Here is a 55,265-nt window from a genome sequence, read left to right as displayed (position 1 = left end):
TTGCCCAGCGCCAGCAACTCGCGCGGACGCACCTGGCGCAAGGCGATGCGCGCCGTGATGCGCTCCACGTCGCTCACGCCCTGCAGCGCGGCGCGCAGCGCCTTCCAGGCGCCATCGCCGCCCGTTCCTGCGCCTGCCCCTGCCGCCAAGTCACCTCCTGCGCGCAAGGCCGTGATCGCCGCAAGGCGCGCGCGCGCGGCGCTGCGCTCGCGCTGCGGCGTGAGCAACCAGGTCTTGAGCAGGCGGCTGCCCATGCCCGTGCAGCAGGTGTCGAGCAGCGAAAACAGCGTGGGCGCATCGTCGCCGCGCAGCGTCTTGACCAGCTCCAGATTGCGCCGCGTGGCCGGCGGCAGGTCGATCAGCGCGTCGTCTCGCTGCACCTGCACGCCGTGGATGTGGCTCAGCGCCCGGCCCTGCGTGTGCTCTGCGTAGGCCAGCAAAGCAGCCGCCGCGGCGTGCGCGAGCGGCAGGTCCTGCGCATTCCAGGCGTGCAGACTTGCCGCGCCCAGCACTTCGAGCAGCTTGCGCTCGCCCAGGGCGCCGTCGAACTGCCACTCGGGCCGCGGGCTCAAAGGGCAGGCCAGCGTGCCGCTGTGGCGCAGCGCCTGCAATTGCTGCTCGAACGCCGTGCTGCAGCCCGCGCTGTAGATCAGCTCGCTCGGCGCGATGCGCGCCAGCCAATCCGCGAGCGCTTGCGCCGTGCATTCGGCCAGGTGCACCAGCCCTTGCGTGACGCTCGCCCACGCCAGCCCATAGCGCCCGCGCGGCCCCTGGTGCAGCGCGAGCAACAGCGCCTCGGCCTTGTCGGGCAGCAGCTCGGCGTCGGTCAAGGTGCCGGGCGTGACCACGCGCACCACCTTGCGCTCCACGGGCCCCTTGCTGCTCGCCGGATCACCCACCTGCTCGCAAATGGCCGCCGATTCACCAAGCCGGATCAACCGCGCGAGGTAATTGTCGAGCGCATGAAACGGCACCCCCGCCATAGCAATCGGCTGCCCCGCCGAATGCCCGCGCTGCGTCAGCGTGATGTCGAGCAGGCGCGCGGCCTTTTCCGCGTCGGCGTAAAACAGCTCGTAAAAATCACCCATGCGGTAGAGCAGCAGCGTGTCGGGGTACTGGGCCTTGAGGGCCAGGTACTGCTGCATCATGGGCGTGTGGCTTTTGTCCGGCGCGGCGCCCGCTGCGGCCTCGGCAGAAAAGTCGTTGCGTGGCTTCATTTCTGGAACAGCACCGCCCTGCGTCAAACCGGGAACACGCCCGTGGAAAGATAGCGGTCGCCGCGGTCGCAGACCACGAACACCACCGTCGCCTGCTGCACGCGCGCGCCGAGCTGCTGCGCCGCCCAGCACGCCCCGGCCGCCGAAATGCCCGCAAAAATGCCCTCTTCGCGTGCGAGGCGCCGGCACATGTCCTCGGCGTCGTCCTGGCCAACGTAGATCAGTTCATCGACCAGGCCAGGGTCGTAAATTTTGGGCAGGTATTCCTCGGGCCACTTGCGTATGCCCGGAATGCGCGCGCCCTCCTGCGGCTGCGCGCCGATCACTTGAATGGCGGGGTTCTTTTCCTTGAGGAAACGCGCCACGCCCGTGATCGTGCCCGTGGTGCCCATGGCGCTCACGAAGTGCGTGATGCGCCCGCCCGTCTGCTCCCACAGCTCGGGCCCCGTGGTTTCGTAGTGGCTGCGCGGGTTGTCGGGGTTGGCGAACTGGTCGAGCACCTTGCCTTCGCCGCGCTTTTGCATGGCTTCGGCAAGGTCGCGCGCATATTCCATGCCGCCGCTCTTGGGCGTGAGCACGAGTTCGGCGCCAAACGCCTTCATGGTCTGCGCGCGCTCGATCGAGAGGTCTTCGGGCATCACGAGCACCATGCGGTAGCCCTTGATGGCAGCGGCCATGGCCAGCGCGATGCCGGTGTTGCCCGAAGTGGCCTCGATCAGCGTGTCGCCGGGGCGTATCTCGCCGCGCTCCTCGGCGCGGCGGATCATCGAGAGCGCAGGCCGGTCTTTCACCGAGCCCGCGGGGTTGTTGCCCTCGAGCTTGGCCAGAATCACATTGCCGCGCGCGGCGCTGTCCTGCGCACCGATGCGCTGCAAGGCCACGAGCGGCGTGCGGCCCACGGTGTCTTCTATGGTCGGGTACGGAGGGTGTTGCATAAGAACCTGTTCATTCATGAGGTGCGCATGCAAGGATTATGAACAGGTTCCAAGCTCAACTGTGCGATAATTTCCGGCTTCACTGCTTAGCCGCCCGGGTGGTGAAATTGGTAGACGCAGGGGACTCAAAATCCCCCGCCGCGAGGCGTGCCGGTTCGAGTCCGGCCCCGGGCACCAGGGTTTTGCGCCAAACACAAAAAGAACAGCAAAACATCGTAAAGCAAAGAGCCGCACCGTCGCTTGGACGTGCGGCTTTTTGCTTTTTTATGGCGCAAAAACGGCCTGCAGGCCGAAAAACCATGGCGTAAGATGGCCTCTGCCAGTCACGACCGGAATAGAAAACCGAAGGAGACGCACCATGGCTCAAACCCCACGTGAATTCGACTACAGCACGCCCGCGCCGGGGATCGGCGTCTTGCGCCTGCAACGGCCCACGCGCCGCAATGCGCTGCATCTGGCGCTGGTGCAAGCGCTGCACCAGCTCTTTGACCAGATTCTGGCCGACGGCGCGCTGCGCGCGTTGGTGCTGTACGGCGAGGGCGGGCATTTTTGCGCCGGGCTCGACCTCAAGGCGTGGGTCGAGGGCAAAGGCTTCGATGACGCGGACGTGCTGCAAGCCATGCGCCTGCAGCAGACGTTCGCGGGCTTGGTCCAACGCCTGCGCGCCAGCGACGCCGCCGTGATCGCCGCTGTCGATGGCGTGGCCGTGGGTGCGGGCATGGCGCTGACGCTCGCGGCCGATGTGCGCTTTGGCACCGCGCGCGCGCAGTTTCACATCGGCGCCGTGCGCATCGGCCTGACCGCGGGCGAGTGCGGCATCAGCTACCACTTGCCACGCCTGATCGGCGCGGGCCGCGCGTTCGAGTTGATGCTCACGGGTCGCCCCATGCCCGCCGACGAAGCATTGCAAGCGGGCCTGCTCAGCGGCCTCGTGCCGCCCGAGCAGCTGCTGCCGCGCGCGCTCGAATGCGCACAGCAGATCGCCGCCAATCCGCCCTACTCCACCGCGCACACCAAGCGGCTCATGTGGCAAAACCTCGACGCGCCCAGCCTGGCCGCCGCGCTCGAACTCGAAAACCACGCGCAGGTGCTTGGGCTGATGACGCAGGACTTCGGCGCCGCGGTGCAATCGTTCGTACAAAAGAAGGCGGCTACTGTGGCAGCGGCGATATCGGCCCCGCAAGGCTGACAAACACGCGCCCAAGCCGGCGGCAAGCGCCAGAAAGCCGATAATTAAAGTCGGATATTTTTACCGCCATTGCCCATTCTCTGCTAGAATTCGAGGCTTCGCGGCTGTAGCTCAGCTGGATAGAGTACTTGGCTACGAACCAAGGGGTCGTGGGTTCGATTCCTGCCAGCCGCACCACCATTCGGGTAAGCCCTGCAATCACCTTTGATTGCGGGGCTTTTCCTTTTCCGGCTTTCGATTTTGCCCTCGATTTTTCGTTTTCGCGCCATGAGCAAAGCCTTCACCAAGGAAACCGACGCGCCAGAAGATGAAGAGCTGGCGCTGCCGCCATTGCCTGCAGGCGGCAAAAACTACATCACGCCGCAAGGCTACGCGCGCCTGCGCGCCGAACTGCTCGACTTGATCGATAACGAGCGCCCCAAGGTCGTCGAGGTGGTGCACTGGGCTGCGAGCAACGGCGATCGCTCGGAAAACGGCGACTACCTCTACGGCAAAAAACGCCTGCGCGAGATCGACCGGCGCATCCGCTTCCTGACCAAGCGCCTCGAAATTTCCGAGGTGGTCGATCCCTCGCTGCACGCGCGCAGCGATCAGGTGTTTTTCGGCGCCACGGTGACCTATGTCGATGACCTGGGGGACGAGCGCACGGTGACCATCCTCGGTATCGACGAAGCCGACAGCAGCCAGGGACAGGTGAGCTGGATCTCGCCGGTGGCGCGTGCGCTCTTGCGCGCGCGCGAGGGCGATGAAGTGCAACTGCCCACGCCGGGCGGCGTGCGCACGCTGGAGATTTTGCAGGTGCGCTACCCTGAAAATCCTGCCGCCCCCGCCCCAAAAGCCTGAAAAGTCAACCCTGCGGAGTCATGCGCACGGCGCGCAGCACCGCGGGTGTGCGCCGCAGGTTGCGCAGGGCTGCCTCGAGGTGCGTCTGGTCGCGCACGGCGATGATGAAGCGCAGCTCGGTGGTTTCGAGCGCGGCTTCGTCGGGCATGTCCACGTGGATGATGTCCACCTCGGCGTCGGCCAGCGCAGAGGCCACGCGCGCGAGCGCGCCCTTGCGGTTCGTCATGGTGACGGTGATGCCCGTCTCGAACTGGCGCGCGGGCTCGTCCGACCAGTCGACGGCGATGAAGCGTTCGCTGTCCTTGTCCTGCAAGCGCTTGGCCACGCTGCAGTGGGCGTTGTGCACCACCAGGCCTTCGCCACGGCCCAGATAACCCACGATGGCGTCGCCCGGCACCGGGCGGCAGCAGCTCGCGTATTGCACCGAGGCGCTCTCGCTGCCGTCGAGCATGATCGCGCCTTGCGAGAGGGTTTCGTGCGCGGTATAGCGCTCGCGGCTCATGAGCAGGGCGTCGGGGCGATGGCCGATTTCACCCAGCAGCGCCACCAGCCGCTTGGCGACGATGCTCGCGATACGCTTGCCCAGGCCGATGTCGGTCATGAGCTCACTGCGCGTGCGGTTTCCGGTAAAGCGCAGCAGCTTGTCCCAGATCGGCTGGGTTTCGGCATTGAGCGGCGGCAACTGCGCCAGGCCCTCGGCGCGCAATGCCTGGCTCAGCAGCTTTTCGCCGAGCCGTTCGGATTCGGTTTGCGCGAGGGTTTTGAGATAGTGGCGGATTTTCGAGCGCGCGCGTCCCGTGCGCACGAAGCCGAGCCAGGCCGGATTCGGTGTGGACACCGGCGCCGTGATGATCTCGACCACGTCGCCGTTGGTGAGCTCGGTGCGCAGGGGCACGAGCTCACCGTTGATCTTGGCCGCGGTCGCGTGGTCGCCCACGTTGCTGTGGATGGCGTAGGCAAAATCGACCACCGTCGCGCCGCGCGGCAAGGCCATGATCTGGCTCTTGGGTGTGAATACATAGACGGCATCCGGGAACAGGTCCACCTTGACGTGATCCCAGAACTCCGCGGCGTCACGGGTTTCGTTTTGGATGTCCAGCAGCGACTGCAGCCACTTGGTGCCCAGGCGCTCGGCCGTGGTGCCGTCGGCGTTTTGCGCCTTGTAAAGCCAGTGCGCAGCCACGCCCGCCTCGGCGACCACGTGCATTTCTTCGGTGCGGATCTGAAACTCTATGTTCAGGCCCGCCGGCCCCACCACGGTGGTGTGCAGCGACTGGTAGCCGTTGAGCTTGGCGATCGCGATATGGTCCTTGAACTTGCCCGGCACGGGCTTGTACATCTGGTGCAACACGCCCAAGGCGGTGTAGCAGTCCGTCACGGTGGGCACGATCACGCGAAAGCCATAGATGTCCGTCACCTGCGCGAAGCTCAGATGCTTGAGCTGCATCTTCTGGTAGATCGCATACAGCGTTTTCTCGCGGCCGGCCAGGCGCACCTTCATGCCTATGCGCGAAAAAGCCGCATCGACCTCGGCCTGCACTTTTTTGATGAGGTCGCGGCGGCGGTTGCGCGACTTGTTGACGGCCTTGGCCAGCGTGGCATAGCGCCAGGGGTGCAGGTAGCGAAAGGCTAGGTCTTGCAACTCACGGTAGGTCTGGTTGAGCCCGAGCCGGTGTGCGATCGGTGCGTAGATTTCGAGGGTTTCGCTCGCAATGCGCTGCCACTTGCTGCGCGGCATGTCGGCAAGCGTGCGCATATTGTGCGTGCGATCGGCGAGCTTAATAAGGATCACGCGCACGTCGCGCGCCATGGCCAGCAGCATCTTGCGAAACGACTCGGCCTGATTTTCCTCGCGCGTGTGGAATTGCAGCTTGTCGAGCTTGGTCAGCCCATCGACGAGTTCGGCCACAGTGACGCCAAAGCGCTCGATCAGGTCGGCCTTGGTGACGCCGCAGTCCTCCATGGCGTCGTGCAGCAGCGCCGCCATGAGCGCGGGCGCGTCGAGCTTCCAGCTCGCGCACAGCGCCGCCACAGCGATCGGATGGGTGATGTAGGGTTCGCCGCTATTGCGCAGCTGGCCCAGGTGCGCCGCGTCGGCAAAGCGGTAGGCCTTGCGCACCTGCTCAATGCTTGCGGCGTCGAGATAGTCGAGGCTGTCCACGAGCGCGGCAAAACTCGCCGCAGCGGCATTGGCCGCGGCATTCGTGGCCGCAACCGCCCCCCCCGCAGGCGCGGGGTTTGCCGCAAGAGGATGGAGTGCCACGTTCATGCCGTCAAATGTAGCGCGCAAAGAGGGGCAGGCGCAGCCTGCAAATAAAAAGCACCGCATTGCGGTGCTTTTTATGATAGTTGCATGACAAAAAAGTGCCAGCGCTTTCCCTCAGGAAAACGCTCAGCCGGGCACTTTTTTCAGCATTTCGAGGCCGACCTTGCCCGCGGCGATTTCACGTAGCGCCGTGACTGCGGGTTTGTTGCGGCTTTCGATGCGCGGCGCATGGCCTTGGCTGAGCATGCGCGCGCGGTACGCGGCGGCGAGCACGAGTTGGAAGCGGTTGGGGATTTTTTCCAGGCAGTCTTCTACGGTGATGCGTGCCATCGGCGTTCTCCGGGGGTGTTCAGATGATGTGCAGCGCTTGGAAGGTCTCGGCACGGGCGCGCAACTGGGCGGCGTACTTGAGGCGCTGGGCGTGCACTATGGTTTTCAGATCGAAAAGCGCACGCTCAAAGAGTTCGTTGATTATAACGTAGTCGAATTTGTGCGCCTGCGCCATCTCCTGGGCGGCGTTTTTCAGGCGCATTTCTATGATCTCGGGCGCGTCTTCGCCACGGCGCTCCAGGCGGGCGCGCAATTCTTCCCAGCTGGGCGGCAGGATGAAGATGAGCACGGCCTGCGCAAATGCCTGGCGGATCTGCATGGCCCCCTGGAAGTCGATTTCGAGCACCACGTCGCCGCCTTGCGCAATGCGCTCCTCGATGGCTTTTTTGGACGTGCCGTAGCGGTTGCCGTGCACATTGGCCCATTCGACGAAAGCCTGCGCCTGCACCATGGCGTCGAACTCTTGCGGGCTGACGAAATAGTATTCGCGCCCATGCTTTTCCTGCCCGCGCGGCGCCCGCGTGGTGTGTGAAACCGAAGGCCGCACATGCGAGTCGAGCTCGAGCAAGGCTTTCACTAGGCTGGACTTGCCGGCCCCACTGGGCGCCGAAACTACAATAATATTGCCTGGATAGTCCATGATTTATCTACACCGATAGCTATTTTATACATAGCATCATGCGGCGGCCGTCACTCGAGGTTTTGCACCTGCTCGCGCATCTGCTCGATCAGCACCTTCATGTCCACGCTGATGCGCGTGAGCTCTAATGCGGCCGACTTGGAACCCAGGGTGTTGGCTTCGCGGTGCAGTTCCTGGATTAGAAATTCGAGGCGTTTGCCGATTTCGCCGCCTTTGTCCAGCAGGCGCTCGATCTCGTCGAGATGCGCGTTCAGGCGCGTGAGTTCCTCGGCCACGTCGATGCGCAGCGCAAAGGCCGTTGCCTCGGTCAGCGCGCGCTCGCGCGCCGCTTCGGGCGGGACGCTGCCTTCGACGGCAGCCATGGCCTCTTGCCAGCGCTCGAGAAAGCGCTGGCGCTGCTGTTGCACGAGCTGGGGCACGAGCGGTTGCGCCTGCAGCGCGAGCGCGCGCAACTGCACGAGCCGGTCGCGCAGCATGGCGGCCAGGCGCTCGCCCTCGCGCGCACGCGCCGCGCGCAGGGCATCGAGCGCCTGCTGCGCGAGCTCGGACACGATGGAGCCCCAGTCTTGCGCCTGTGTGCCGGCGCTGGCGCTCAGGCGCATGGCCTCGGCCACGCTCAAAGGCGCGGCCTGCGGCAGCCAGGCGCGTATGCCATCTTGCAACACGCTGAGGCGCTGCAGCAGGCGCGGCGAAAGGTCTGGCAAGTCCACGCCGTCGCTGCTTTCGAGCGCGGCGCGCACTTCGATCTTGCCGCGTTTGAGCTGCGCGGTAAGCAGGTTACGCAACGCCGGCTCGGCGGCGCGCAACTCGTCGGGCAGGCGAAAACTCAGGTCGAGAAAGCGGCTGTTGACGGCGCGAATCTCCAGCCCCAACCCGCGCTTGGGCAAAGCCGCAGGCTCGGTTTCGCCCTCCGTGGCGCCAGGGCGATGCTGCACGCTGGCGTATCCGGTCATACTGTAAACTGGCATGAGACTTTGATGGCTTGCTTGGTGATCGGGCGATTATCCTGGTTCCACGCCCCGATCCCGAACCTCTGCGCGCACCATGTCCAAAATCAAGCCTGCCCCCTTACCGTCTGGCAGCACCCTAGGCGGCTACCGCCTGCTGCGCCATTTGTCCTCAGGGGGCTTCGGCGTGGTGTATCTGGCCCAGGACGCCGAAGGCCAGCAGGTGGCGATCAAGGAGTATCTGCCCTCTTCGCTGGTCACGCGCGCGCCGGGCGAGTTGCTGCCCCAGGTGCCGCCCGAAAAACTCTCGCTGTACCGGCTGGGACTCAAGAGCTTTTTCGAGGAGGGGCGCTCGCTGGCGCAGATTGCGCACCCCGCGGTGGTCAGCGTGCTCAACTTCTTTCGTGAGAACGAAACGGTTTACATGGTGATGAACTACCTGGAAGGCGCGACCTTGCAGGACTTCATCGTCACCGCGCGCGAGCTCAAGCAACCCAAGGTGTTCCGCGAATCGACCATACGCTCGCTGTTCGACGAAGTGCTGCGCGGCCTGCGTATCGTGCACCAGCACAAGATGCTGCACCTGGACATCAAGCCGGCCAACATTTTCATTACCGACGACGACAAGGCGGTACTGATCGACTTTGGCGCGGCGCGCGAGGTGCTGTCCAAAGAGGGCAACTTCATCCGCCCGATGTATACCCCCGGCTTCGCCGCGCCCGAGATGTACCGGCGCGACAGCAGCATGGGGCCGTGGACGGACATTTACGCCATCGGTGCCTGCATCTACGCCTGCATGCAGGGCTACCCCCCGAGCGAGGCGCCGCAGCGCAACGACAAAGACCGCATTGCGCAAGCGCTGACCAAATTGCGCGGCGTGTATTCGGACAGCCTGATCGAAATCGTCGAGTGGTGCATGGCGCTGGACCCGCTGTCGCGCCCGCAGTCCGTGTTTGCGCTGCAAAAAGCCCTGAGCCGCGAGGGCGAGCGGCGCTACACCAAGCTGTCAGTCTCCGAAAAAATGCGCCTGCAGCTCATGAAGTCGGATGCCAAAAAACCCGCTGCGCAAGCCCCCGCTGGCGCCAAACCGCAATGAAATTTTCGGTATTCCAGGTCAGCCGTCGCGGCGGCCGCGCCAAGAACGAAGACCGCATGGGCTACTGCTACACGCGGGAGTCCAGCCTCTTTCTGCTCGCCGACGGCATGGGCGGCCACCCCGAAGGCGAGGTAGCGGCACAGATTGCGCTGCAAACCATCGCCCACCTGTTCCAGAACCAGGCCACACCGCAGCTCCCGGACGTGCCGACGTTTTTGTCTTCTGCGCTGCTGGCGGCGCACCATCAAGTCCTGCGCTATGCCAACGACAAGCTGCTGCCCGACGCGCCGCGCACCACGCTGGTCGCTGCCGTGCTGCAGGGGGGCGCAGCCTTCTGGATCCACTGCGGCGACTCGCGCCTGTACCTGGTGCGCGGCGGCGCCATTGCGGCGCGCACGCACGATCATTCCTACCACGCGCTGCTCGATGGCCCGCCCGCGCAGTCCAAGTATGCGAACCGCAACCTGCTGTTCACCTGCCTGGGCTCGCCGATCAAGCCGGTCTTCGACCTCGGCGGTCCGGTGACATTGGCGCAGGGCGACCGCATCCTGCTGTGCTCGGACGGCTTGTGGAGTGCGCTCGACGACGACACCATCGCGCAGCGCCTGGGCCAGCAAACCGTGGAACATGCCGTGCCCGATCTCGTCGAAGACGCCCTGCGCAAGGCGGGGGCGGCCAGCGACAACGTCACCGCCATCGCGCTCGAATGGGAAACGCCCGACGACTTCCCGTCTTCCATGGGCATTTCCACCGACAGCATCGACGAAGGCGCCTTTGCCTCCACCATCCAGGCCGAGCCGCCCGATGCCCTCGAAGACGCCTTGCTGGGCGAGCTTGACGAAGCGATGATCGAGCGCTCGATCGCCGAAATCAACGAGGCCATCCGCCGCTCCGCCGAGCGCCGCCGCTGAGCCCAGCGCTACGCCGCGCAACCCATCGCGGCACCCCTTGCACGGCCCGTGCAGCGCCCCCAAGTGAACGTCGGGCCGGGCCGCTGCCCCGGTAGGTCGGCCGGATGCCTTGCGCCCCACACCGCATCACCCCCTCTCTCCTTCACAAAGCTTGCCCATGAGCACCATTTTCCGCAGCAACCAACGCCCCGCCGACGCCATGCGCCCCGTGCGCATCACGCGCAACTACACCATGCACGCCGAAGGCTCGGTGCTGATCGAACTCGGCAACACGCGCGTGTTGTGCACGGCCTCGGTCGAAGACAAGGTGCCGCCGCACCAGCGCGGCAGCGGCGCGGGCTGGGTCACGGCCGAATACGGCATGCTGCCGCGCGCCACGCACCAGCGCAACGTCCGCGAGGCCGCGCGCGGCAAGCAAAGCGGGCGCACGCAAGAGATTCAGCGCCTGATCGGCCGCTCGCTGCGCGCGGTGTTCGACCTGCGGCTGCTGGGCGAGCGCACCCTCACGCTCGACTGCGACGTGATCCAGGCCGACGGCGGCACGCGCACCGCGGCGATCACCGGCGCCTGGGTGGCCGCGCAGGACGCCGTGCACCAGCTGCTCGCAAGCGGCAAACTGAGCCAGTCGCCCATCCGCGAAGCCGTGGCCGCCGTGTCGGTGGGCATGCTGCAGGGCACGCCGCTGCTCGACCTCGAATACGCCGAAGACCAAGGCTGCGACACCGACATGAACGTGGTCATGACCGCCGCAGGCGCCTTCGTCGAGCTGCAGGGCACGGCCGAAGGCGTGGCGTTTACGCGCGCGCAGCTCGACCAGATGCTCACGCTGGCCGACAAAGGCATCCGCGAGCTGCTCGCGCTGCAGCAAAAATCGCTATACGAATAAGAGCTTCTTGTGCTTGATACATAAGGATTAGAGGCCAATTTGACCATGAAACTCGTGCTCGCATCGAACAACCCCGGCAAGCTCGCCGAACTGCAAGCCATGCTCGCGCCGCTGGGCGTGGAACTGCTGCCCCAAGGCGCGCTCGGCGTCGGCGAAGCCGAGGAGCCGCACTGCACCTTCGTCGAAAACGCGCTCGCCAAGGCGCGCTTTGCCGCGCAGCACACGGGCCTGCCCGCGCTCGCCGACGACGCGGGCCTGTGCGTCGCTGCCTTCGGCGGCCTGCCGGGCGTGCAAACCGCCTACTACGCCACGCAATTCGGCTACGAAAAGGGCGACACGAACAACGTGCGCGCGCTGCTCGAACAAATGCGCGGCATCACCGACCGGCGCGCCGCGCTCGTGAGCACGCTCGTGGCCGTGCGCAGCCCGCAAGACCCCGAGCCGCTGATCGCCGTGGGCCGCGCCGCAGGCGAGATCACCGAGGCGCCGCGCGGCAGCCACGGCTTCGGCTTCGACCCCGTGATGTACCTGCCCGAACTCGGCAAGACCTTTGCCGAGCTGCCGCCCGAAGCCAAAAACGCGCACAGCCACCGCGGCCAGGCCGCGCGGCAGATGATGCAGCTGCTGCGCGAACGCTGGCTCGCCGGCTGACCCCATGCCCACCATCCCCATCCACCCGGCTGCGTCTGATGCGCAGCACGGCGCCTTCCCTACCGAATCTGCCGAGCCCGCCCCGGCTGCGCCGCGCGACCTGCAACAATCCATGCGCCCGGGCGTGCTGCACCTGCCCAGCCTGCCGCCGCTTTCGCTCTACGTGCACCTGCCCTGGTGCCTGAAAAAATGCCCGTACTGCGACTTCAACTCGCACGCGCTGACGGCCAGCGGGGCCGAGGCCGAGGCGCTGCAGTCGCGCTACCTCGACGCGCTCGTCGCCGACCTCGAAGCCGCGCTGCCACTCGTGTGGGGGCGCAAGGTCTTGAGCGTCTTTCTCGGCGGCGGCACGCCCAGCCTGTTCGCACCCGAGCGCATCGAAGCGCTGCTGAGCGCGATCCGCGCGCGCCTGCCGCTGCTGCCGGGCTGCGAGATCACGCTCGAAGCCAACCCCGGCAGCTTCGAGCGCGAACGCTTTCACGCCTTTCGCGCCGCGGGCGTCACGCGCCTGTCGGTGGGCGTGCAGAGCTTTTCCGACCGCCACTTGCAGGCGCTGGGCCGCGTGCACGACCGCGCGCAAGCCTTGGCCGCCATGCAAGAGGCCGCGCAGGCGTTCGACCACTTCAACCTAGACCTGATGTACGCCCTGCCGGGCCAGACGCTCGCAGAACTGGAGCAGGACGTGCACACCGCGCTTGCCTTTGCGCCGCCGCACCTCTCCATCTACCAGCTCACCATCGAGCCCAACACCTACTTTGCCAAGCACCCGCCGCCCGCGCTGCCCGAAGACGACCTGGCCTACGCCATGCTCGACCGCATCACCGCGCTCACGCAGGCCGCGGGGCTGCAGCGCTACGAAGTCTCGGCCTACGCGCGCCCCGGCCACGCCTGCGTACACAACGGCAATTACTGGCAGTTTGGCGACTACCTGGGCCTGGGCGCGGGCGCGCACAGCAAGCTGAGCTTCGCGCACCGCATCGTGCGCCAGGTGCGCTTTCGCGACCCGCAGCGCTACATCACGCAGGCGCTCGCGGGCCAGGCCGTGGCCCAGGACGACGAGGTGCGCCGCGCCGACCTGCCGTTCGAATTCATGCTCAACGCGCTGCGCCTGCGCGAAGGCTTTGCGCTGCAAGACTATTGCGACCGCACGGGCCTGCCGCTTTCGACCATCGCCCCGGCGCTGGAGCAGGCCGAGCGCCAGGGCCTGCTCACCCGCGACTTGGGCCACGTGCGCCCGACGGCGCGGGGGTTTGATTTTTTGAACGACTTGCTGGAGTTGTTTTTGCCGGAGTGAGCGGGCTGACCTTGATACGGGCGCGGGTTGGGCTATTTGCCGCTTTAAGCAAAAATGGCCGCTGACGCAGAGCCAGCGCGCGTAAGCAGCTCCTTTTTTAGGAGTTTTTTGACACCGTTAGTCCGCAGAGAGCGCGACCGCGATGTCTGGGAACGACCGTAGCACTTTGCCATCCATGGTCACGAGCTTCGTTCCGAGCGTCTTCGCGAGCGCAACGAACTCGCAATCGTATGCGGAGCATTCACTGTCGCGCACCAGTTCGAGGACGCTACGCGAGTCGACCTCGTATTCGGCGCCCGAGAGCAAATCCTCGGCCTCGCTTTGGAGCGCATGCGCCTGCTCGAATGTCAGCTTCCCGCGCCTCAGATATCCGGCCAGAATGTTGCGAAATTCGCTGCGCCAAAGCACCGGCGCGGCCCAATCAGGGTCGTGCTCCATCAGCGCCTCTGCTGCCGCCGTATATTCTCCTGGCAGATACAGATACGCCAACACGTTTGAATCCACGACCCTCATGGACGCCCTTGCTTCTTCAAGGCGTCAATGTCGCGGGCGCAAAACTCCGCGCTGAGTCCCGCTCGCAGTTGGCGCGCACGGGCAAGTCGTTCAGCAGGGTTTATCTTGGTCGGCGTAAGCACAGTCTCAAGGCACACAATGGCTTCACTGTTCAGGCTGCGGCGGTGCATTTCTGCCGCGACTTTCAGCTGCTCGTACACGTCGTCCGGAATGTTTTTCAATGTCAGCGTTGTAGGCATGGCCCTCTCCAAACATGATGGAACCAAAACGGTTGCATTTTACAGACTGCACGCTGGCTTGCCGATTTGCGGGCTGACGTTGCCTGCGCTTTTGGATGGCAGTCCAGGCTCCTAGGAGCCTGTCGGACTTTGGAATCGTCGGCTGCAGATGCGCCGCAGCGGCCCATTTTTTGCCGGTTTCTTGCCCCATAGCACCACTATGGGGCGGCGAATCCGGCAAAAACTGGCCTCGCTGGGCCGCATCTTCGCTTTCGACGCCCAAAGTCCGACAGGCTCCTAGGCGCGGCCGGCAACCGCGTCGCCCAGCTTCTGGGATGCCTCATCGACCAGCAGGAAGTGAAATCTTCACCCTATTTCAGGCAGAAATGACGGGCGTAGCAAGCTACGATTACAAGAGCATCACCCCCGAAAACGCCGCCGCGTGAGCGCGAGCGCGAGCCAGAAGGCGCCGAGGGTGGTGAGCGCGAGCACCAGCGCGGGGCGCAGGGGTTGGGCGGGCCATTGGTCCATGAACAGGGGGCGCACGAGTTCGACCGCGTTCGTCAGCGGCAGCGCCGCCGAGAGGGTGCGCACCAGGGGCGGGAGCTGTTCGCGCGGGAAGAACACGCCCGAGAGGAACATCATGGGCGTGAGCACTGGAATTGGGGTCAGAGTCCAGTTATCGCTGCGCAGCTTGGGCTGTGGCGTGGTGTTTGCTGGCATATACTGGCCGCAGAGGTGTGCTACAAGTGGGCCTCTCTGTGGAAAAATTGTGTTATACGCCGAATTTTTGAATGAGTATACGCCGCTTGCGGCGTATACTGAATGTTGGGCATTTTATTCATGACCAAAAGGAGGTCCCGATGAAGGTGGTGTTGGCTTGCACATTTGCGGCTGCTATCTCGTTCCAATCCATGGCGGTCAACGCCGCAGACACGCTGCCCTACAAGAAAGCGCAGGAGTTGGGAGTAAAGAAGTGCTTGGCTAAGGTTCGTGAAATGTCCAACTTCGTCTTGAAAGAAGCTGGGCACGGTTCCGATACCACTTGGAACAACAAAGAAACAGATTCGCGGCTGCTGTCGTTTTTTGTCTCTCGCGGTTACTCCGACGGAGATAGCCAAGTGAGCATGCAGTTTGCGCCGAATGGAACGGGCTGCGATGCTGTTTATACGGAGACGATGCTCTGGGAAACACAGTGTGCTTTGGTCAGAGAGGAAATCTTTAAAAGTTGGAAATACCGGGGTAACCTCAACGAAAAGACCTTGATTCTGCAAAATGACAACGGAACAGTTGACATCTATTTGACGCCCGGTGGGAAGGCATCCAATCTCTGCTTGGTGACGAAGCGCGAGGTCGTCTACTGAGCGCAATGCCCAACAAGGCGCTCCAACCGACGTCCTTGCCGCTTCGCAGCAAGGACGCGGCTGAGCTTCGGCGTTATGCGTCTACTAACCGGAGCACCTCTTGAGCCAAATCGAGATTCGAACTGAAAGTCAGCTGAACCCGGTTGGAGACGAGGTCTCTGCGCTCGTTGCAGTCATTCGCCCCATCTTGCAAGGCTTGCTTTATGCGTTAAAGCAAGAAGTCGTCGCCGAGGTCGGAGGCTTCAGCAATATGAAATTAATGATGCTTCCTCACATGTAAAAATTGGGGTCAGACTCCAATTTTCGGGCGCTGGCGATAGAACAGAGGGCGTGTTGCGCCCGACGACGCCCCTACTCAAAAACCCCCTTCCACGCAGAACCAACGCGCGCAAGCAGCTCCTTTTACCAGAGCGTCACCCCCGAAAACGCCGCCGCGTGAGCGCGAGCGCGAGCCAGAAGGCGCCGAGGGTGGTGAGCGCGAGCACCAGCGCGGGGCGCAGGGGTTGGGCGGGCCATTGATCCATGAACAGGGGGCGCACGAGTTCGACCGCGTTCGTCAGCGGCAGCGCCGCCGAGAGGGTGCGCACCAGGGGCGGGAGCTGTTCGCGCGGGAAGAACACGCCCGAGAGGAACATCATGGGCGTGAGCACCAGCGTGAAGTAGTAGGTGAAAAAATCGTAGCTCTTGGCGAGCGCATTGAAGATCAGCGCCAGGCTCGAAAACATCAGCCCCACGGCCAGCAGCACCAGCCAGGCCACGAGCAGCTTGGGGCTGTGGCTGATGCCCAGCGCGAGCATCACGCCCATGATCGCCGTGACCGTGAAGATCGACTTGAACGCGGCCCAGAGCATCTCGGCCAGCACCACGTCGTCCAGGCGCAGGGGCGCGTTCAGGATGCCCTCCCAGGTTTTTTGCACGTGCATGCGCGAAAAGGCCGAATACAGCGCCTCGAAGCTCGCGGCGTTCATCGCGCTCATGCAGATCGAGCCGCTCGCCAGAAACAGGATGTAGGGCACCTGCCGTCCGCCGCCCACGTCGATCTGCCCGACCAGTGCCCCCATGCCGTAGCCAAAGGCGACGAGCCACATCAGCGGCTCGGCGATGTTGCCCAGCAGGCTGGGCACGGCCAGCTTGCGCCAGACGAGCAGATTGCGCAAAAACACCGGCCACCAGCGCAGCGACAGGCTGGGCGGGCGCCACAGCGATGGGGCGGGCGGGGGTGTTTGGAGACTTTGGGTCATGGGCGCTGCGCGGGGTGGGGAGAAGAAACGGTGCGGCGGGAATTATCGTTTGCACCCGCCAAATCCACCGCCGCGCGCGCTGATTCACGCGGCGAGGGCTCGATTACAGTCACGCTTTTGTTTTGACCCGGAGCCCTGCACATGACCACCCTCGGAACGCCGCTATCCCCTCACGCCACCAAAGTCATGCTGCTGGGCGCGGGCGAACTGGGCAAGGAGGTGCTGATCGCGCTGCAGCGCCTGGGCGTGGAGACCATTGCGGTCGATCGCTACGAGCACGCGCCGGGCCAGCAGGTGGCGCACCATGCGCGCACCATCATGATGAGCGACGCGGCGCAGCTCAAGGCGCTGATCGAGGCCGAACGCCCGCACCTCGTCGTGCCCGAGATCGAGGCCATTGCCACGCCCGTGCTGCAGGAGCTCGAAGCCGCTGGCGCAGTGCGCGTGATCCCGACTGCACGTGCGGCGCGCCTGACCATGGACCGCGAAGGCATACGGCGCCTGGCGGCCGAAACCCTGGGCCTGCCCACCAGCCCCTACCGCTTTTGCGACTCGCTCGCCGAGCTGCAGGCCGCGATCGACGGCGGCATCGGCTACCCCTGCATCGTCAAGCCCGTGATGAGCAGCTCGGGCAAAGGCCAGAGCAAGATCGACGGCCCTGCCGATGTTGCCAAGGCCTGGGACTACGCCATGGCTGGCGGGCGCGTGAGCCAGACGCGCGTGATCGTCGAGGGCTTCATCGACTTCGACTACGAAATCACGCTGCTCACGGTGCGTGCGCCGGATGCCGCGGGCGGGCAGATCGCCAGCCACTTTTGCGCGCCCATTGGCCACCTGCAGGTGGCCGGCGACTACGTCGAGAGCTGGCAGCCCCACCCCATGCCGCCCGCGGCGCTCGACAAGGCCCAGCAGATTGCGCGCGCCGTGACCGACAACCTCGGCGGCCAGGGGATTTTTGGCGTAGAGCTGTTCGTCAAGGGCGAGCAGGTCTGGTTCAGCGAAGTCAGCCCGCGCCCGCACGACACCGGCATGGTGACCATGGTCACGCAGTGGCAGAGCGAATTCGAGCTGCACGCGCGCGCCATTTTGGGTCTGCCCGTCGATACCAGCCTGCGCAACCCGGGCGCGAGCGCCGTGATCTACGGCGGCGTGGAGGCGCGCGGCATCGTGTTCGATGGCGTCGATGCGGCGCTGGCCGTGCCCGGCACCGACCTGCGCCTGTTTGGCAAGCCCGAGAGCTTTGCCAAGCGCCGCATGGGCGTGGCGCTCGCACACGCCGACGACGTGGCCACGGCGCGCAGCCGCGCCCAGCTCGCCGCCAGCAAGGTGCGCCCGCGGGCGGCCTGAGCCCCCACGCGCCGTCTGCGCACCGCCCACGCGCCGGGCTTGCGGCCTCACGCGTGCACCCCCGTGCGCAGCCCCGTGCTCAACCCACGAGCCAGGCCACGGCGGCAGAAAAGCTCACGAAGGCCAGCGTGGTCGATACCAGGATGACATGCGCCACGCGCCCCGTGTGTGCGCCGAAGCGCTCGGCCAGCAGCGACACGTTGCTCGCGCTCGGCAATGCCGCCACGAGCACCAGCGCGACCAGCGTCTGCTGCGCCAGCGGCACGCCCAGCGCCTGCGCAGCGTGGCCCACGAGCCACACCAGCAGCGGGTGCGCGAACAGTTTGGCGAGCGCGAGCGGCACGTAATCGACAGGGCGCACGTGCTCGTGCTGCTGCATCTGTGCACGTGCGAGCACCGCGCCGATGGCAAACAACGCCACGGGCGACGCGGCCTCGGCCAGCATGGCCACGGTTTTGTCCAGCGGCCCCGGTAGCTGCCACTGCAGCGCCGAGGCCAGCGCGCCCAGCGCGGTCGCCCAGGGCATGGGGTTGGCTGACATGCCGCGCAAAGCCTGGCGCAGCGCCACCGCCGCACCGTGCGCTCCCGCGCCGTCGAGGCGCGACAGCGCAATGCACAGCGAGGTGGTGCACACCATGTCCACCAGCATGGTCAAAATCACCGGCCCCGCGGCCTGCGCGCCCAGCAGGGCCACGAGCAGCGGCACACCCATGAAGCCCGAATTTGGCATGGCCGCGACGAGCGCGCCAAAGGCTGCGTCGTTCCAGTTGCAGCGCAGCGCGCGCAGGCCCAGCACCCCGCCCGCGACCAGCGGCAGCGCACACAGCAAATACACGCCGCCCGCGACCGGATCGAGCAGCTGCCCGATCGGCGTGCGCGCGCCAAAGCGGTAGAGCATGCAAGGCAGCGCAAAAAACAGCACGAAGGCATTGAGCCCCGGGATCGCCGCGAGCGGCAGCAGCCCGCGCCGCGTGGCCAGGTAGCCGCACAGCACGAGCGCGAAAAAGGGGAAGGTGATGCGCAGGATGTCCCACATGGTGCGGCAATGTTCGCGAGCTGCGGCGCGGCGCCCGGAACGCGGGCACGCCAGGCCGAGCAAGGCAAGGCGGGACACCCGCCGTGCACGGCAGCGTTACTACGTCACGGCGTTACTGCATGACGGCATTACTGCACGAACAGGTTCTTCACCCCATGCGGCAGTGCGCGCCAGTATTGCGGCGGGGCCTGCACCTGCGCGCCGAGCGCGACGGCGGCGTGCCAGGGCCAATGCGGGTCGTAGAGCATGGCGCGCGCGACGCCGATGAGGTCGGCCTGGCCGCTCGCGAGGATGGTCTCGGCCTGCTGTGCCTCGGTGATCAGACCCACGGCGATCGTGGGCGCACCCGTAGCCGCACGCACCTGCTGCGCGAGTGGCACCTGGTAGCCCGGCCCCAGCGGAATTTTTTGCTGCGGCGACAGGCCCGCGCTCGACACGTGCACGTAGGCGCTGCCGCGCGCGTGCAGCCGGCGCGCGAGCTCGATGCTCTGCGCCACGTCCCAGCCGCCTTCGACCCAGTCGGTGGCCGAGATGCGCACGCCCACGGGGAAGTCCGGCGCCACCGCCGCGCGCACCGCGTCGAACACGCGCAGCAGCAGGCGCATGCGGTTTTCAAGCGTGCCGCCGTAAGCATCGCTGCGCTGGTTGGACAGCGGCGAGAGGAATTCGTGCAGCAAATAGCCGTGCGCGGCGTGCAGCTCTATCAAGTCCAGCCCCAGACGTTCGGCGCGCCGCGCGGCCTGCGCAAACGCTGCCACCACGCGCTCTATGCCGGCCTCGTCGAGCGCCTGCGGCGCCGCGTCCTGCGCATCGAAAGGCAGCGGCGACGGCGCCACCACCTGCCAGCCGCCCTGCGGCGGCGTGAGCGCGCGCCCGCCCTCCCAGGGCACGGCGGTCGATGCCTTGCGCCCCGCGTGCGCGAGCTGTATGCCTATGGGCATGCATGCATAAGCGCGCGCCGCCTGCAGCGCGCGGCCGAGCGCGGCCTCGTTCGCGTCCGACCACAGCCCGATGTCGCGCGGCGAAATGCGCCCCACGGGCTCGACGGCCGCGGCCTCGATGATGAACAGCCCCGCGCCCGACAAGGCCATGCGGCCGAAGTGCAGCACATGCCAGTCGCTCGCATTGCCGTCTTCGGCCGAGTATTGGCACATGGGCGCGATGACGATGCGGTTGGGCAGCGTCAGCCGGCCCAGCTGGTAGGGGGAAAACAAAAGGCTCATGGCAAGTCTCTCCAGAGGCAAGAAGGCAAATGGAGCGGGGATTGTCTCTGAGGCGGGTATTTTTCGCCTGCCCTTCACGACTGCCCTTCGCGCCTGCGCGGCGCCCGCGGGGGCGTTGGCGCGCGAACCCGCGCCGCGGATGCACACCGCCCCATCCTGGCAAAGATGCGCCGTTATCATTGCCCGCCGCATGCGCTGCACGTTTTTGCACGTCCCGCAGCGCCCCTTCGCGTCTTTGCGCAGGCCCGCTCGCTTGCCCCCTCACCTCTGTCTCTGCTCTCGCTCCCATGTCCAAAGGCTTGAACCTCGCCCAGCTGCAGGCCGTGCACTACACGCAAGGCGCGTGTCTGGTGCTCGCCGGCGCCGGCTCGGGCAAGACGCGCGTGATCACGCACAAGATCGCGCACCTGATCGATCAACGCGGCCTCGCGCCGCAGCGCATCGCGGCCATCACCTTCACCAACAAGGCCGCGGCCGAGATGCGCGAGCGTGCCGCGGGGCTGATCGGGCGGCGCGCCAAAGACCTGCTGCTGTGCACCTTCCACGCGCTGGGCGTGCGCCTGCTGCGCGCCGACGGCCAGCGGCTCGGGCTCAAGCCGCAGTTCAGCATCCTGGACAGCGACGACGTGCTCAGCATCCTCAAGGACGCCGCAGGCGGCACCACCGACGCGGCCACGGCACGGCAGTGGCAATGGGCGCTGAGCCGCTGGAAAAACATGGGCCTGAACGCCGCGCAGGCGCTGGCCCAGGCGAGCAACGAAGAAGAACAGCAGCTCGCGCGCATCATGGCGCGCTACGAGGAGCGCCTTGCGGCCTACCAGAGCGTCGATTTCGACGACCTCATCGGCCTGCCGCTCAAGCTGCTGCGCGAATACCCCGAAGTGCGCGACAAGTGGCAGACGCAGCTCGGCTACGTGCTCGTCGATGAATACCAGGACACCAACGCCACGCAGTACGAGCTGCTCAAGCTGCTCGTGGGCGCGCGCGGCCACTTCACCGCAGTGGGCGACGACGACCAGAGCATCTACGGCTGGCGCGGCGCCACGCTGGACAACCTCAAGCGCCTGCCGCAGGACTTTCCGCAGCTCAAGGTCATCAAGCTCGAGCAGAACTACCGCTCGACCAGCGCCATCCTGCGCGCGGCCAACAACGTCATCGGCCCCAACCCCAAGCTGTTTCCGAAAACGCTGTTTTCCGAACTCGGCGAGGGAGAACCCGTGCGCGTGATCGACGCCGACAACGAAGAACACGAGGCCGAGCGCGCCGTCGCGCGCATCCAGAGCCTGCGCGCCGCAAGCAACCCGCCGCCGGCCTGGCGCGACTTTGCCATCCTCTACCGCGCCAACCACCAGGCCAAGCCCTTCGAAAAAGCGCTGCGCCGCGCGAACATCCCCTACAAGGTCTCGGGCGGCACGGGCTTTTTCGACCGCGCCGAAATCCGCGACCTGTGCGCCTGGTTTCGCCTGTGGAGCAACAACGACGACGACCCGGCCTTTTTGCGCGCCATCACGAGCCCGCGGCGCGGCATAGGCCTGCAGACGCTCGCGCAGCTGGGCCAGTTTGCGGGCCAGCACAAGCAAAGCCTGTTTGGCGCGCTCTTCAACGCCATGCTGCCCGCCGCCGTGCCGCGGCGCGCGCTCGACGGCCTGCACGAGTTCGGGCGCTGCGTGAACGACCTCGAATACCGCGCGCGCCACACCCTGGGTGCCGAGGCGGCGCGCGCCTTTCTGGCCGACTGGCTGCAGGAGATCGGCTACGAAAAGCACCTCTACGAAAGCGAAGACAGCGACAAGGTCGCCGCGGCGCGCTGGAGCAACGTGCTCGAATTCTGCGACTGGATGGCGCAGCGCGCGGGCGGCCAGGCCGACGATGCCGCGGGCAGCGTGGTGACCACGCAGGCCAAGAGCCTGCTCGAAGTCGCGCAGACCATCGCGCTGCTCTCGACCATTGCCGACCGCGAGCAGGATCAGGACTGCGTCACGCTCTCCACGCTGCACGCGGCCAAGGGGCTGGAGTGGCCGCACGTGATGCTCGTGGGCGTGACCGAAGGCATGCTGCCGTTCCAGCCAGGCCAGGCCGACCCAGACGGCGGTGGCGAGGCCGCCACGCGCACCCCGAGCGCCGACGAGCTGCAACGCCTGCAGGAAGAACGCCGCCTGATGTACGTGGGCATCACGCGCGCGCAGCGCACGCTCGCCGTGAGCTGGAGCAAGCGGCGCAAAAAGGGGCGCGAGATGGTGCCCACACGGCCCAGCCGCTTCATCGCCGAAATGGCGCTGCAGGCCGGCAGCACGCGCGAAGACCCGCGCGCCAAGCTCAAGGCGCTGCGCGCCGAATTCGCAGCCAAGGCGCAGCCGCAAACTGGCCAAACAGCCAGCGCGACCGCCGGCCCGCAGCTGCCATGAACCATCGATTCGCTCTTTTTGTGATAGCTGCTTGTGCTTGCGCATCAAGCGCAAGAGGCAAAAATGATATAAATTCGTCCGCGCCCTGCCCCGCTGCCGTGGACACCAGCCAGGCGCAGCTTTTGGGCCGCTGGCGCGCCGAGTTGCAAGGCCGCAGCGCGCCCGTGCTGCTGCAGCTCACGCCGCACCCCCTGCTGCGCGAGAGCGTGCACGGTACGCTGCAGCGCGACGGCAGCATGGTGCTGCTCAGCGGCGACGTCGATCAAGGCCAGCTCACGCTCGAAGAATCCACCGACGGCAAGCACATCAGCGCGAACTGGCTGGGCACCGTGCAAGATGGCAGTTGCGGCAAGGAGATACGCGGCATATGGAGCAGCGACACCACCCCACCGATCAGCATCCCCTTCGTTCTGCGCAAGCAGGCGCCCGAATGAACACGGCACGCCTGCTTTCCGGATGGCTGGCTTTGACCGGCTGCGTCGGCGCGCTCGCCCCGGGCGCGGCGCTCGCCCAAGCCCCCGCTGCGCCTGCACTCGGACCAGCACCCGAGCCCGCCCCGGCGTCCTCACCCACACCATCGCCTTCCACATCCCCATCGATTGCAACGCCTGCGACCGTATCGACCGCCACGGCTCCAGCCACCACCGCCTGGCAGCGCTGCACCGCGCTGTCAGGCGACGCAGCGCGCCTGGCCTGCTTCGACCAGTGGGCGGGCCAGCAGGCCTGGCAGCCCGCGCCTGCGCAGTCCGCCACCGCGCCCGCAGCGTCGTCCCCGGCCAGCGCCACCGCAAGCACAGCAGCTACCGCCGCCGTCCCCGCCCCCGCAGACACGCCGCCGCCTGAGCCCATCCTCGTGCAGGTCGATGGCTGCCGCGACACGCACTACAGCCTGCTCGCGCGCTTTTGGGAGCTCGAACAGGGTTCGAGCTGCGGCACCTTGCGCTTTCGCGGCTACCGGCCGATCTCTGTCTCGGTGGTCGGCGCGAATACCGTCAACAAACAGCCCAGCTCCCCGGCGCCGGGCCACACCGCCACGCCCGTGGACTACCGGCGCACCGAGATGCGTCTGCAGCTGTCGGTGCGCACCAAGCTCGCGCAAGGGCTGCTCACCCCCGATGCCTCGCAACGCCTCGATTCACTGTGGTTCGGCTACACGCAGCAGTCGTACTGGCAGCTTTTCAGCGGCAACATCTCGCGCCCGTTTCGCAACACCGACCATGAGCCCGAAGTCGTCTATGTCTATCCGACCGACGCGCAGCTGCCCTGGGGCTGGCGCTGGCGCTACAGCGGCGTGGGGCTGGTGCACCAATCGAACGGCCAGAGCCTGCCGCTGTCGCGCAGCTGGAACCGCATCTACCTGATGACCGGCGTGGAACTCAACGAACGCTGGAGCGTCAGCGCGCGCCTGTGGCGGCGCCTTGCCGAAGGGGCCACCAACGACGACAACCCCGGCATCAGCAACTACGTGGGCCGCGCCGAACTGCAGGCCACCTGGAACCCCGACGAAGTCAACACCGTCAGCACCACGCTGCGCAACTCTTTCGGCAGTGCCTGGCGCGGCTCGGCGCGGCTCGAGTGGCTGCACACGCTGGGCGGCAAGCAAAGCAACCTGCGCCTGCACACGCAGCTCTTCAGCGGTTACGGCGACAGCCTGGTGGACTACAACCGCAAGCGCACGGTGCTGAGCCTGGGGGTGAGCCTGGTGGATTTCTAAAAATCGTTACAAAAAACCCCGGCTTCCCCGCGTTATTCCCAGGATCGGTGCGCGCCACAAGCCGCAAAATGCTCCGCCAGAGGAACACGCCATGGACATGCAATACCAGATCAAAGCCGGCAGCTACTACCTGTACGACCTGCGCGATGCGCCCAGCGCCGCCACGGGCGAGCGCCGCTTCAGGCTCAAGACGGAGACGGTGGCCCTGGCTTTCGACCGCCACACGGGGCAATTGCACCAGCATGGCAGCCCCACGCGCATCCTTTCGTGGGCCAGCATGGCGCGCCGGCGCCTGCGCGCCGCGGGCGCGCCCGACGTGGCCAATGATCTGGTCGTGGTCTCGGGGCCGCTGCCCGTGGACGAACTCAACAAATGCCTGCGCATCCAGGGCTACTGCCGGCGCCTGCTGCAGCGCCTGGGCAGCCTGCCGCACGGCAAATTCCAGCGCCCCGCCGAGTCTTACGCGCACTATCGCCAGGCGGCCTGAAAACCAGCGCCCGCTGACGCCGCCCACAGTCTGCGCAAGCCCGGATACCGATCACTGCACCGTCATTCCGCCGCAGGCGCGTGTTTGACGATGGTCACGGGCACCGGGCTTTCGTGTACCAGCGCCTGTGACACCGAGCCCAGCAAAGCGCCACGCAAGCCGCCCAACCCGCGTGCGCCCACGAGCGCAAGATCGCAAGCCGTTTCTTCGAGGATGTCCACGAGCGTGTTCGCAGCCGCACCCATGCGGATTTCGGTCGTGTATTCGACCGCAGCCGCATCGAGCAGCGCACGCGCCGGGGCCGTCAGGTCCATGCCGGCCTCGCGCGCGGCAGCCGCGATCAGGTCCGGGTCGCGCGTCGTGACGAGTTCATAGAGCGAGGCCGGCTCCTGCACGTGGGCGAGCACGAAGCTCGCGCGCAGACCCGCGCGCACCAGCGTGAGCGCATGGTGCACGGCGTCGAGCGCCAGTTCTGAGCCATCGACTGCTATCAAAATCTTCATTGCATTCTTTCCAAGTTTGCCGATCACGGCAGTGTAGCGGCAGGGCGCGGCGCGCCCGCCGCTCTGGGACAATGCGCCCCCATGCTGCAATTCGACCTCCTTGCCACCGACCCCGCGAGCCACGCGCGCCGCGCTCGCCTGACGCTGCACCACGGCGTCGTCGAAACCCCGATCTTCATGCCCGTGGGCACCTACGGCACCGTCAAAGGCGTGCTGCCGCAAAGCCTGCACGCCATGGGCGCACAAATCATCCTGGGCAACACCTTTCATCTGTGGATGCGCCCGGGGCTGGACGTGCTGCGCAACTTCGGCGGCCTGCATGCTTTTGAGAACTGGCACAAGCCCATCCTGACCGACTCTGGCGGTTTCCAGGTCTGGAGCCTGGGTGAGATGCGCAAGATCACCGAGCAGGGCGTGCATTTTGCGAGCCCCGTGAACGGTGACAAGCTCTTTCTCTCGCCCGAAATCAGCATGCAGATCCAGACCGTGCTCGACAGCGACATCGTGATGCAGTTCGACGAGTGCACGCCTTACGAAACCAAGGGCCACATCACCACCGAGCACGAGGCGCGCACGTCGATGGAGCTGAGCCTGCGCTGGGCGCGCCGCAGCCAGGAGGAGTTTGCGCGGCTGCAAAACCGCAACGCGCTGTTTGGCATCGTGCAAGGCGGCATGTTCGAGCACCTGCGCGAAGAGTCGCTCGCCGCGCTCGTCGCGCTGGACTTGCCCGGCTACGCCGTGGGCGGCGTGAGCGTGGGCGAGCCCAAGGAGGACATGCTGCGCATCATGGCGCACACGCCGCACCGCCTGCCCGCGCACAAGCCGCGCTACCTCATGGGCGTGGGCACGCCCGAAGACCTGGTCGAGGGCGTGGCGCAGGGCGTCGATATGTTCGACTGCGTGATGCCCACGCGCAACGCGCGCAACGGCACGCTGTTCACGCGCTACGGCGACCTGAAAATCCGCAACGCACGCCACAAGAGCGACCCGCGCCCGCTCGACACCAGCTGCCGCTGCGAGGCCTGCGCGGGCGCCTCGGGCGTGTCCTGGGACGAGGGCGGGCGCACGGGCTTCAGCCGCGCCTACCTGCACCACCTGGACCGCTGCGGCGAAATGCTCGCCCCCATGCTGTGCACCATCCACAACCTGCACTACTACCTGCAGCTCATGCAGGAGATGCGCAGCGCGCTCGAAGCCGGCGAATTCAGCGCCTTTCGTGCGCGCTTTCGGGCCGAGCGTGCGCGCGGGGTGTAGCGCCTATTTCGGGCACGCTCTCAAGGAATGCCGAGCAAATCCAGGATGCCGCAGATGAAAGTGAGCGGGTGCGGCGGGCAGCCGGGCACATACAGCGTGGGCTGGATGCGCTCCAGAAACTGCCGATCGAGGGCCGCGCTTTGCGCGAATACACCGCCCGAGATCGCGCAGGCCCCGACAGCGATGAGCAGCTTGGGCTCTGGCATGGCGTCCCAGCACAATTGCAGCGCCTGCGCCATGTTGCGCGTCAGCGGCCCCGACAGCACCAGGCCATCCGCGTGCCGGGGGGAGGCCACAAAGTCGATGCCGTAGCGGCCCAGATCGAAGTTGACGTTGCCCAGCGCGTTGATTTCCATCTCGCAGCCGTTGCAGCCACCTGCCGAGACCGAACGCAGCTTGAGCGAGCGGCCGAAGCGACTATGCAATGCCGCGGACACCTGCACCGGATCCACGTCGGGGCGCGCGGCGCTCAGCACCAAGCCGGAGCGCTGCGTGGCGGCCAGTTTGACATCGCTGCTGAAACCGATCTTGCCGCTGGGGCAGACGGCGGCGCAGTCGCCACAGAGCACGCAGCGCCCCAGATCGACCTGCACCGGCTCCAGCGCCAGCGCCTGGCTCGGACACACCGACACGCAAGCCGAGCAGCCGGCAGCACATGCGGCTTCGCCGATGACGGGCTTGCCGCGAAAGCCTGCGGCCTGCGCCGCGCGCAAATCGGCAATGTATTGCGTGCCCTGGGATCTTCGGACGGCGAGAGATTTGAACATGGGACTTTATAGATCGTTGCCGCAATACGAGAGGTCGAAGCTCTTGTTGCACAGGGGAAAGTCGGAAATCGCGTTGTCACGCACGGCCAGTGCGAGCCCGTACCAATTGGCCAGCGAGGGGTCTTGCACCTTGTAGTGGCGCAGCTCTCCGCCAGCGCCGGTCTCCAGCACCTGCACCACCGGCCCGCGCGTGCCTTCCGTCAGCGAAACGCACAAGGCCTCGGGCTGCAGCTCCGGCGGCGCTGCAAAGGAAGAAGCCTCCCTGACGCTCTGGGGTGATACACCATCCAACGCGCCCCCCTCCAGCAGCTGCAGCAGCCAGGCGACGGACTGCTCCACTTCACGCATGCGCAGAAGCACGCGCGCCCAGCAATCACCCTGCGGCTCGGTCACCAGGGGCAAAGGCGCGGCACCATATACCGGGCCCGGCAGTTCGGTGCGCACATCCAGCGCCACGCCGCTGGCGCGCGCCACCACACCGAGCAGGCCCAGGTCGCGTGCCGCCTGCGTGCTGACCGTCCCCACACCGCGCAAGCGCGCTGTGACGCTGTGCGCCGTGCGCATGCGTTCGTTGATTTCCGCAAAGTCGACGGCGAAAGCGCGCAAGGTCTGCACCAAGTCCTGGCGCAGTGCGTCGCTCAGTACGCTGGAGCGTCCCGGCCGGATCCAGCCGCGGCCGAAGCGGTTGCCGCAGACGCGCTGGGTGGCGTTGATGATGGCCGTGCGCAAGCGGCCATACGTGCTGCCGCCTTGCAGAAAAGCAATGTCCGTGGCCAGGCCCCCGAGGGTGGCGACATGTATCGCAACGCGCTCGAGCTCCAGCGCCACCGCGCGCGACAGCTCGGCGGATCGGCCCACGCTGCAGCCACTCAAAGCCTCGATGGCTGCGCAATGGCCCCAGGCATAGGCAACGGCGGAATCCCCGCAGACGGACTCCAGCAAAGGCGCCAGCGTCCAGGCCGGGCGCTGCAGCAGCAGCGCTTCGACGCCGCGGTGCTGGTAGCCCAGCTGGACTTCCAGGTGGTACACCGTTTCACCGAGGCACATGAAGCGGAAATGGCCGGGTTCGATCACGCCCGCATGAATTGGGCCCACCCCCACCTCGTGCACACTGTGCCCGCGCACCTGGAAAAACGGGTAGTCTGCCATGTGCTGCTGGCGCGTGCCCTCGAAACGCACCGGCTTGAGCCAGGGGTGCCCTTCGGGCAGCAGACCGGTCTGCTCCCACAGTTCGCGCTCGTACATCTGCGCCGCAGGATGCGCGCAAGTCAGGCTGGGGTAGCGCGCGCCGCCCTGCGCCGTGCCACGCAGTACCTCCAAGGGCCCCCCTGCAGGCTGAAAGACGGCGGTGAGAATGCAGCCAGCAGGTTCGCCGGCGCCTGCGGGCCGTCCGAACAAAGTCACCAACCGCGCTCCCGCCGCCAGCCGCTGCGTACAGGTCTGCGCAAAATCAGGCAGCGCCTGCAGCGGTATGTCCCGCAGCGTCTTCAGCGTCCAGGGCGATAAAAATGCGTGTGCAGGCATGCAACTACCCCCCGATCGACTGCGCCACGGCCCGCAACAGGCGGGTGAACGGCTCGGGCGTGTAGGTGCCGAGCATGATCAGGATGGCCACGAAGCCCAGCTTGGGCATGGTGGTCAGCCTGGGTTCGTGCGCTGTCGGCACCTCGCGCTCGGGCGCGCCCCAGAGCATGGGAAAGACGGTGCGTCCCGTGGCCACGAAGATCACCGTCAGCATCACACACATCAGCGTGAACGCCATCAGGTTGCCCGCCTGGACGATGCCCGAGAGCGTCAGCATTTCCGCCAGAAAACCCGCAAAAGGTGGAAAGCCCAGCAAGGCAAAAATCCCCACGGTAAACAGGGACCCGGAAAACGGCAGGATGCGGATGACGCCGCTCAGTGCCGCAACGTCATTGGTGCCGTAGGTGGCGCGCAGCCGCCCCGCGGTCAGGAACAGCAAGGCCTTGACGAAGGCATTGCTCACCACGTACAGCACCACACCGTAGGCGGCCGTTTGCCCTACCGACAGCCCGAGCGCGATCACGCCGGACGAGCTGATGCATGCGTAGGCAATGAGGCGTTTGTAATTGCGCACCGCCATCACCTTGACGGCCGCCACCGCCAGCGACAAATAGCCCATGACCAGCAACTCCTGCGCCACGAAGCTGAGGTCCACACCGCGGCACACCTGCAGAATGCGAAACACCGCCACCATGCTGATGTTGAACTGCACCGCCGCCAGCAAGGCACTGGTGCTGGTGGGTGCGGTCTCGTAGGTTTCCGGCAGCCAGCCGTACAGCGGCGCCAGACCCAGTTTGCCGCCCAGGCCGAAAACCATGAACGCCAGCCCCAGATGCTGCCAGCCATCGCCAGTGGGGCTGAGTGCCCCGCCCAGCGCATCGATGGCGAAGTCGATATCGACGCCGCGCAAAGAGGCCGACTGCGTCAGGCACATGAAGCCCATGAAGGTGAGCGACAGGCTCATGGCCGAATACAGCAAATAGCGCCAGGCCACGGTCCGGGGCAAAGCCGCATCCCCCCGCGCCACCAGCGGCGTAGCGCACAGGGTGCTGACCTCGAGCAAAGTCCACAACACGATCAGGTGGCTGGACAGTACCGCCAGGTTGGTCACGAGCATGAACAGCAGCGACAGCGCGGCTCTTGGCAGAAAGTCGCGCGCCAGCCGAGCCGATGTGCGCCGGCGCGAAAAAAGGTACACGCTGATGCCCAAAAACACCGTGTTCACCACCACGATGAACAGCAGCGAGGTGGCGTCGAGCACCAGATAACGCCGCGCAAAATACCGCGGCAATGTCTCCAGCGGGAACACAAGAAACACCGCCATGGAAGCCAGCCAAAGCAGCAGCGCGATGCCGACCAGCGCCAGTGGCGCCCAGGTGCTGCCGCGCGCACTGCCGGCGGATGGCGCCGCCTGCGGCATAGGAGCATGAAGTTGTGCGCTGTCCATGGCCGTATTCATGGCTCCCTCGCCACTGCGTCATCCGAAACCGCACAAGCCGCAGCCGCGGGGTCGGGCGCCGGCAGGGGCGCAGCCGGCGCGCGCACCAGCCACACTCCGACCGCCACGGTGCCCACATACAAGCCGCTGACGCCCACATGCACAGGCACGGACCAAGGCTCGGACATCAGGGACTCGAACAACGCCAGCGCGTTTTCCATGAACAGCAGCGCCACCAATTGGGCGGCCGGCTCGCGATTGGTGGACAGCAGCAGAAACGCCATCGTGCCGGTGGCCGCCACCACGCCCAAGGTCAGGGCACGCACGTCGGCACGCGCGCCGTCGCCAAACTTGAACGCCAGAATGATCAAGGCCAGGGCCACGCCCCAGATCAACAGATTCGAGGGCATCAGGTCATCGTGTGCGGCGGCCGATCCGGCCAGGGCACGGCGCAGCAAGGTCGGCACCAGCAAGGCGCGCACCAGCAGCACCTCCAGGCCGCCCGCCAAGGCATGGGCGCTCAGCACATGGTGCTGCGTGAGGCTGATCCAGCCCATGGCCAGTCCCTGCAGGCTCAGCCAAGCGGGGGCAGCGCCCGTCTTGCCGAGAAACAGCGGAACCACGGTGGCCAGCAAGAAAAGAATCAACGGCAGTCTCTCGTCCATGCTCACCTCCCTGCACCACCAGCGGCCCGCCACACCAACAGCATGCCCAGCAACGCGGCGGCCGCGGCCAGCAGCACATAACGCGGCACCCAGCGCATGGCCAGCCGGGCGGTGAGCGCTTCAATACAACCCACCACACAAGCCACCAGCAGCATCAGGCCTATGGACGCCAGCGTTGCCGCGAAGGGCTCGGCGTACACATCCAGCGGGTTGAGCAACGCGGCCAGCAAACCGGCATACAGCGTCATCTTCAGGCCTGCGGCGTACTGCATGGCCGCCAGTTCAGGTCCGCTGTGATCGAGGATCATCACCTCATGGATCATGGTCAGCTCCAGATGCGTGAGCGGATCATCCACGGGCACCCGGGCGGCCTCGGTCTGCAACAGGACGAGCAGTGCGAAGGCCAGCGGCGCCACCACCAGCAGGTAATACGGCGTGCGGTGCAAATGCCCGATCAGGCCGGCAAAACTGGTCAGCCCCGTGGCGGCAAGCAGCGTGCCGAAAAGCAAAAACAGGGCCGGTTCGGCAAACGCCGAAAACCCCGCCTCGCGTGCCGCCCCCATGCCTTCAAAGGAACTGCCCACGTCCATGGCCGAAACCATGAGCGCCAGGCGTGCCAGCCCCAGCGTGTAAGCCACCGCGATGAAGTCGTAGGCGAACTGCAGCGGAGCAAAGGGGCCCAGCATGGGCGACATGGCTGCGGCAAGCAGGTTGCACACCAGCACGACCCAGGCCCCGCTGCGAAACAGCGGACTGGCCACCACGCTGACCACCGGGCGCTTGTACAGCAGCCGCCGCAAGTCCGACGCCAATTGCAGCAGCCGCGGCCCCTTGCGTCCTGCCCACCACGATTTGGTGCGGTTGATCACCCCTGTAAGCACGATGGGCATGAGCAGCACCAGCACCCCGTGCACCAGCGCCAGCGCAGCAAAAGCCAGGGGCGTCATGGCAGCGCTCCCCTGGCCAGCACCACCAGCGCGGCAATCACCACGATGGCGGCCAGCCCCACGGCAAAAGCCAGACGCGGATCGTCCTCGTGCATTTTTTCGGACAGTTCGCTCGCAGATGCATCCCCCTGGGCGATCACCGCGTACAGGCGTCTTTCGACGGCATCGACGCAATCGACAACCACGTAGCTATCGTCCGGGAAATAAGCCCTGGGCGCTTTCTGGCGTTTGAGCATGAGCACGATGTTTTTGAAGTGCGCGGTGAAGTCCACCGAAAAACCCGCGCCGGTGTATTGCATGCGCGCTTGCGGCACGCCATAGCCGCACGCCCAGGTGGCACTTTGCAGGGGCCGGGCAGGCAGCAGCCGCTCGCGCAGCCAGAACACCGCCAGCACCACAGTCGCCAAGACGGCACCAAAAATGCCGACGTGGTTCAGGGTCTGCGCCGCCGCGTGCAGTGCCGCCACGGCCGCAGGGCCTGGTGCAGTTTGCAGGAACTGCGCGACAGGCGCCGCCACCAGGGCAAAACCGAGCCCCGGCGCCATGCCCAGCAGCACGCTGCCCACCGCATGGATGCCCATGGGAGCCAACATCCAGGCACTGGCTTCCTGGCCTGGGGCCAAGCTGGTGTCGCGCTCACTGCCCAAAAAAACCACGCCATAGGCACGGGTCATGCTCAGTACCGAAAGCGCCCCCACGAAGGCCAGCGCCGCCGCCGCCAGCACCAGCACCAACTGGGCCCCGAGAGACGGGCTCCCCTGACCCAGCAGGCCGGAATAGAGCAGAAATTCGCTCGCAAAGCCATTGAACGGTGGCAGCGCAGAAATGGCCACGCCGCCAATGAGGAAACACAGTGCCGTCACGGGCATGCGTGCGAACAGCCCGCCCAGGCGCTCGATATCGACCACGTGTTTGGCCTGATAGACGCAGCCGGCGGCATAAAACAGCTGGCACTTGAAAAACGCATGGTTGAGCACATGCAGCAAACCGCCGCCAAAACCCAGCACCACCAAGGCGGGCTGGCTCCAGCTCAGGCCCAGACAACCCAGCCCGAAGCCCATGCCGGCGATGCCCACGTTCTCCGTCGACGAGTAGCCCAGCAGACGCTTCAAGTCGCGCTGCCCCGTGGTATAGAGGCCGCCCACCACCGCCGAAGTGGCCGAGAAGGCAAGCAAAAACCAGCCCATCCATTCGTCCGGTTGTCCCGAAATGGCCAGAAAATGCACCAACGCATAAAGCCCCGCCTTGTGGATGACGCCGGACATCAGTGCCGACACGTGCGCGGGCGCCGCCGCATGCGCGCGCGGCAGCCAGGAGTGGAATGGAAAAAATGCCGCCTTCAACCCGAAGCTGGTCACGAGCAGCAAAAACACGGTGTTGCGCACGGTGCCCGGGTTGTGCCGCATCCAGTCGCCAAAATCGTCCAGATACCAGGACTGGGTGTGGGTGTAGAGGATCATCACCGCTGCCACCAGAAAAATCAGCCCCACGTGGGTGGACACCAGGTAATTGAAACCGGCAAAGCGCACCTTCTGGTTGGTGTAGTCCCAGATCACCAGCAACCAGGCCGAAAGCGCCGCAATTTCCCATCCCAGCAAAAACGTCACCGCGTGCTCGCCGGTATAGACCAGAATGAACGACAGCGAAACCATGTTCAGCAGGCCGAAATGCACCCCCAGATGCCGTGGGCTGTCGAAGTATTTGCGCAGATACCCTACGGCATACACGCTGCCCAGCAGCGTCATGGGCAGGGACCAGCTCAGAAAAAAGGCGCCCAGCGCGTCCAGATGGAAGTGCAGCGCCCCCATGGGATAGCTCCATGGCATTTGCAGCGTCAAACCGGGTGCACCGAACATCACGGGAAACACGGCCGACCACACCAGCAAGGTCGCCAAGGCCTGCGACGCAAGCCCTGCGCTCGCGCGCAGCCGGTTGCTTGCGGGCAAAAGACACAATGCGCCGCCCAGCATCAGCAGCAGCGCGGCCGCAATGAGCTGGTTCATCAGGATTGCCCTGGCAAAACGCAGGTCAATGGCTCGATGGGGGGGTTAAATGATTTCATGAGGACTCCACATGCGGCAGGAACGTCGAAAAAGAAGTTCAGCCAACGTGCGGCGGCCCACAATGGCGCAACCGCATATCGAACCGGCGACGCTTGGAGGGTGCAAGCGTCAGCCCGTAGGAATTCAGGCGGTAGGCGTGGTGCATAGGGCCGATTCTAGAACCTGTTCCTGGGAGTACCGATTCAGCGGCTGCAAGGGCCATCGTTTCGGGGGGACGTGTATCTGTATCCGCCACGTTGCGCGCGCATGGGCGTGCGGCGCGGCCTCACAAACAATCCGCCACCGGCACGCGCGGCGCGAGCGCGCACATGAGCTCGTAAGCCACCGTGCCCGCGGCGTGCGCGACTTCGTCTATGGGCAAGATCGCGCCGCCGCGCGTCGCGTGGCCCCAGAGCGTGACCTCGCTGCCAAAACCCACGTGCACGCCCGCAGCCAGCACGGGCTCCAGATCAACGGCGAGCATGTCCATGCTCACGCGCCCCACGAGGCGCGTGCGCACGCCTGCGACGAGCACGGGCGTGCCGGTGTCGGCGTGGCGCGGGTAGCCGTCGGCATAGCCGCACGCGGCCACGCCTATGGTCATGGGCGCGGGGGCAACGAAGCGCGAGCCGTAGCCCACGCTGTCGCCGGCCGCGAGCCGCTGCACGCCCATCAGGCGCGTGGCCAGCGTCATCGCGGGCTGCAGGCTCCAGTGGGCGGCGCTGCCGTCAGGATGGTCGGGCGCGCTGCCGTACAGGGCGATGCCGGCGCGCACCCAGTCGGCGCGCACTCGCGCGGCGCTCGCGTGGCGCAGGATTGCGGCGCTGTTGGCCAGGCTGCGCTCGCCCGGCAAGTCTTGCGTGGCCGCGAGGAAAGCATCGACCTGGTGCGCAATGCCGCGCGCGCCGTCGGCGTCGCTGAAGTGCGTCACGTGGCCGACTTCATCGACCTGCGGCAGCGCATTCAGCCGCGCCCAGGCGCTGCGGTAGCGCTGCGGCGTGAAGCCCAGGCGGTTCATGCCCGAATTGAGCTTGAGCCACACATGGTGCGGCTGCTGCGTCTTGTGCGCGGCGAGCATGTCGATCTGTTCGTCGCAGTGCACCACGTGCCACAAGTCCAGACGCGAGCACAGCTCGAGGTCGCGCGGCTCGAACACGCCTTCGAGCAGCAGAATGGGGCCGCGCCAGCCCAGCGCGCGCAGGCGCTCGGCCTCGGCCAGGTCGAGCAGCGCAAAGCCGTCGGCAGCGCGCAGGCTTGCATAGACGCGCTCGATGCCGTGGCCGTACGCATTGGCCTTGACGACGGCCCAGACTCTGGCGTCCTGCGCAGCCTGGCGCACACGCGCCAGGTTGTTGCGCAAGGCGCAGGGGTGGATGGTGGCATGGATGGGGCGTGGCATGGTTTTGGATGGGGCGCCGTCGGCAGCCGGGCATTTTGGCATCGCAAGCAGCGCAGCAGAGGGGCCGTGATATAACCCGCCGCGACTGAACTTTCATCCGCACCCTATGCGCTGGCCAGCGACATTTTCTTTCCTGCAATGAAGCGCGGTTTCTACACCATCATGGCGGCGCAGTTTTTTAGCTCGCTGGCCGACAATGCCTTGTTCGTCGCCGCCGTGGAACTGCTGCGCACCAACGGCGCCCCCGAGTGGGAGCGCGCTGCGCTGGTGCCCATGTTTGCGCTGTTTTACGTGGTGCTGGCGCCGTTCGTCGGTGCTTTTGCCGATGCCCTGCCCAAGGGGCGGGTGATGTTGCTGAGCAATGCGATCAAGGTGCTGGGCTGTCTGCTGATGCTGTTCGGCTCGCACCCGCTGCTGGCCTACGCCATCGTCGGGCTCGGGGCCGCGGCGTATTCGCCGGCCAAATACGGCATCCTCACCGAGCTGCTGCCGCATTCGCAACTGGTGCGCGCCAACGGCTGGATAGAGGGTCTCACGATCGCCTCCATCATCCTGGGCGTGGTGCTGGGCGGGCTGCTCGTGGGGTCGCATTTGTCGGCCTGGTTGCTGCAGTTCGACTTTCCCTTCATCGACACCGGCGTGGACACGCCGGCCGAGTCGGCCATCGCGGCGCTGATCGTGGTGTATGCGCTCGCCGCCTGGTTCAACACGCGCATTCCACACACGGGGGTGGAGATGCGCGCGCTGCGCCAGCACCCGAGGCACAGCGTGCTGCAAAGCGCCATGGCGCTGCTGCCCGACTTCTGGGACTGCAACCGGCGGCTGTGGCTCGACAAGCTCGGCCAGATCACGCTGGCCACGACCACGCTGTTCTGGGGCGTGGGCGGCAACCTCAAATACATCGTGCTGGCCTGGGCGGCCGTGGCGCTCGGCTACGACACCTCGCAGGCCTCGTCGCTCACGGGCGTGGTGGCACTGGGCACGGCCGCGGGAGCCGTGGCGGCGTCGGTGCGCATGCGCCTGGACCAGGCCACCCATGTGCTGCCGCTGGGCATAGGCATGGGCGTGCTGCTGGTGCTGATCATCTTCATCCACCACATTGGCCTGGCGGTGCCGTACCTGGTGCTGCTTGGCGCGCTCGGCGGCTTTCTGGTGGTGCCCATGAACGCGCTGCTGCAGCACCGCGGGCACAAACTGATGGGCGCGGGGCGCTCGATCGCCGTGCAGAACTTCAACGAACAAGCCAGCATCCTCGGGCTGGGCGCGTTCTACAGCCTGTCGCTCAAGCTGGGGCTGTCGGTGTTTGGCGCCATCACCGCCTTCGGCGTCGCCGTGGCGGGCCTGATGTGGCTGATCCAGCGCTGGCATGCCTACAACTGCAAACGCTACGGCGCCGAGATGGAGCAGTTGCTGCACACCGCGCGCCACGATACGCACTGAGCGCCGCAGCGCTCCTATACTGGGAGCTGCTTACGCTGGTTCAATAAGCACCAAACCCCAATTTTGCTGTAACTCTTGCGGTGACGCGCTTCACCCGGAAACCGTGCCAGCCTGCCGCCGGGCACGGCGCGCACGGACGAGCGCCTGCGTGACGCTGCGCGGCTCGAGTCCGTACATGGCGGCAAACTGCGCTTCGGCGCTGCGCTGGGTTTCTGGCGTGTGCGCCTCGGCGCTGCCCTGGCTGGTGCTGCTGGCCTCGAAGGCGCGCAGCAGGGCTTCGTCTTTGGCGTTGCGTGCCGCCCATTCGGCCAGGGCTTCTTCGAGCAAGGCGTTGGCGGCCTCGTCGCGGCTGCGCACACGCTCGGTGTAGGCCTCGCGAGTGAGGCCCGAGGCCTCGAAAGCCGCCACCATGCGCCGGCGCAGCTGGGCCTGGGCGTCGGCCGTGGCCGCAGCATCGGCGCCGGTGCGCGCCTGGCGGCGGCGGTGCACCTCGAGCAGCGCATGCAAGACATGCTCGGGCGTCAGGTCTTCGCCCGGCTGGCCTGCCAGGTCGTAGCGCTTGCCGCCCGCGGCCACGCTGTGCAGATAGCGTGTGGAGCGCGTGTGCAGGCCCAGCGCCTCCTTGAGCGCGGCGCGCTCGAAGGCGTCGGGGTGCGCGGCGATCAGGTCCTGAAAAATGCCGCGCTTGAGCGGCCGGAACACGGCGCCGAACAGCTGCGGATAGAGCGCGGCGAGCTGCTCGAGCACGGGGTGCGTGCGCCGCGGCGCGCGTGCAGCGGCTTGCTGTCCTGGTGCGGGCGCAGGCGTGGACGACGGTGCCTGCGCTTGCGCCTCGGTGGCCTCGGTGCGCCCTGCCGACTTGCGTCGCCTGCGGTGTGCACGGCCTGGGCGCTGCGCGGCGGCTTCTTCGCCAGGCGCTGCCGCTTGTGGCGCGGCGGTTTGCGGCATGGGGATCTGCGCGCCGGCGTCACTGCGCGTTTCAGGGGCATCGGGTGCGGCAAGTGCGGTAGCCACCGTGATCGTCTGGGCGGGGTCGGGCATCCCGGCCACGTTGTGCACGGGGAGCGATGGCGGGGCGATAGGGGTGTGCAGTTCTTGTTCTGGCATGGTGTCAGGCAGGGTGGCCATTTTTATGGTTGAGGGCACGGGGCGTGCGTGGTCAGGAAAGGCATTCATCGAGCAATTCGACCCAGTGGCGCACGGGCAGCTCGGTGCCGCTTTGCAGGTGCGTGATGCAGCCGACGTTGGCGCTCAGAATGGCGGCGGGTTGCAGCGTCTGCAGCTGGCCGATTTTGCGGTCGCGCAGCGTCTGCGCAGTGTGGGGTTCGAGCAGCGCATAGGTGCCCGCCGAGCCACAGCACAGGTGCGCCTCGGCAGGTGCGCGCTGCAGGCGCAGGCCCAGTGCAGCCAGCTGCGTCTCGACCACATCGCGCAGCTGCTGCCCGTGCTGCAGCGTGCACGGCGGGTGGTAGGCGTACAGCGCCGCGCGCGCCGGGCTGGCGTCCTGCATGCGTGGCTGCAGGCGCGGCACCAGGTCGGGCAGGAGCTCGCTCAGATCGCGCGCGAGCGCGCTGATGCGCGCAGCCTTGTCGACGTAGGCGGGGTCGTTGCGCAAATGGTGGCCGTATTCCTTGACCATGAGGCCGCAGCCCGAGGCGTTGACCACGATGGCCTCGACCCTACCTTGCCCGCCTTGTCCACCCTCCTCGCCCTCGGGCGCAATCCACGGCCACCAGGCGTCGATGTTCGCGCGCATCTGCGCCTTGCCGCCCTCCTGGTCGTTGAGGTGGAACTTCACCGCGCCGCAGCAACCCGCTTCGGGCGCCCGCACGGTCTGCAGGCCCGCCGCGTCGAGCACGCGCGCCGTGGCCGCGTGGATGTTGGGCAGCAGCGCGGGTTGCACGCAGCCGGCCAGCAGCAGCACCTTGCGCGCGTGCGTGCGCGTGGGCCAGGCGCCGGCAGATTGCGCGGGCGGCACCTTGGCGCGCAGCGCCGCGGGCAGCAAGGGGCGCAGCGCCCGCCCGAGCCTGAGCGCCGGCGCGAACAGCGGCGAGGGCAACCCCTCCTTGAGCAGCCAGCGCAGCGCGCGCTCGCCCAGGGGGCGCGGCACCTTGTCTTCGACAAGCTGGCGGCCAATGTCGATCAGCTGGCCGTATTGCACGCCGCTCGGGCAGGTGCTTTCGCAGTTGCGGCAGGTCAGGCATCGGTCCAGGTGCTGCTGCGTCTTGCGCGTGGGCGTGGCGCCTTCGAGCACCTGCTTGATGAGGTAAATGCGCCCGCGCGGGCCGTCGAGCTCGTCACCGAGCAGCTGGTAGGTCGGGCAGGTGGCCGTGCAAAAGCCGCAATGCACACACTTGCGCACAATGGCCTCGGCCTCGCGGCCTTCGGGCGTGGCGCGGTATTCGGGGGTGAGCTGGGTTTGCATGGTTTTTTCTAGCCGTCCAGACCCATGCGCCCCGGGTTGAAGATGCCCGCCGGGTCGAAGGCCGCGCGCACGCGCGCATGGATTTTTTGCAGCGCCGGAGATTGCAGGCCAAAAAGGTCTTTCTGCAAGTATCCACCTGCATCATGCGCTCTGAAAATCGATGCACTTCCGCCCACGGCCCGCGCGGCCTCGGCGAGCGCCGCAGCATCTGCGAGCGGCGCCTGCACCCAGCGCAGCGCGCCGTGCCATTCGAGCAGCGGCGCGCTGGCCGTGGCCGGCAAGGCGAGCACCGGCGCCGTCGCTGGCAGCGACAGGCGCCACAGCGCATGCGTGGGCGCGCGCGTGGCAAACCAAGGCAGGGTCTGCTCGCGGCAGGCCTGCCAATGCGCAGCCGCTTCTTGTGCATCGAGCCGCTCTCCGCCCAGCGTGCGGCAGGCCTCTTCGACCGCCGCCGCGGCGCCGCGCAGGCGCACATGCAGGCATCCCGGCTGCTGCATATCGCCACGACGCGCGCCATTGCCGTCGCCGCCAGCGTCGCTGTCGCCATTGCTCCCCACGGCCACCCAGCTGCTCGCATTGAGCGGCAGGGGCTGGCGCGCCCCATCGAGCACGCGCTGCAAGGCCTCGGCCTGGGTGCAGGCAAAGCGCAGCGTGGCCTCGGCCGGCGCCACGGGCAAGACCTTGAGACTCACCTGGGTGATCAAACCCAGCGTGCCCCAGGCGCCGACCATGAGGCGCGAGACGTCGTAACCCGCGACGTTCTTCATCACCTGCCCGCCAAAGCACAGCGCCTCGCCCCGGCCGTTGACCAGGTGCAGGCCCAGCACGTAGTCGCGCACGGCACCCACGCTCACGCGCGCGGGGCCGCTCAGGCCCGCCGCCACCATGCCGCCCACGGTGGCAGCAGCGCCAGCATCGGGCGCGGCAAAGTGCGGCGGCTCGAACGGCAGGCACTGCCTGCGCTCGGCCAGCGCGGCCTCGAGCTGCGCCAGCGGCGTGCCGGCCCAGGCCGTGACAACGAGTTCGCTGGGCTCGTAGCTCACGATACCTGCGAGCGCGCGCGTATCGAGCAAACTGCCCTGCAGCCCCGCCGGCCCCCGCGGGCCGTGAAAATCCTTGGTACCCCCACCGCGCAGGCGCAAAGGCGTGCGCGCCGCGGCTGCGGCGCGCACCTGGTCTATGGTCTGGCGCAAAGCTGGGTGCATGATCTTCCCGTGGGGGGTGCAATGGTAGCGGCTCGGCGGATTCCTCTGGCCTCTCGCTGGAGCGTGCGCAGCGGGGCCGCGCTACACTTTCCCGGAATCCCCGCCACAACGAGCCCCAGACCACCATGCCACCCACCGAAACCCCCGCCTCCCCCTCCGCCGAAGCCGACGCTGCGCCCATGCAGTGGAGCGACGCTTACCTGCTCGGCTACGGCCCCATGGACGCGCTGCACGAGGAGTTCGTGACCCTCGTGCACCAGTTGCAGACCGCGCCCGACGCCGACCTGCCAGGCCTGCTCGATGCCTTTGCCGAGCACGCACAGCGGCATTTCAGCGAGGAGGAAGCCTGGATGGAAGAAACCGACTTCCCGGCGCGCGGCTGCCATGCCGACGAGCATGCGGCGGTGATGAAATCGGTGCTCGAGGTGCGCGAAGTGCTCGCGCAAGGACGCAGCGACGTGTGCCGCTCGCTCGCGCAGGCTCTCGCCAACTGGTTTCCGGGCCATGCCGACTACCTCGACTCGGCGCTGTCGCACTGGATGTGCAAGCGACGCCTGGGCGGCAAGCCCGTGGTGATCCGGCGCAATCTACAAAAATCGTAGCTGCCAGCGCTTGATACACCTTGGCTTGATGGCTTTTTTGCTTATTTTTTGCCAAGGCACTCTGAACGGCGCGCGGAAATCGCTCAGGCCGCGCGCAGCGCCGCTTCGAGGATGTCCAGCGCTTCGGCAAACAGCGCGTCGGGGATGGTGAGCGGGAACAGAAAGCGCAGCACGTTCGCCTCGGTGCCGCAGCTGAGCAGAATCAGCCCGCGCGCCAGCGCCTCGGCCTGCACGCGGCGGGTGCATTCAGCGTCGGCGGCGCCGCTTGCCGGGTCGCGCAGTTCCACGGCCACCATGGCGCCGAGGCCGCGCACCTCGGCGATCTGCGGCACCTGCGCACTCAAAGCTTGCAATCGTTCCTGCAGCTGCGCGCCCAGCCGCGCGCCGCGCTCGGGGAGCCTTTCTTCGTGCATGACCTCGATCACCGCGTGCGCCGCCGCCACCGCGAGCGGGTTGCCCGCATAGGTGCCGCCGAGGCCGCCCGGCGCCGGGGCGTCCATGATCTCGGCGCGGCCCGTGACGGCCGACAGCGGCAGCCCCGCGGCGAGCGACTTGGCGCTGGTCAGCAGATCGGGCAGCACGCCGGTCTGCGCGTGGTAGTGCTCCATCGCAAACAGCGTGCCGGTGCGCCCAAAGCCGCTTTGCACCTCGTCAGCGATGAGCACGATGCCGTGCATGTCGCACAGCGTGCGCAGCCACTTGACGGCGGCGGCGTCGATGACGTTGAAGCCGCCTTCGCCCTGCACGGGCTCGAAGATGATCGCGGCGACGCGCGTGGGCTCGATGTCGGACTTGAACAGGCGCTCGAGTGCTTTTTTCGCCTCGGCAAGGCCGCCGCCCTCACGCGGAAACGGCACGTGGTAGATCTCGGGCGGGAACGGGCCGAAGCCCACCTTGTAGGGCTGCACCTTGCCCGTGAGCGCCACGGCAAACAGGCTGCGGCCATGGAAGGCGCCGTCGAAGGCGATAACGCCCGCGCGGCCGGTGTAGGCGCGCGCGATCTTGATGGCGTTCTCCACGGCCTCGGCGCCCGTGGAAAACAGCGCGGTTTTCTTCGCGAACGTGCCCGGCGTGAGTTCGTTGAGCTTCTCTGCGAGCGCCACGTAACTCTCATAGGGCACGACCTGGTAGCAGGTGTGCGTGAAGCGCTGCAGCTGCGCGGTGAGCGCGGCCACGACCTTGGGGTGGCGGTGGCCGACGTTGAGCACCGCGATGCCGCCGGCAAAATCGATGAAGCGGCGCCCCTCGACATCCCAAAGCTCGGCGCCTTCGGCACGCGCGGCAAAAAACTGCGCCATCACGCCGACGCCGCGCGGCGTGGCCGAGGCCTTGCGCGCCAGCAGTTGTTCATTGCGGGAGTGGTTCATGGGGAATTCCTCGTGAAGAATACAGGAGCGGCAGGAGTGGCCAGCGCGGCGCAGCGCAGGCCCCGCGATCAACAAAAAGCGCCCTCAGCGCGGCGCGATGCGCATCCAGGTGGTTTTGAGCTCGGTGTATTTGTCGAAGGCGTGCAGCGACTTGTCGCGTCCGTTGCCCGACTGCTTGACGCCGCCGAAAGGCACGGTGATGTCGTCCTCGTCGTACTGGTTGACGTGCACCGTGCCGGCCTGGAGCGCGCGCGACACGCGCACGGCGCGGTCGAGATTGCGCGTCCACACCGCCGCGTGCAGGCCGTAGGTGGAATCGTTGGCGATGGCGATGGCTTCTTCTTCGGTGCGAAAGCGCAGCACCGCGAGCACCGGGCCGAAGATTTCTTCCTGCGCGATCTTCATGCGCTTGTGCACTTTGTCGAACACCGTGGGCGCGACGAACTGGCCGCCCGTGTGCTCGAGCACGCGCGTGCCGCCCACGAGGCATTGCGCGCCTTCGGCCAGGCCCGACGCGATGTAGCCCAGCACGGTCTGTGTCTGCGTGGCATCGACGAGCGCGCCGAGCGTGGTCTGCGGGTCGAGCGGATCACCCGGCGCGTATTGCGGCACCTGCGCCAGCAGTTTTTCAAGAAAGGCGTCGGCGATGTCCTCCTGCAGCAGCAGGCGCGAGGGCGCGTTGCAGCTCTCGCCCTGGTTGTAGAACATGCTGCCCGCGGCCGTGGCGGCGGCGCCTTCGAGGTCGTCGAAATCGGCAAACACGATGTTCGCCGACTTGCCGCCGAGCTCGTTGTAAATGCGCTTGAGGTTGCTGCGGCCCGCGTATTCGAGCATGCGCCGCCCCGTGCGCGTCGAGCCCGTGAAGCCGATCACATCGACGTCCAGGTGCAGCGCGAGCGCCTCGCCGGCTTCGTGGCCGTAGCCCGGCACCACGTTGAGCACGCCCGGCGGCAGCCCGGCTTCGAGCGCGAGCTCGGCCATGCGCAAGGCCGTCAGGGGCGACTTTTCGCTTGGCTTGAGCACCACCGAGTTGCCCGCGGCAAGCGCGGGCCCGAGCTTCCACGCCGCCATGAGCATGGGGTAGTTCCAAGGCACGATGGCGCCGACCACGCCCGCGGGCTCGCGCGTGACCAGCGCCAGCGCGCTGTCGGCCGTGGGTGCGATTTCGTCATAGACCTTGTCCACGGCCTCGCCGTACCACTGGATGCAGCGCGCCGCGCCGGGCACGTCGGCCGAGAGACTGTGCTGGATGGGCTTGCCCATGTCCAGGGTTTCGAGCAGGGCGAGTTCCTCGCGTGCCGCGAGCATGGCGGCGGCAAAGTCTTGCAGCACTTTTTTGCGCGCGGCCGGCGACTTGCCCGCCCAGCGCCTATCGACGAAAGCGGCGCGCGCAGACGCGACGGCGCGGTGGATGTCCGCCGCCTGGCCGCGCGCCACGCGCGTGAGCACGCGGCCGTCGAGCGGCGAGATGCAGTCAAAGCACTGGCCGTCGGCTGCGTCTTCACGCCGGCCCTCGATCCACATGCGGCCGTCGATGCCGCGCGCGAGCAGCTCGGCCGCACGCGCGTGCCAGAAATCACGCGAGGAAGGGGCGTTCATGGGACATCTCCAGCGAGTTCGAGTCGGCCAGTTGCCGCAACGGGCAACCGACGGGACTTGGCAAACCGATCAGAAGCTCACGACCACCGAGGCCGCGAGCAGGTTGTTGTATTTGCGGTAGCTGCCGTCGGAGGTGTTGAGGAAGCTCGCGCGGCTCGCGCGGTCGTAACGGTATTCGAGCTTGAGCGAGGTGGACTGGTTGTAGAGGTAGTTCATGCCCAGCGACAGGGCGTAGCGGTTTGCGCCCGCGTTGCTGTCCCCGGTCACCCATTCGCCGGTGAGCGGATCGCGCACATAGCCGGGCCCGAAGCCGTTGACGCCGTTGAAGCCCTGCCCCGAGCTCGACACGTTCATGTAGCCGCCGGGCAGGCCACCGCCGTTCTTCTTGTTGTTGAGGTAGTCGGCGCGCGCAAAGCCGAGCCAGCGCGGGCTGAAGTTGTAGGTCATCATGCCCGAGAGGCCCCACCACTTCGCGGTGTCGCCGTTGTAGGCCGCACCGGTTTGCTGGCCGTAGCCGATCTGGCCGTAGTAGCCCCAGTCGCCCTTGGCGACGAAACCATCGACCTCGAACATCGCAGCCGACGAAGTGCCCGTGCGGTACAGCGCCGTGGCACCGTCGGCAGGGCTCACGTTGGCGTTCGGCAGCTTGCCCACCATGCCCCAGAAGCCCACGCCCGCGTTGTCGTAGCCGGGGATGGCGTAGTCGGCCCGCACCACCGCGGCCGGCGCGCGTCCGCCGTTGCCGCTGTAGTAGTAGCGCGGGGAGTTCATGTTCGCCAGCATGGCCTTGACTTCCCACTTGCCGCGCACCATGTCTATGCCCACCCCGGTGTAGGACGTGAGCTCGGCAAAGTCGAACAGCAGGTTGTGGGTGATGGGCTTCATCTGGTTGCCCCAGGTGGATTCGTAGCCCTCCCAATCGGGAATCTGGCCGGCGATCAGGCGCGTGGTCTTGTCGCCTTCGAGCGGGATCGAAACCGAGGCCTCGTGCACGATGGAACTGCCGTTGGAGATGGCGCCCGCGCCGCGGTCGGGCGCGAGCACCAGCGTCCACTTGGTGCCTTCTTCGGTCTCTTTGGCGAACGAGATGTAAGCGCTGCCGAAATACGAGTTGTCGTAGTTGTAGATCGTGCTGTCGCCCGCGGCACCGTTGGAGCGGTTCAGGAACACGAACGAGCCCGACTGCTGCGCCTGGTTGTAAACGTACGCGGGCGCGATCATGCCGGTGATCGTGAGCCCCCGAAAGCCCGAGGTTTCCAGCGCCTGCTTGACGCCGCTGAGCTGCACGTCGGCGCGGTCGGCCGTCTGGCCGGCCTCTGCGGTGGCGCGCTGGTTTTCCTCGATCTGCGTTTGCTGGCTCTTGACCTGCGCTTCGAGCTGCTGCACCTTGGCCTTGAGCGCCTCGATCTCGCGCAGGATATCGGCGTTGGTGTCGGCCCGCGCCAGCACGGGCTCCAGGCCGAGGGCCAGGGTCAGAATGGAAAGACGGAACTTGTGGTGCATGGTTTTTCCCTCGGCTTGGTGACAAAACAGTGCGGCCAACGCATGAAAACGCGCTATGCGCCGGCTTGCAATTCCATTTCCTGGCGGTAGGCCGCCGCGCTTTCCTGTGCGCGGCGGCGTTCGCGCCGCGCCATCCACAGACTGCTGACCACCACGGCGACGATCACGAGGTACACCGTGACGGCGCCGATGACGTTGATTTCGGGGTTCAGGCCGAGGCGCGCGCGCGAGAAGATCACCACGGGCAAGGTGGTCGCACCGGGGCCGGAGAGGAACGCCGAAATGACCACTTCGTCGAGCGAGAGCGAAAAGGTCAGCAGCCAGGCCGACACCAGCGCCTGCGAAATGGCGGGCAGCGTCACGAGCATGAACACCTGCAAAGGGCGCGCGCCCAGATCCATCGCCGCCTCTTCGACCGAGCGGTCCATTTCCTTGAGGCGCGACTGGATCACCACCGCTGCATACGAAACGCACATCATCGTGTGCCCGATGAAGATCGTGAAAAAGCCTTTTTGCGGAAAGCCCAGCGCGGCCTGCACCGTGACGAAAAAGAGCAGCAGGGCGAGCGCGATCACCACGGTGGGCATCACCAGGGGGATGTTGATGAACAGATTGAGCAGGCCCTTGCCCCAAAAACGCTGGTAGCGCGTGAGCGCAAAGGCCGCAAACGTGCCGAGCACGATGGAGGCGCAGGCCGTGGCCAGGGCCACCTTGAGCGACAGCCACAGGCTGCTGAGCACGGCTTCGTCGTGCACCGTTTCGGCGTACCAGCGCAGCGTCCAGCCGCCCCACAGCGTGACCATGCGCGAGTCGTTGAACGAATAGACGACCAGCACCACGATGGGCAGGTAGAGGAACAGATAGACCAGCGCCATCCACACCGAAGAGAAGGCAAACACCCGCTTCACGATGCAGCCTCCATGACCTTGGTCTGGTAGCGGTGGAAGAAGGCGATCGGCACGAGGATGAGCAGCACCATCACGATGGTCACGGCCGCGGCGCGCTGCCAGTCGAGGTTGAGGAAGAACTCGTTCCACATCACGCGGCCGATGTTGAGCACCGAGGGGCCGGCGAGCAGTTCGGGGATCACGTATTCGCCCACTGCGGGGATGAACACGAGCAGCGAGCCCGCGATGATGCCCGCGCGCGACAGCGGCACGGTCACGAGCCAGAAGGTCTTGAGCGGCGTCGCGCCCAGGTCGGCCGCGGCTTCGAGCAGGCGGCCATCGAGCTTCACGAGCGTCGCATAGAGCGGCAGGATCATGAACGGGATGTAGCCATAGACCATGCCGACCATGAACGAGAAAGTGGTGAACATCATGCGCAGCGGCGCGTCGATGATGCCGGCCCAGAGCAGCCATTGGTTCACCAGGCCGTTGATGTCGAGCAGGTTTTTCCAGGCGTAGATGCGGATCAGAAACGAGGTCCAGAACGGCAGCATCACGAGCATCAGCAAGGCCGGGCGCACCGATGGGTTGGAGCGCGCGAGAAAGTACGCGAACGGGTAGCCGATCACCAGGCACAGCAGCGTGGTGAGCAGCGCATAGCCGATCGAGGACAGGTAGGTCAGCAGGTAGAGCTGGTCGCGCAGCAGCGCCGCAAAGGCGCTGAAGCGCAACTGGATGTGCAGCACCTCATCCTGGAAAGACACCAGCGGCTCGAAGCCCACGCCCAGCTCGTTGCTGGCCGACAGGCTGATCTTGAGCAGGATGAAAAAGGGCGCGAGCAGGAACACCACGAACCAGAGCTGCGGCAGGCCGATGACGGCCAGGCGCCCGGCATGGAAAAACCGCCTGCGCCGGTGCACTGCGGGGGCTTGGACATCTTCCATCGCAAGTCCCTTCAATCGGCAATGACCATGGGCGCGGTGTCCGACCACTGAGCCGTCACGGCGTCGCCCACCTCGAAGGGCTCGGCGTGGCGGTCGGTGTTGGCGACCGTGACGCGCAGGCGCCGCTGGTTGGGCAGCTGCAGCTCGTAGGCTGTGTAGCTGCCCATGTACGAGCGCGCGGCGATCTGCCCCTGCACGGCGTTGCTGGATGCCGCCTGGTGGCCGTCCTGGAGCGTGATTTTTTCCGGGCGCAGCGCCACCACCAGCGCCATGCCCAGCGGGCCCGTGATGCCGTGCCCGATGCGAAACAGCGCTTCGTCGGTCTGCACCTCGCAGTAATCGGGCTCATCGGTCACGAGCTGGCCTTCGAACAGGTTCACGTTGCCGATGAAGTCGGCCACGAAGCGGTTCTTGGGGTGCTCGTACAGCTCGCTGGGGGTGCCCAGCTGCAAAAAGCGCCCCTCGCGCATCACGGCGATGTGGTCGGCCATGGTCATGGCTTCTTCCTGGTCGTGCGTGACCAGCACACAGGTCACGCCCACCTTGCGCAGGATGTGGACGAGTTCGAGCTGGGTGCGCTCGCGCAGTTTTTTGTCGAGCGCCGCGAGCGGCTCGTCGAGCAGCAGCAGCTTGGGCCGCTTGGCCAGGCTGCGCGCGAGCGCCACGCGCTGCTGCTGCCCGCCCGAGAGCTGGTGCGGCTTGCGCTTGGCGTAGGGGCGCAGCTGCACGAGCTCGAGCATCTCTTCGACGCGCTGCGTCAGCGCGGCCTTGTCCATGCCGTCGCGCCGCAGGCCAAACGCGATGTTGTCGAACACCGTGAGGTGCGGAAACAAGGCGTAGGACTGGAACATCATGTTGATGGGCCGCTCGTAGGGCGGCAGTTCGGTGATGTCCTCGCCCGCGAGAAAGACGCGCCCGCTGCTCGGCGTCTCGAAGCCCGCAAGCATGCGCAGCAGTGTGGACTTGCCGCAGCCCGAGGAGCCGAGCAGCGCAAAGATTTCGCCCCGCGCGATGTCCAGGTCGATCTCGTGGACCGCGACGACCTCGCCGAAGCGTTTGCTCACGGCCGCGATGCGCAGGAAGGCCTCGTCGGCTTGCGCCGCGCTTGCGGCTGCAGTGCTGGTTTGAGCCATGGTGTGATTTCGTGATCCCATGCCGTGCAGATTGCAGGTGGCTGCCGGTTCGGCTGCGTGCGCAAGCCGTGCCGCACGCCCGCGCCCGAGCGCTGCAGCCACCCCCTCTTTTTCTTTTTTACAGCCCCGTCTTGAACTTGGTGTACAGGCGCGTCACGAGGCGGCGTTCCTCGCTGCTATAGACCTTGGGCGCAATGAGCTTGCCCATCATCTCGGGCGTAAGAAAGACGTAGTCGTTGTCTTTCACGCGCGGCAGCACCATGGACACGGATGCGGGCACCGGGTTGGCGTAATACACGGTGTTGGAATCGGCCGCGACGACCTTGGGCTGCAGGCGGTAGTTGATGAACTTGTGCGCGTTCTCGGCGTGCTTGGCGTCGGCGGGGATCGCCATGGTGTCGATGAAGATCACGGCGCCGTGCGTGGGCGGGAAGACCTTGACGTTCACGCCGTTCTTGGCTTCCTTGGCGCGGTGCGCGGCGATGCCCATGTCCCCCGACCAGCCGAGCGAGGCGCAAAGGTTGCCGCCCGCAAGGTCGTTGATGTAGCCGCTCGAGGAAAGCTGGCTCACGTTGGGGCGGATTTTTTGCAGCATCTCCCAGGCCTTCTGGTAGTCGGCGGGCTTGTTGCTGTTTTGCGGGATGTGCAGGTAGTTGAACGCCGCCTCCATGATGTCGCCGCCGGAGTCGAGGAACGAGATGCCGCAGCTCTTGAGCTTGTTGGAATACGTGGGGTTGAACACCAGCTCAAAAGGGTTGTCGGGCATGGGCGTGTCGCCCAGGGCCTTTTTGACCTTGTCCACGTTGATTCCCACGGTGGTGTAGCCCCACATCCACGGAATCAGGTATTTGTTGCCTGGATCGACGACCGCGAGCTGCTTCATCAGGTTGGGGTCGAGGTTCTGGTAGTTGGGAATCTTGGACTTGTCTATGGGCTGGAACAGGCCGCCCTTGAGCTCGACGGCGCCCCAGTTCGACGAAGGCACGACGATGTCGTAGCCCGTGTCGCCTGCGACCAGCTTGGCGAACAGCGTCTCGTTCGAGTCGAAGGTGTCGTAACGCACCTTGACGCTGGACTGCTTTTCAAAATCCGGAACGGTGGTCGGGGCGATGTAGTCCGACCAGTTGTAGATGTTCAGCACGTTGTCCTGGGCCTGCGCAGGCGCTGCCGCAAGCATTGCCAACGCCGCTGCGCTCGCCGTGAAGGTGCCCAGCAATTTGCGCGCCAAGGATGTTTGGGGTTTCTTGCCAGCCGCAAGCGGCCGGGGGGGGTGCGTAGAACAGGACATCGAAACTCCTCCAAAAAGGGGTGGGCCGGCAAAAGGTATGCAATATGGATGCCAATCGGAAGCCATCGGAAGCCATCGGAAGCCATCGGAAGCCATCGAATCAAGAATCTTTCTCAGCGTCACACATCGGCACAGGGCGGGTTTATATCAGCCCGTCCGCACGCAAACCAGCCCATGTGTCATCCAGGCTACGGCGGATGCGGCGCACCATTTCGTCGATGTCCTCGTGCGTCATGACGAGCGGCGGCGCGATGATCATGCGCTCTTCGACGGCGCGCATCACCACGCCGTTTCGGAAGCAATGGTCGCGGCAGCGGTAGCCCACGCCGAGCTCGGCATCGAACAGGGTGCGGCTGGCCTTGTCTTCGTAGAGCACCAGCCCGGCCACCATGCCCAGCGACTGCACGTCGCCCACGAGCGCATGGTCGGCGAGCGTGCCGAAAGCGCGCTCCAGATAGGGCGCCAGGTCTTGCGCCACGCGCTCGACCACCCCCTCGGCACGCATGGCCTGCACGTTGGCCACGGCGACGGCGCAGCAGGTCGGATGGCCTGAGTAGGTGAAGCCGTGCTGGAACTCACCGCCGCGTTCGATCAGCACCTTGGCGATGCGCTCGCCCACGAGCACGCCGCCCAGCGGCAGATAGCCCGAGGTGACGCCCTTGGCAAAGGTGATGAGGTCGGGCCGCGTGCCTATGTGCGGGTGCTGGCAGCCGAACCAGTGGCCCAGGCGCCCGAAGCCGCAAATCACCTCGTCGGAGACGAGCAGGATGCCGTAGTGGTCGCAGATGCGCTGCACTTCGGGCCAGTAGCTCGCGGGCGGAATGATGACGCCGCCTGCGCCCTGCACCGGCTCGCCAATGAACGCGGCGACGTTTTCGGGGCCGAGCTCGCGAATCTTGGCCTCGAGCCACGAAGCCGCGCGCAGGCCGAAGTGCTCGGCGCTCTCGCCCGCGTGGCCATGCTGGAGCTGGTAGGGCTGGTCGATGTGCACTATGCCGGGAATCGGCAGGTCGCCCTGCGCGTGCATGCCGCTCATGCCGCCCAGCGAGGCGCCGCCCAGCGTGCTGCCGTGGTAGGCGTTGTGTCGGCTGATGATGGTCTTGCGCTGCGGCTGGCCCAGCAAGTCCCAGTAGCGGCGCACCAGGCGGATGATGGTGTCGTTGCCCTCGGAACCCGAATTGGTGAAGAACACATGCTGAAAACCGGGCGGCGCGATTTCGCTCAGCAGGGCGGCGAGCTCGATTGCCGGCACCGTCGCCGTCTTGAAGAAGGCGTTGTAAAACGGCAGGGTCTGCATTTGCCGCGTCGCGGCATCGACGAGGTCCTGCCGGCCGTAGCCGAGGTTCACACACCACAGGCCCGACATGCCGTCGATGATCTCGTTGCCGTCGGAATCCCAGATGCGCACGCCCTCACCGCGCACGATGATGCGTGTGCCGCTGGCGTTGAGACTTTGCGTGTCGGTGAAGGGGTGCAGATGGTGCGCGGCATCTTGTGCGCGCAGCGTGGCGGTGTCGAAGCGGGGCAGGTCGGAAGACGGCATGGAAAGCTCCAGCAAACAGGAAGAAGGGCGCGGGCGTCAGAACGTGTTCACGATCTCAAACATGCAGCAGCAGATGCTCGCGTTCCCAGGGGCTGATGACCTTCATGAACTCGGCGTATTCGCTCATCTTCACGGCCTTGTAGATGCCGCAAAAGCGCTTGCCCAGCAGCTGCGCGACTTCGGGCACCTCGTCGAGCATGCGCACCGATTCGGACAGGCTCTGCGGCAGCGGCGTGGCGTTGGGGAGGTTGTAGGCGTTGCCCGTCATTTCCGGCAGCGCCTCGATCTTTTCCACCATGCCGAGGTAGCCGCAGGCCAGGCTCGCGGCCAGGGCCACGTAGGGGTTGGCGTCGGCGCCGATCACGCGGTTTTCCACGCGCCGGTTGGCCGCGTTGGCATTGGGCACGCGGATGCCCACGGTGCGGTTGTCGGCGCCCCATTCGACATTGGTCGGCGCGGCCGTGTTGGCCACGAGGCGGCGGTACGAGTTCACGTAGGGCGCCAGGAACGCCATCACGTAGGGGATGTATTTCTGCAAGCCGCCGATGTAGTGGAAGAACTGCGCCGAGGGCGTGCCGTCGGGGTTGCTGAAGATGTTGCGCCGCGTGCTGCGATCGACCAGGCTCTGGTGCACGTGCATGGCGCTGCCGGGCTCGCCCATCATGGGCTTGGCCATGAAGGTCGCAAACATGTTGTGGCGCATCGCGGCCTCGCGGATCGTGCGCTTGAAGAAAAACACCTTGTCGGCGAGGTCGAGCGGATTGCCGTGCAGGAAGTTGATCTCCATCTGCCCCGCACCGACTTCATGGATCAGCGTGTCCACGTCGAGGTCCATCGCGTCGCAGTAGTCGTAGATGTCTTCGAACAGCGGGTCGAATTCGTTCACGGCGTCGATGCTGTAGTGCTGGCGCGAAGTCTCTGCACGGCCCGAGCGGCCTATGGGCGGGCGCAGCGGCTGGTCGGGGTCGGTGTTTTTGTCCACGAGGTAAAACTCGAGCTCAGGCGCCACCACGGGATCCCAGCCCTGGGCGTGGAACAGCTCTATGACCTTTTTGAGCACGGTGCGCGGCGCGTAATCGACGGGCGCACCGTCCTTGAAGTAGCAGTCGTGGATCACCTGCGCCGTGGGGTCGGTGGCCCAGGGCACGACGCGCGCGGTGCTCGGGTCGGGCACCAGGTTCATGTCGCGGTCGGTGTTGGCAATCAGGGTGTCGAGCTGTGGATCGTCGGGCCAGTTGCCCGTTACCGTGAGGCCGATGATGCTCTCGGGCAGGCGCATGCCGCGGTCTTCGGTGAACTTGTTGCGCGGCAGGATCTTGCCGCGCGCCACGCCCGTGAGGTCAGGCACCAGGCATTCGATCTCGGTGATGCGCCGCTCGTTGAGCCAGCGCTCGAGGTCGTTGAAAGTCCAATGCCTGCGGCCATCCAAAGAGGTGTTTGTGGTGTTCGATTCGGAAGTCATGGTCGTGCCTGCAAAGAAAAGCAAGGTCAGTGCGCTGCGCCGCGCTGGGCATAGCGCCTGCACGCGTCACCAAAAATAGCAAACAGTTTGCGCGAAACCGGGTCCTGCGCCGCGCGCCATTCGGGGTGCCACTGCACGGCGAGCACAAAGCCCGGCGCGCTGCGGTGGCGGTAGGCCTCTATGAGCCCGTCGGGCGCCGTGGCTTCGGCGACCAGGTCAGGCGCAAGCTGGTCTATGCCCTGCCCGTGCAGGCTGTTGACCTGCCAGCTCGAAGTGCCCAGCAGCGTTTCGAGCCAGCCGCCGGGCGTGGCGTGCACGGCGTGCGTGGGGGCGTATTGCGCGTCGATGGCGGCGTCTTCGTCTTCGCGGTGGTCGGCGTAGCCGGGCGTGTGGTGCACCTCTTGCAGCAAGGTGCCGCCGAGCGCGACGTTGACCTCCTGAAAACCGCGGCAGATGCCGAACACGGGCACGCCGCGCGCAATCGCCGCACGGATCAGCGGCAAGGTGGTGGCATCGCGCGCCGGGTCGGCCGGCGAGTCGGGGCGCGTGAGCGCATGGCCATAGTGGTGCGGCTCGATGTTCGAGGGCGAACCGGTGAAGACGATGCCGTGCACGCGCGCCAGCAGTGCATCCAGCGGCAGCCGCGCCCCGAGCGCCGGCAGCAACAAGGGCAGGCAGCCCGAAAGATCGAACACCGGGTCCACGTATTTCTGCGTGACCGCATACGTCGGGTGGCCGGCAAGCATCTTGAGGTCGGTGGACACGGCCACCAAGGGGGTCTCTGTCGTCATGTCGTTCACGTTCGAAGGGGCGTGGACAAAATCTCGCAAAAACCAAAAAAACCTAGGGTTTTCCACTGGTTACGAAGATTTCGTGCTTCAAATATAAGCGCGCATTGGCACTTGCGGTGGAGCCACTATGGCCTTTTATGATGGAGCCATTTGCCGTGCGCCGGCAGCCGGCAAGCCCCCCCCCCCCCGCCATTTCGGCCACACCATCGATCCTGCCATGCGCTCCTATGACCTGACCGAGCGGCTGCTCACCGAATTGCAGCGCCCCGACGGCCCGCATGCGCTCGCGCCCCTCAACCGGCGCCTGTACCACGTGCTGCGCGAGACCATTTTGGCAGGCCATTTGGAGGCCGGCACGCGTTTGCCGAGCACGCGCGCGCTGGCGTGTGAGCTGGCGCTGTCGCGCAATACTGTGATGTCCGCGATCAGCCAGCTCGTGGCCGAGGGCTATCTCTCGGCGCAGCAGGGCAGCGGAACCTATGTGTCCGACACGCTGCCCGACCAAAGACCGCTGACGCCGCCTGCCAGCGCCGCCAAGCGTGCCCCTGCGGCCGACAATCCACGCGACCTTTCCGACCGCGGCGCCCTGCTTACGCGGCATTCGGGCTCGCAGGACTATGAAGTGCAGCCTTTTGCTCCGGGGGCGCTCGACTTTGCCGACTTCCCCATCCAGCTCTGGCAAAAGCTGCAGACCAAATACTGGCGCAGCCTGGATCGCAATCTGCTCGACTACGGACAAGAAGGCGGCCACATGCCGTTGCGCGAGGCCATCGCGCGCTACCTCACGCTGTCGCGCTCGGTGCGCGTCACGCCCGCGCAGGTGCTCATCACCACTGGCACGCAGCAGGCCATTGACCTGGCGGCGCGCCTGCTCACCGACCACGGTGACGAGGCCTGGATCGAAAACCCGAGCTACTGGGGCGCGCGGCGCGCACTCGAAGCGGCGGGGCTGCGCCTGCGCCCTATCGACGTGGACGCCGAGGGCATCGCGCCGCGCGAGGCCGACTGGCACTCGCGCCCGCGCCTGATCTACGTCACACCCTCGCACCAGTACCCGCTCGGCCACGTGATGAGCCTGCAGCGCCGGCGCGCCCTGCTCGAATTCGCGGCGCAGCGCCGCTGCTGGATCTTCGAGGACGACTACGACAGCGAATTCCGCTACAGCGGACGGCCGTTCGCGAGCCTGCAAGGGCTGGACGCGCATGCGCAGGTGCTGTATTCGGGCACCTTCTCCAAGGCCATGTACCCCGGCATCCGCCTGGGCTACCTCGTGGTGCCGCCAGACCTGCTTGCGGCCTTCAACACCGGCTTGTACGACCTGTACCGCCCCGGGCAACTGATGCTGCAGGCCGCGCTCACCGACTTCATCACCGAAGGGCACCTGCAGACCCTGGTGCGGCGCCTGCGCGTGACCTACCAGGCGCGGCGCGACGCGCTCGCGCGCAGCCTCGTGCAGGCGCTGGGCGCGCGTGTGCGCATCTCGGGCCAGGACTCGGGGCTGCACCTGTGCCTGGTGTTCACCGATGGCTCGGTCGATGACGAAGCTGTGGCGGCCGCCTGCGCCGCGCACCGGCTGTCCGTGCGCCCCTTGTCGCGCTACTACCTCGGCGCGCCGCACCAGCGCGGCCTGGTCATAGGCTACGCCTACGTGCCCATCGAGCGCATCACGCCCTGGGCGCGCCGACTCGGCGAGGTCGTGCGTGCGGCGGTGGATGCGGCCAACGGTTCTGAAAGCGCCTGATTAAACCCAGTCGCGCAGCCGGTACCAGGCCATCGCGAGCACG

General features: G+C 66.3%; 52 protein-coding genes and 2 tRNA genes (2 of these 54 cut by a window edge). 20 read left to right on the top strand and 34 right to left on the bottom strand.

Annotated elements, in window-relative coordinates; genetic code table 11:
• On the bottom strand, positions 1–1,217 hold the beginning of the coding sequence (mutS, locus tag PYV55_RS01425) for a DNA mismatch repair protein MutS (RefSeq protein WP_407066748.1). 1,471 nt of this gene lie to the left of the window's left edge; only the first 1,217 of its 2,688 coding nucleotides appear in the window; it begins with the start codon at positions 1,215–1,217; its stop codon lies beyond the left edge, outside the window.
• 23 nt (positions 1,218–1,240) lie between these two features.
• Complete coding sequence (gene cysM / locus PYV55_RS01420) at positions 1,241–2,152, bottom strand: cysteine synthase CysM (protein WP_275848575.1); 912 nt, start codon at positions 2,150–2,152, stop codon at positions 1,241–1,243.
• Positions 2,153–2,244: 92 nt separating this feature from the next.
• Between cysM and PYV55_RS01415 the strand changes: the two genes are divergently transcribed.
• The 4 genes from PYV55_RS01415 (at position 2,245) to greB (ending at position 4,184) form a co-directional block, all read left to right on the top strand.
• A tRNA-Leu gene (locus PYV55_RS01415) sits at positions 2,245–2,329 on the top strand.
• Positions 2,330–2,510: 181 nt separating this feature from the next.
• A complete protein-coding gene (locus PYV55_RS01410) occupies positions 2,511–3,341 on the top strand; it encodes an enoyl-CoA hydratase/isomerase family protein (protein WP_275848574.1) in 831 nt (276 codons plus the stop codon).
• A 100-nt stretch (positions 3,342–3,441) separates the two neighbouring features.
• Positions 3,442–3,518, top strand: a tRNA-Arg gene (locus tag PYV55_RS01405).
• A gap of 90 nt (positions 3,519–3,608) precedes the next feature.
• Positions 3,609–4,184: a transcription elongation factor GreB gene (gene greB / locus PYV55_RS01400; RefSeq protein ID WP_275848572.1), complete on the top strand. Its 576-nt coding sequence runs from the start codon at positions 3,609–3,611 to the stop codon at positions 4,182–4,184.
• Between the two features lie 4 nt (positions 4,185–4,188).
• Here greB and PYV55_RS01395 read toward each other — a convergent pair whose 3' ends face one another.
• The 4 genes from PYV55_RS01395 to PYV55_RS01380 all read right to left on the bottom strand — a co-directional run bounded on the left by PYV55_RS01395 (position 4,189) and on the right by PYV55_RS01380 (position 8,388).
• Positions 4,189–6,453: a RelA/SpoT family protein gene (locus tag PYV55_RS01395; protein WP_275848570.1), complete on the bottom strand. Its 2,265-nt coding sequence runs from the start codon at positions 6,451–6,453 to the stop codon at positions 4,189–4,191.
• A 123-nt stretch (positions 6,454–6,576) separates the two neighbouring features.
• Positions 6,577–6,780 carry a DNA-directed RNA polymerase subunit omega gene (gene rpoZ, locus PYV55_RS01390; protein WP_114482070.1) on the bottom strand — a complete coding sequence of 68 codons (204 nt, stop codon included), beginning with the start codon at positions 6,778–6,780 and terminating at the stop codon, positions 6,577–6,579.
• A gap of 19 nt (positions 6,781–6,799) precedes the next feature.
• Positions 6,800–7,420, bottom strand: a complete 621-nt coding sequence (gene gmk, locus PYV55_RS01385; protein WP_144731183.1) for a guanylate kinase — start codon at positions 7,418–7,420, stop codon at positions 6,800–6,802.
• Positions 7,421–7,470: 50 nt separating this feature from the next.
• Positions 7,471–8,388 (bottom strand): YicC/YloC family endoribonuclease, encoded by a 918-nt coding sequence (locus PYV55_RS01380; RefSeq protein WP_275848567.1) that lies wholly within the window; start codon positions 8,386–8,388, stop codon positions 7,471–7,473.
• A 76-nt stretch (positions 8,389–8,464) separates the two neighbouring features.
• On the opposite strand from PYV55_RS01380, the gene PYV55_RS01375 reads away from it, so the two are divergent.
• The 5 genes from PYV55_RS01375 (at position 8,465) to hemW (ending at position 13,205) form a co-directional block, all read left to right on the top strand.
• Positions 8,465–9,463, top strand: a complete 999-nt coding sequence (locus tag PYV55_RS01375) for a serine/threonine protein kinase (RefSeq protein WP_275848565.1) — start codon at positions 8,465–8,467, stop codon at positions 9,461–9,463.
• Positions 9,460–10,374, top strand: a complete 915-nt coding sequence (locus tag PYV55_RS01370) for a PP2C family protein-serine/threonine phosphatase (protein ID WP_275848563.1) — start codon at positions 9,460–9,462, stop codon at positions 10,372–10,374. The genes PYV55_RS01375 and PYV55_RS01370 overlap by 4 nt, the downstream gene beginning before the upstream one ends.
• A 157-nt stretch (positions 10,375–10,531) precedes the next feature.
• A complete protein-coding gene (gene rph / locus PYV55_RS01365) occupies positions 10,532–11,260 on the top strand; it encodes a ribonuclease PH (protein ID WP_275848561.1) in 729 nt (242 codons plus the stop codon).
• 45 nt (positions 11,261–11,305) lie between these two features.
• The gene (gene rdgB / locus PYV55_RS01360) at positions 11,306–11,911 is read left to right on the top strand and encodes an RdgB/HAM1 family non-canonical purine NTP pyrophosphatase (RefSeq protein WP_275848559.1); all 606 of its coding nucleotides are present in this window, start codon (positions 11,306–11,308) and stop codon (positions 11,909–11,911) included.
• Between the two features lie 112 nt (positions 11,912–12,023).
• Positions 12,024–13,205, top strand: a complete 1,182-nt coding sequence (gene hemW / locus PYV55_RS01355) for a radical SAM family heme chaperone HemW (RefSeq protein WP_275848627.1) — start codon at positions 12,024–12,026, stop codon at positions 13,203–13,205.
• Positions 13,206–13,322: 117 nt separating this feature from the next.
• Here the strand turns inward: hemW and PYV55_RS01350 are convergent, their stop codons facing one another.
• The 3 genes from PYV55_RS01350 to PYV55_RS01340 all read right to left on the bottom strand — a co-directional run bounded on the left by PYV55_RS01350 (position 13,323) and on the right by PYV55_RS01340 (position 14,659).
• Positions 13,323–13,718, bottom strand: a complete 396-nt coding sequence (locus PYV55_RS01350; protein WP_144731198.1) for a type II toxin-antitoxin system VapC family toxin — start codon at positions 13,716–13,718, stop codon at positions 13,323–13,325.
• Positions 13,715–13,957 carry a FitA-like ribbon-helix-helix domain-containing protein gene (locus PYV55_RS01345; RefSeq protein WP_275848556.1) on the bottom strand — a complete coding sequence of 81 codons (243 nt, stop codon included), beginning with the start codon at positions 13,955–13,957 and terminating at the stop codon, positions 13,715–13,717. Before PYV55_RS01345 ends, PYV55_RS01350 begins: the two co-directional genes overlap by 4 nt.
• 399 nt (positions 13,958–14,356) lie before the next feature.
• Positions 14,357–14,659: an ABC transporter permease gene (locus PYV55_RS01340; RefSeq protein WP_275848554.1), complete on the bottom strand. Its 303-nt coding sequence runs from the start codon at positions 14,657–14,659 to the stop codon at positions 14,357–14,359.
• Between the two features lie 140 nt (positions 14,660–14,799).
• Between PYV55_RS01340 and PYV55_RS01335 the strand changes: the two genes are divergently transcribed.
• Together PYV55_RS01335 and PYV55_RS01330 are read left to right on the top strand one after the other, a co-directional pair.
• Positions 14,800–15,300: a hypothetical protein gene (locus PYV55_RS01335; RefSeq protein WP_275848552.1), complete on the top strand. Its 501-nt coding sequence runs from the start codon at positions 14,800–14,802 to the stop codon at positions 15,298–15,300.
• 100 nt (positions 15,301–15,400) lie between these two features.
• Complete coding sequence (locus PYV55_RS01330) at positions 15,401–15,580, top strand: hypothetical protein (protein WP_275848550.1); 180 nt, start codon at positions 15,401–15,403, stop codon at positions 15,578–15,580.
• A 133-nt stretch (positions 15,581–15,713) separates the two neighbouring features.
• On the opposite strand, the gene PYV55_RS01325 is transcribed toward PYV55_RS01330, so the two are convergent.
• Positions 15,714–16,541 (bottom strand): ABC transporter permease, encoded by an 828-nt coding sequence (locus PYV55_RS01325; RefSeq protein WP_144731211.1) that lies wholly within the window; start codon positions 16,539–16,541, stop codon positions 15,714–15,716.
• A 141-nt stretch (positions 16,542–16,682) separates the two neighbouring features.
• Here PYV55_RS01325 and purT point away from each other — a divergent pair, with 141 nt between their 5' ends.
• On the top strand, positions 16,683–17,888 hold the full coding sequence (gene purT / locus PYV55_RS01320) for a formate-dependent phosphoribosylglycinamide formyltransferase (protein WP_144731214.1): 1,206 nt from the start codon (positions 16,683–16,685) through the stop codon (positions 17,886–17,888).
• Positions 17,889–17,967: 79 nt separating this feature from the next.
• Here the strand turns inward: purT and PYV55_RS01315 are convergent, their stop codons facing one another.
• Positions 17,968–18,924, bottom strand: a complete 957-nt coding sequence (locus PYV55_RS01315) for an AEC family transporter (protein ID WP_275848547.1) — start codon at positions 18,922–18,924, stop codon at positions 17,968–17,970.
• 128 nt (positions 18,925–19,052) lie between these two features.
• Positions 19,053–20,147, bottom strand: coding sequence for an NADH:flavin oxidoreductase/NADH oxidase (locus PYV55_RS01310; RefSeq protein ID WP_275848545.1), 1,095 nt, complete (start codon positions 20,145–20,147; stop codon positions 19,053–19,055).
• Between the two features lie 287 nt (positions 20,148–20,434).
• On the opposite strand from PYV55_RS01310, the gene PYV55_RS01305 reads away from it, so the two are divergent.
• The 4 genes from PYV55_RS01305 (at position 20,435) to PYV55_RS01290 (ending at position 24,753) form a co-directional block, all read left to right on the top strand.
• Positions 20,435–22,552, top strand: a complete 2,118-nt coding sequence (locus tag PYV55_RS01305) for an ATP-dependent helicase (protein WP_275848543.1) — start codon at positions 20,435–20,437, stop codon at positions 22,550–22,552.
• Positions 22,553–22,650: 98 nt separating this feature from the next.
• Positions 22,651–22,986 carry a hypothetical protein gene (locus PYV55_RS01300; protein WP_275848541.1) on the top strand — a complete coding sequence of 112 codons (336 nt, stop codon included), beginning with the start codon at positions 22,651–22,653 and terminating at the stop codon, positions 22,984–22,986.
• Positions 22,983–24,266 carry a phospholipase A gene (locus PYV55_RS01295; protein WP_275848539.1) on the top strand — a complete coding sequence of 428 codons (1,284 nt, stop codon included), beginning with the start codon at positions 22,983–22,985 and terminating at the stop codon, positions 24,264–24,266. Before PYV55_RS01300 ends, PYV55_RS01295 begins: the two co-directional genes overlap by 4 nt.
• Positions 24,267–24,357: 91 nt before the next feature.
• Positions 24,358–24,753, top strand: coding sequence for a hypothetical protein (locus tag PYV55_RS01290; protein WP_275848537.1), 396 nt, complete (start codon positions 24,358–24,360; stop codon positions 24,751–24,753).
• Positions 24,754–24,815: 62 nt separating this feature from the next.
• Here the strand turns inward: PYV55_RS01290 and PYV55_RS01285 are convergent, their stop codons facing one another.
• A complete protein-coding gene (locus PYV55_RS01285; RefSeq protein ID WP_275848535.1) occupies positions 24,816–25,256 on the bottom strand; it encodes a universal stress protein in 441 nt (146 codons plus the stop codon).
• 81 nt (positions 25,257–25,337) lie between these two features.
• On the opposite strand from PYV55_RS01285, the gene tgt reads away from it, so the two are divergent.
• Positions 25,338–26,510, top strand: a complete 1,173-nt coding sequence (tgt, locus tag PYV55_RS01280; protein ID WP_275848533.1) for a tRNA guanosine(34) transglycosylase Tgt — start codon at positions 25,338–25,340, stop codon at positions 26,508–26,510.
• Positions 26,511–26,530: 20 nt separating this feature from the next.
• Here the strand turns inward: tgt and PYV55_RS01275 are convergent, their stop codons facing one another.
• The 7 genes from PYV55_RS01275 to alr form a co-directional block, all read right to left on the bottom strand.
• On the bottom strand, positions 26,531–27,277 hold the full coding sequence (locus PYV55_RS01275) for an NADH-quinone oxidoreductase subunit B family protein (RefSeq protein WP_144731238.1): 747 nt from the start codon (positions 27,275–27,277) through the stop codon (positions 26,531–26,533).
• A gap of 6 nt (positions 27,278–27,283) precedes the next feature.
• Positions 27,284–28,597 carry a hydrogenase large subunit gene (locus PYV55_RS01270; RefSeq protein ID WP_275848530.1) on the bottom strand — a complete coding sequence of 438 codons (1,314 nt, stop codon included), beginning with the start codon at positions 28,595–28,597 and terminating at the stop codon, positions 27,284–27,286.
• A 208-nt stretch (positions 28,598–28,805) separates the two neighbouring features.
• Positions 28,806–30,248 (bottom strand): complex I subunit 5 family protein, encoded by a 1,443-nt coding sequence (locus PYV55_RS01265; protein WP_275848528.1) that lies wholly within the window; start codon positions 30,246–30,248, stop codon positions 28,806–28,808.
• Between the two features lie 8 nt (positions 30,249–30,256).
• Entirely contained in the window at positions 30,257–30,904 is a 648-nt protein-coding gene (locus PYV55_RS01260) for a hypothetical protein (protein ID WP_275848526.1), read from the bottom strand.
• 2 nt (positions 30,905–30,906) lie between these two features.
• Entirely contained in the window at positions 30,907–31,851 is a 945-nt protein-coding gene (locus PYV55_RS01255) for a respiratory chain complex I subunit 1 family protein (RefSeq protein WP_275848524.1), read from the bottom strand.
• Positions 31,848–33,854 carry a proton-conducting transporter transmembrane domain-containing protein gene (locus tag PYV55_RS01250; protein ID WP_275848522.1) on the bottom strand — a complete coding sequence of 669 codons (2,007 nt, stop codon included), beginning with the start codon at positions 33,852–33,854 and terminating at the stop codon, positions 31,848–31,850. Before PYV55_RS01250 ends, PYV55_RS01255 begins: the two co-directional genes overlap by 4 nt.
• A 325-nt stretch (positions 33,855–34,179) precedes the next feature.
• Entirely contained in the window at positions 34,180–35,292 is a 1,113-nt protein-coding gene (alr, locus tag PYV55_RS01245) for an alanine racemase (protein WP_275848520.1), read from the bottom strand.
• 138 nt (positions 35,293–35,430) lie between these two features.
• Here alr and lplT point away from each other — a divergent pair, with 138 nt between their 5' ends.
• Complete coding sequence (gene lplT / locus PYV55_RS01240; RefSeq protein WP_275848519.1) at positions 35,431–36,732, top strand: lysophospholipid transporter LplT; 1,302 nt, start codon at positions 35,431–35,433, stop codon at positions 36,730–36,732.
• 90 nt (positions 36,733–36,822) lie between these two features.
• Here lplT and PYV55_RS01235 read toward each other — a convergent pair whose 3' ends face one another.
• The 3 genes from PYV55_RS01235 to glcE are packed head-to-tail and all read right to left on the bottom strand — an operon-like array spanning position 36,823 to position 40,362.
• Entirely contained in the window at positions 36,823–37,839 is a 1,017-nt protein-coding gene (locus PYV55_RS01235; RefSeq protein WP_345803580.1) for a ProQ/FinO family protein, read from the bottom strand.
• Between the two features lie 52 nt (positions 37,840–37,891).
• Entirely contained in the window at positions 37,892–39,157 is a 1,266-nt protein-coding gene (gene glcF, locus PYV55_RS01230; RefSeq protein ID WP_275848517.1) for a glycolate oxidase subunit GlcF, read from the bottom strand.
• Positions 39,158–39,165: 8 nt separating this feature from the next.
• On the bottom strand, positions 39,166–40,362 hold the full coding sequence (glcE, locus tag PYV55_RS01225) for a glycolate oxidase subunit GlcE (RefSeq protein ID WP_275848515.1): 1,197 nt from the start codon (positions 40,360–40,362) through the stop codon (positions 39,166–39,168).
• Positions 40,363–40,487: 125 nt separating this feature from the next.
• On the opposite strand from glcE, the gene PYV55_RS01220 reads away from it, so the two are divergent.
• A complete protein-coding gene (locus PYV55_RS01220; RefSeq protein ID WP_275848513.1) occupies positions 40,488–40,964 on the top strand; it encodes a bacteriohemerythrin in 477 nt (158 codons plus the stop codon).
• 83 nt (positions 40,965–41,047) lie between these two features.
• Here the strand turns inward: PYV55_RS01220 and gabT are convergent, their stop codons facing one another.
• The 10 genes from gabT to PYV55_RS01170 form a co-directional block, all read right to left on the bottom strand.
• Positions 41,048–42,331 (bottom strand): 4-aminobutyrate--2-oxoglutarate transaminase, encoded by a 1,284-nt coding sequence (gene gabT / locus PYV55_RS01215; RefSeq protein WP_275848511.1) that lies wholly within the window; start codon positions 42,329–42,331, stop codon positions 41,048–41,050.
• 84 nt (positions 42,332–42,415) lie between these two features.
• Positions 42,416–43,930, bottom strand: a complete 1,515-nt coding sequence (locus PYV55_RS01210; RefSeq protein ID WP_275848509.1) for an aldehyde dehydrogenase — start codon at positions 43,928–43,930, stop codon at positions 42,416–42,418.
• Between the two features lie 69 nt (positions 43,931–43,999).
• Entirely contained in the window at positions 44,000–45,433 is a 1,434-nt protein-coding gene (locus PYV55_RS01205; protein ID WP_275848507.1) for a DUF3138 family protein, read from the bottom strand.
• A gap of 53 nt (positions 45,434–45,486) precedes the next feature.
• Positions 45,487–46,308, bottom strand: coding sequence for an ABC transporter permease (locus PYV55_RS01200; protein ID WP_275848623.1), 822 nt, complete (start codon positions 46,306–46,308; stop codon positions 45,487–45,489).
• A gap of 29 nt (positions 46,309–46,337) precedes the next feature.
• Positions 46,338–47,264 (bottom strand): ABC transporter permease subunit, encoded by a 927-nt coding sequence (locus PYV55_RS01195; RefSeq protein ID WP_275848505.1) that lies wholly within the window; start codon positions 47,262–47,264, stop codon positions 46,338–46,340.
• A gap of 11 nt (positions 47,265–47,275) precedes the next feature.
• On the bottom strand, positions 47,276–48,397 hold the full coding sequence (locus tag PYV55_RS01190) for an ABC transporter ATP-binding protein (RefSeq protein WP_275848503.1): 1,122 nt from the start codon (positions 48,395–48,397) through the stop codon (positions 47,276–47,278).
• A 118-nt stretch (positions 48,398–48,515) separates the two neighbouring features.
• Positions 48,516–49,685, bottom strand: a complete 1,170-nt coding sequence (locus tag PYV55_RS01185) for a polyamine ABC transporter substrate-binding protein (RefSeq protein WP_275848501.1) — start codon at positions 49,683–49,685, stop codon at positions 48,516–48,518.
• 142 nt (positions 49,686–49,827) lie between these two features.
• Positions 49,828–51,228, bottom strand: a complete 1,401-nt coding sequence (locus tag PYV55_RS01180) for an aspartate aminotransferase family protein (RefSeq protein WP_275848499.1) — start codon at positions 51,226–51,228, stop codon at positions 49,828–49,830.
• A 55-nt stretch (positions 51,229–51,283) separates the two neighbouring features.
• Entirely contained in the window at positions 51,284–52,690 is a 1,407-nt protein-coding gene (locus PYV55_RS01175; protein ID WP_407066747.1) for a glutamine synthetase family protein, read from the bottom strand.
• Positions 52,691–52,716: 26 nt separating this feature from the next.
• Positions 52,717–53,481 (bottom strand): gamma-glutamyl-gamma-aminobutyrate hydrolase family protein, encoded by a 765-nt coding sequence (locus PYV55_RS01170; RefSeq protein WP_275848497.1) that lies wholly within the window; start codon positions 53,479–53,481, stop codon positions 52,717–52,719.
• Between the two features lie 217 nt (positions 53,482–53,698).
• Between PYV55_RS01170 and pdxR the strand changes: the two genes are divergently transcribed.
• Positions 53,699–55,222 (top strand): MocR-like pyridoxine biosynthesis transcription factor PdxR, encoded by a 1,524-nt coding sequence (pdxR, locus tag PYV55_RS01165; RefSeq protein ID WP_275848495.1) that lies wholly within the window; start codon positions 53,699–53,701, stop codon positions 55,220–55,222.
• On the opposite strand, the gene PYV55_RS01160 is transcribed toward pdxR, so the two are convergent.
• On the bottom strand, positions 55,223–55,265 hold the 3' portion of the coding sequence (locus PYV55_RS01160) for an NAD(P)/FAD-dependent oxidoreductase (protein WP_275848493.1). It continues 1,295 nt past the right edge of the window; only the last 43 of its 1,338 coding nucleotides appear in the window; the start codon falls outside the window, past its right edge; its stop codon occupies positions 55,223–55,225.

The sequence above is a fragment of the Extensimonas soli genome, assembly GCF_029211265.1.
Classification (GTDB): Bacteria; Pseudomonadota; Gammaproteobacteria; order Burkholderiales; family Burkholderiaceae_C; genus Extensimonas; species Extensimonas soli.
This window is presented reverse-complemented; position numbering and strand designations above follow the sequence as displayed.

What these genes read in the sequence shown, in the direction of transcription:
- pdxR (WP_275848495.1), top strand. Translation starts at nt 53,699, where the DNA reads ATGCGCTCCTATGACCTGACCGAGCGGCTGCTCACCGAATTGCAGCGC.
- purT (WP_144731214.1), top strand. Translation starts at nt 16,683, where the DNA reads ATGACCACCCTCGGAACGCCGCTATCCCCTCACGCCACCAAAGTCATG.
- PYV55_RS01335 (WP_275848552.1), top strand. Translation starts at nt 14,800, where the DNA reads ATGAAGGTGGTGTTGGCTTGCACATTTGCGGCTGCTATCTCGTTCCAA.
- greB (WP_275848572.1), top strand. Translation starts at nt 3,609, where the DNA reads ATGAGCAAAGCCTTCACCAAGGAAACCGACGCGCCAGAAGATGAAGAG.
- PYV55_RS01170 (WP_275848497.1), bottom strand. Translation starts at nt 53,481, where the DNA reads ATGACGACAGAGACCCCCTTGGTGGCCGTGTCCACCGACCTCAAGATG.
- PYV55_RS01185 (WP_275848501.1), bottom strand. Translation starts at nt 49,685, where the DNA reads ATGTCCTGTTCTACGCACCCCCCCCGGCCGCTTGCGGCTGGCAAGAAA.
- rdgB (WP_275848559.1), top strand. Translation starts at nt 11,306, where the DNA reads ATGAAACTCGTGCTCGCATCGAACAACCCCGGCAAGCTCGCCGAACTG.
- PYV55_RS01395 (WP_275848570.1), bottom strand. Translation starts at nt 6,453, where the DNA reads ATGAACGTGGCACTCCATCCTCTTGCGGCAAACCCCGCGCCTGCGGGG.
- alr (WP_275848520.1), bottom strand. Translation starts at nt 35,292, where the DNA reads ATGCCACGCCCCATCCATGCCACCATCCACCCCTGCGCCTTGCGCAAC.
- PYV55_RS01175 (WP_407066747.1), bottom strand. Translation starts at nt 52,690, where the DNA reads ATGACTTCCGAATCGAACACCACAAACACCTCTTTGGATGGCCGCAGG.
- PYV55_RS01195 (WP_275848505.1), bottom strand. Translation starts at nt 47,264, where the DNA reads ATGGAAGATGTCCAAGCCCCCGCAGTGCACCGGCGCAGGCGGTTTTTC.
- hemW (WP_275848627.1), top strand. Translation starts at nt 12,024, where the DNA reads ATGCGCCCGGGCGTGCTGCACCTGCCCAGCCTGCCGCCGCTTTCGCTC.
- PYV55_RS01200 (WP_275848623.1), bottom strand. Translation starts at nt 46,308, where the DNA reads ATGGCGCTGGTCTATCTGTTCCTCTACCTGCCCATCGTGGTGCTGGTC.
- PYV55_RS01375 (WP_275848565.1), top strand. Translation starts at nt 8,465, where the DNA reads ATGTCCAAAATCAAGCCTGCCCCCTTACCGTCTGGCAGCACCCTAGGC.
- glcF (WP_275848517.1), bottom strand. Translation starts at nt 39,157, where the DNA reads ATGCAAACCCAGCTCACCCCCGAATACCGCGCCACGCCCGAAGGCCGC.
- PYV55_RS01260 (WP_275848526.1), bottom strand. Translation starts at nt 30,904, where the DNA reads ATGGACGAGAGACTGCCGTTGATTCTTTTCTTGCTGGCCACCGTGGTT.
- lplT (WP_275848519.1), top strand. Translation starts at nt 35,431, where the DNA reads ATGAAGCGCGGTTTCTACACCATCATGGCGGCGCAGTTTTTTAGCTCG.
- PYV55_RS01315 (WP_275848547.1), bottom strand. Translation starts at nt 18,924, where the DNA reads ATGTGGGACATCCTGCGCATCACCTTCCCCTTTTTCGCGCTCGTGCTG.
- PYV55_RS01250 (WP_275848522.1), bottom strand. Translation starts at nt 33,854, where the DNA reads ATGAACCAGCTCATTGCGGCCGCGCTGCTGCTGATGCTGGGCGGCGCA.
- PYV55_RS01180 (WP_275848499.1), bottom strand. Translation starts at nt 51,228, where the DNA reads ATGCCGTCTTCCGACCTGCCCCGCTTCGACACCGCCACGCTGCGCGCA.
- rpoZ (WP_114482070.1), bottom strand. Translation starts at nt 6,780, where the DNA reads ATGGCACGCATCACCGTAGAAGACTGCCTGGAAAAAATCCCCAACCGC.
- PYV55_RS01295 (WP_275848539.1), top strand. Translation starts at nt 22,983, where the DNA reads ATGAACACGGCACGCCTGCTTTCCGGATGGCTGGCTTTGACCGGCTGC.
- PYV55_RS01265 (WP_275848528.1), bottom strand. Translation starts at nt 30,248, where the DNA reads ATGGACAGCGCACAACTTCATGCTCCTATGCCGCAGGCGGCGCCATCC.
- tgt (WP_275848533.1), top strand. Translation starts at nt 25,338, where the DNA reads ATGCTGCAATTCGACCTCCTTGCCACCGACCCCGCGAGCCACGCGCGC.
- PYV55_RS01325 (WP_144731211.1), bottom strand. Translation starts at nt 16,541, where the DNA reads ATGACCCAAAGTCTCCAAACACCCCCGCCCGCCCCATCGCTGTGGCGC.
- PYV55_RS01190 (WP_275848503.1), bottom strand. Translation starts at nt 48,397, where the DNA reads ATGGCTCAAACCAGCACTGCAGCCGCAAGCGCGGCGCAAGCCGACGAG.
- PYV55_RS01210 (WP_275848509.1), bottom strand. Translation starts at nt 43,930, where the DNA reads ATGAACGCCCCTTCCTCGCGTGATTTCTGGCACGCGCGTGCGGCCGAG.
- PYV55_RS01285 (WP_275848535.1), bottom strand. Translation starts at nt 25,256, where the DNA reads ATGAAGATTTTGATAGCAGTCGATGGCTCAGAACTGGCGCTCGACGCC.
- cysM (WP_275848575.1), bottom strand. Translation starts at nt 2,152, where the DNA reads ATGCAACACCCTCCGTACCCGACCATAGAAGACACCGTGGGCCGCACG.
- PYV55_RS01235 (WP_345803580.1), bottom strand. Translation starts at nt 37,839, where the DNA reads ATGCCAGAACAAGAACTGCACACCCCTATCGCCCCGCCATCGCTCCCC.
- PYV55_RS01410 (WP_275848574.1), top strand. Translation starts at nt 2,511, where the DNA reads ATGGCTCAAACCCCACGTGAATTCGACTACAGCACGCCCGCGCCGGGG.
- PYV55_RS01205 (WP_275848507.1), bottom strand. Translation starts at nt 45,433, where the DNA reads ATGCACCACAAGTTCCGTCTTTCCATTCTGACCCTGGCCCTCGGCCTG.
- PYV55_RS01310 (WP_275848545.1), bottom strand. Translation starts at nt 20,147, where the DNA reads ATGAGCCTTTTGTTTTCCCCCTACCAGCTGGGCCGGCTGACGCTGCCC.
- gabT (WP_275848511.1), bottom strand. Translation starts at nt 42,331, where the DNA reads ATGAACCACTCCCGCAATGAACAACTGCTGGCGCGCAAGGCCTCGGCC.
- PYV55_RS01370 (WP_275848563.1), top strand. Translation starts at nt 9,460, where the DNA reads ATGAAATTTTCGGTATTCCAGGTCAGCCGTCGCGGCGGCCGCGCCAAG.
- PYV55_RS01340 (WP_275848554.1), bottom strand. Translation starts at nt 14,659, where the DNA reads ATGCCAGCAAACACCACGCCACAGCCCAAGCTGCGCAGCGATAACTGG.
- gmk (WP_144731183.1), bottom strand. Translation starts at nt 7,420, where the DNA reads ATGGACTATCCAGGCAATATTATTGTAGTTTCGGCGCCCAGTGGGGCC.
- PYV55_RS01380 (WP_275848567.1), bottom strand. Translation starts at nt 8,388, where the DNA reads ATGCCAGTTTACAGTATGACCGGATACGCCAGCGTGCAGCATCGCCCT.
- PYV55_RS01255 (WP_275848524.1), bottom strand. Translation starts at nt 31,851, where the DNA reads ATGACGCCCCTGGCTTTTGCTGCGCTGGCGCTGGTGCACGGGGTGCTG.
- PYV55_RS01350 (WP_144731198.1), bottom strand. Translation starts at nt 13,718, where the DNA reads ATGAGGGTCGTGGATTCAAACGTGTTGGCGTATCTGTATCTGCCAGGA.
- PYV55_RS01220 (WP_275848513.1), top strand. Translation starts at nt 40,488, where the DNA reads ATGCCACCCACCGAAACCCCCGCCTCCCCCTCCGCCGAAGCCGACGCT.
- PYV55_RS01290 (WP_275848537.1), top strand. Translation starts at nt 24,358, where the DNA reads ATGGACATGCAATACCAGATCAAAGCCGGCAGCTACTACCTGTACGAC.
- PYV55_RS01345 (WP_275848556.1), bottom strand. Translation starts at nt 13,957, where the DNA reads ATGCCTACAACGCTGACATTGAAAAACATTCCGGACGACGTGTACGAG.
- PYV55_RS01305 (WP_275848543.1), top strand. Translation starts at nt 20,435, where the DNA reads ATGTCCAAAGGCTTGAACCTCGCCCAGCTGCAGGCCGTGCACTACACG.
- PYV55_RS01275 (WP_144731238.1), bottom strand. Translation starts at nt 27,277, where the DNA reads ATGTTCAAATCTCTCGCCGTCCGAAGATCCCAGGGCACGCAATACATT.
- rph (WP_275848561.1), top strand. Translation starts at nt 10,532, where the DNA reads ATGAGCACCATTTTCCGCAGCAACCAACGCCCCGCCGACGCCATGCGC.
- glcE (WP_275848515.1), bottom strand. Translation starts at nt 40,362, where the DNA reads ATGCACCCAGCTTTGCGCCAGACCATAGACCAGGTGCGCGCCGCAGCC.